Here is a 57,671-nt window from a genome sequence, read left to right as displayed (position 1 = left end):
TGGAAAATACAAGCGATGCGCCAGAATCAGTTATGGTTTACCCTGGTGTCAGACTGTAGAAAGTGCGGTAAAAAAACTGGGAGAGTTGAGCTATAGCCTGTTGAATAAAAAAATGAGTAAGGCGGGGTAGCCTTTTCATGCTACCTTCTTCACAAAGACTCTCCACTCTAAAACCAGTAACGGATAAGTTAGTGGTTTTAGAGCAAAGCGTGTAATTTTTAATTGATATATTTTGCTATTAATTATCTCCGGCACTGATTATCTATGGCATTTATGTTGCTCAGGCGGCAGGCCAAAGCCAACCGAAAATTCCACCGGTTAGTAGTGCATAGATAATTCCATCGAAAATAAATTTCGCTGTCGTACTCCAGGCACGAAAATACCAGATAGAGTTTTGCGGTAACGAGAGTGCATACCCGGCAAATGCGCTGGCACCGACCATCTGCATCACGGCCAAATAATTGGCACCAACCTGCAAAGACTGGACAGCAATATAAGCAGCGAATATGCCTACGACCAAACTGTAGATAAACCATTGCACCAGGCTTTTTCCCATGGGCCACGGACCATTAGGTAACGATACCAGTATTCCTACTGGACCTTCTTTTAACTTTTGTTGATATTCCTCTGACTCCATATTTTTAGGGCTTCCCGCGTAGGGAAACATGTATTCTCCGGCAGGGATTTGAAGTGGTCTGACGGTATCTCTGAAGTTTTGCTCGTCGGGAACGGCGGACAAGTTCGAGCGATGGTATGGCAATAACATATGGATAATTGAACTAACGATAAATACAGCGACAGCAGAGAGTAATATTGGCAGCCAAAGGCTTGCGATTGAAATCATAGGTTTCTCCTTATTATTAGTTAACCTGAGTTCTTATCCCTAATTCAGGTTGGTTATTGATCTGATGGAGTTTCGGCCTGAGCATGCATTGTGTTTAAAAATAACTTTGAGATTGCAATGTTTTGTTAGCTGGCCTTGCAACAATATTAGAATATTTTGTAATAGTTTGCGATTAATGTGGTCATAGTAGTGTTTATACCCGCTATTTGTGGGGCGGGTCGTTGATTCAGGTAGTAAATATCATTACTATTGTCGACCCATTTAATGGAAGCTCGACTCACTGATCGGTGTTTCTTGTTAAAGCGTTATATGAATTTATGTTTGCCGAAATAAGGCTGGAGATATCAGATGTTGGTCAAAAAGATGTTAGTTAAAATCAAGCTGTTAGCAGGGCTATTATTGTGTGTAGTTTTTGGCGCTACGTTTTCTGCAAGTGCTGCCTCTGCCGATGTTGCGGCTTCGCTTAATGGTGAAAACATCACTTATGATTCGCTGACAAAAGGTAGTGAACTGGAGATTTATGAAGCTGAAAAAGCGCTTTACAGTTTACAGATGGCCAATCTGCGAAAACTACTCATTGAGAAGCTGATTAAACTTGATCCGCGTAGCAAGGAGATGTCGGAAGAGCAGTATATCAGTCAGTATATTGCGCAGCCTAAACCTGTTACAGATGCTCAAATCGATGCTTTTATTGTTAAAAGACGGATCCCTCAAGATAAAATTAACACGAACTTAAAAGAGCAGGTTCGGCGTTACATGATGAGCCAGCAAATTTCTGAGCAAATTGATTCCTGGTTTAACGGTCAGACTAAGAAACACAATATTCAAATTAATCTGCGGGAACCAGAAGAGCCAAGGTTTGACGTTGATATTGAAGGCGCGCCTTATCGGGGTGGTGAAAATGCAAAAGTCACTATTATCGAATTTTCTGATTTTGAATGTCCTTATTGTTCGCGCGCGAATGACACTTTATATCAACTGAGCAAGATGTACGGTGACAAAATCAAAATTGTTTACAAACATTTCCCACTGTCTTCCATTCATCCCGGTGCTGAAAAAGCCGCTGAAGCATCAATTTGCGCACAAGAGCAAGGCATGGGGAATTTCTGGAAACTCCACGACAAAATGTTTGAGAACTACCGAAATTTGTCTGTGGGTATTATTAAAGATATGGCAAAAGAAATTGGTTTGAATACAGAATCGTTTAACCAGTGTTTATCGACGGGTAAATATGCTGCACGAGTTGCAGCGGAAGTCCAGCAAGCGCAGCGACTTGGAATTCAGTCAACCCCGGCATTTTATGTTAATGGTCGTTTTATCAAAGGCGCACAGCCAATTGATATTTTTCAACAGATGATCGACGAAGAAATCAATCAGTAATTTTTTGATAAAATATAGAGCTGTTGTTTCCTTTTTTTAGTAAGTAGCCTCGATTTCTAATCGAGGTTTTCTCAACACAGAATGAATTAAGAAATTATTTATCGAGACTACTAGCTTAAACGACGATCCTAATTCTTATTCGGGCTTTTTATTTGGAATCGCTAAAGTAATTTTGAGCCCGCCATTATTACGATTGTTAAACATCATTCTGCCGCCATGGGCTTCAACGATTTCGCGACATAGCGGTAAACCCAACCCTGTTCCTTCTGATTTTGTCGAGTAAAACGGCAATAGTGCGTTACTCAGGTTTTTATCGCTCATACCTTTACCCCTGTCATTAATCTGAATTTCAAAAGTATCGGCGTTGCTATTGGCAATTAATTCGATGGCTTCTATTTCAGAACCTGATTCGTGTGCATTTTTTATCAGGTTAATAATAACTTGTTGTAGTTGTGAAGGATCACAATATAAAGGCGGGGCATTTTCATCGCAAATTAGTCTGAATTGTTTTATTTTTGCAAGACTGTTAAGAAATTGAAAGGTTTCAATTCGTTGAATTCTTGGCTTGGGAAGTCGGGCAAATTCGGCATAACCTTCAATAAAATGTTGTAGATACTTAGCTCTTTCTTCAATGGTTGAGAAGATACCATCGAGTTTAGTGAGTTGGTCTCTCTGACTCAATAGTTGACCAGAGTGTGCCAAAGACGAAATGGGAGCCAGGGAGTTATTGAGTTCATGGCTTATCAGGCGAATCACTTTTTTCCAGATATTGACTTCCTGGCGATTAATTTCTTTAGTTAAACTCTTGAACAGGTACAGCTGGTGTTGTCTACCATTGAGAAGAAATCGATTTTGCGTTAAGTGGTAAGTCTTGTTGATCTCTTTTTCCGACACAGTAAATAAGCCATTGAGTTCCGATTTAACTGCTCGATTAAAAGAAGTTGGCAATGCGTCTAACAATTTATCGAATTGATACCCATTAATGGCTTTTCCCTGGTTGAATAGTTTGCGTGCTGCACTATTGCTGTAAATGATTGTGTGGGAGTCGTCGGTTAATACTAGCGATAGAGGCGTCGTCTGAATAACAGTGTCAAGCAAGAGTTCTCGCTGATAGAGATAAACACGCTCGTTGCGTAGTGCTGTACCGACTTTATTGTAAGTTTCGATTAAATCTCCGAGCTCATCATTTCTGATTTTAGCGATGGAAACGCTAAAATCATTATCGAGAAAGTTATGAAAGCCATCGTTGAGTGCCACCAGAATCCGGTTAATTGGATTCATATAGAATCTTAATACGGCAAAGCTGGCGGGGATAATCAGAGCGGCCGAAAATAGAACGGCAAGAGCGATATTATCCAGCCAATAGTGAAGGCTAGCTGTCACGAAAATAATCGAGAGCACCAGCGTAAAAGTCAGAATTGTCAGTTGTGCTTCAAGCGTTAATTTAAGTTTCAAAAAGAACCCTATGGTTGTTGAGTCGTTGTCCGATTGCCGTTATTTTGCTTTGTGGTTTTAAGTAATATTTTTTAGCTGGCTTTATTTGGGTATCGAAAATTTATCCATGCGACGATAGAGCGATTGGCGACTTAATCCGAGTTGTTTAGCAGCCTGGGAGATATTGTTTTTGTTTTCTGCTAACGCTTGAATAATCATCGCTTTGTCCGGTTCATTAGATTGTCGTTGAGTAACCTCAATTTTTTCTACAGAGATACCAAAATCTTCAGCTTCAATGCGTTTATTTTTTGCTAATAAACTTGCTCTTTTAATCACGTTTTCAAGTTCACGTACATTGCCTGGCCAAGCATAGTTTAGCAATGTTCTTTCTGCGTCGTGGGAAAGCGTATGATCATCAGGCATAAAATGCAACGCAAGGGGGAGTATATCGTCTACACGTTGGGAAAGTGGTGCCACTTTAATTTCGATGACATTCAATCGATAATAGAGATCTTCTCTAAACTGACCTGTCTTGATTTCTTCGAGCAGGTCGGCGTTAGTTGCGCTGATAACTCTTACATTAACTTTTCGAGTTTCAGAACTACCTAGTCGTTCAAACTCCCCGGTTTGCAGTACACGCAGAAGTTTTATTTGTCCTGAGAGTGGCAGGTTGCCGATTTCGTCTAGAAAAAGCGTGCCGCCATCAGCAGACTCGAAACGGCCGATTCTCTTTTTGGCTGCACCGGTAAATGCACCAGCTTCTGCGCCGAATAGTTCTGCTTCTAACAATTCCACCGGTAGCGCTCCGATATTTACTTTGACAAAAGGTTTATCTTTGACGCTAGAGTTTGCTTGAATGGTCTCAGCAATTTTTTCTTTACCACTACCATTAGGGCCGGTAATCAATACGGGAATGTCTGAATGAGCTACCTGAGTCGCCATGGTTAAACTCTGTAACATGCGTTGACTACTAAAAATAGTACCGCATAAATCATATTGGTTGGCGAGCTCATTGGCCTGGTTGGATTTTTGCGAAAGCATTGAGTTGGTTTGTTGACGTAGTTGGCCAAGTTCGATCAGATTTTTAACAGTGGTAATTAATTTATTGTCGTCCCAAGGTTTGGTTAAATAGTCAGCTGCACCTGCTTTTACCAGTTCTACTGCCATCTCAAGATTACCCCAGGCGGTCAGTAAAATTACCGGCAAGTCAGGATACGCCGTGTGAATTTGATTAAAAAGAATATGTCCTTCTTCTCCTGAAGTCGTGTCTTCTGAAAAATTCATGTCTTGCACAACCAAATCAACTGGGTTGGATTGCAGCAGAAACAGTCCTTTTTCAGGAGAATCAGCATGGATTGTTTCGATGTCGTACAACGAGAAGAGAACTTCCAACGCGGTTGCTATGCCCTGGTTGTCATCAATTACCAGAATCTGGTTCATCGGATTATTCGTGTCCTATTATTGGTTAATCAAACAGTGAGTAGTTGGTGCTAAAAGTAACACAAAACAGATATCTTTAAATGACTTATTGATAAGCCGGGTATTTTAGTTGAGACTGCTCACGAATTCCAACTAAGAGCGTCTTTAACTATCTCTAACTCAAGTTAACTAGTTCGAAGTTGTTCATCAACTTTCCAACAATTAACTAATCATTGGAAAGTTTAATGAGACGCCGGAATAATTGATTAGATACTTTGTGTTGCGACAGCCGGCGAAACTGAAGAAGCTCTTTTGGCCGGCACCCAAACTGCGAGTATCCCCGTTACTAACATGGTAATCATTCCCACTGGAATATAATGCCACTGGATGGGCGGTAGTTGGTAGCTGTCAACCAGGTGCATATTGAAGGTAACTGCCAGAATAGTTCCGATAACAAGACCCAGTGTTGTCAGGATAATTGTTTCAGTGACAAAGTAGCGCTGAATATCTGCTTTACTTGCGCCTAAAGCGCGACGAGTGCCAATTTGTTTAGTGCGTTGACTGATATTAAAGCTAACTATTCCAACGATGCCGAGTGCAGTTATGGTAACTAGAAGGGCAATTACCACGGTGAGTATTTTACTCATGGCGACGTCACCCTGATAACTGAGCTCTCTATTTTCCGCCATCGTTCTTGCGGCAAAAACCACTCGATCAGGATTGCGTTCGAGTAATTTTTCTTCTATCTGTCCCATGACTTCTTTTAGAGCGCCTTTTTCAGTGCGAACAAGCACTCTATGGAACGCATCTAAATGAACTAACGGGTTAAAAATTGCCATATCATGATTAGGGTGGTGTACCCAAGGGCTAACCGCGTAGTCGACGATACCGATAATGGTGACTTCATAATTATTAAAGTAAATTTTACTACCGAGCGCATTGCCATCAGGATACAAGCGTTTGGCGACTGTTTCGGTAATAATGGCAACTTTCGGATCAACATAACCTCGGTTGTAAATTATTTCCTCTTCAGTAAAATTTCTTCCACTAATGAGATTGATACCGAAGCTATTCAGCATATGTGAATCGCCGCGATAAAATGCAACATTGACGTTGTTGCCATTATCGTAATCTTCCTTGGTGCCGGCAACGCTGCTGTTGTCGCCGCCTCGTCCTAAAGGCGTCGCATTAATAACAACTGCATCGACTACGCCGGGCATATTTCTTATCAGTTCCTGGTCGGCTTGAATATCGTATTTGAGGTCAGGGTTTTCTCCAAAAGCATTCATGCCTAATGTAAATATTTCTGATTCGGGAAGCCCACTTTTTGAGTCAATTAAACTGAGACGTTCTGAAATAATATAAACTGCATTGACCACCACGGCTAAGGTCAGTGCTATTTGTAAAACGATGAGTAACGTGCTGCTCTTGTGGCGAAGCAAAGCACTTAAAATTGGTTTTATTTCTAACATGTGCTTCTCCTACTGAGTCTTCAGATAAATAGATGGATTGGTACGACAAATTAACCATGCCGGATAAAGTCCAGCGATGATACTAGCTCCGATTGCTAATCCAATTGCCGTTGCGATGAGCGTTAAATCCATGTTTACCAGGCGTTCGTAATTTGCATAAAGACTTTTTACTCCAAGCAAGCCTAGCTGACCCAGGAGCAAACCTAACGCTCCTCCTGCCAGCCCAATTAAGCCAACGTCTACTATATGCTGAGTGAAAATTTCTAATTTGCTTGCACCCAAAGCGCGTCTGACACCAACTTCCGGCGCACGTTTCAAATATTTGGCCAGAAGTAGTGCGATAGTGTTAAGCATACAGACTGCTAGAAACATGAAAGACAATCCAACTAATACTGAATTATCGTCACTAACAACACGGTTATTCTCCATCCATTGAACAACATCTTTGATATCGGTTTTCGCATCTTCTTTTTCAAAGCGGCCGAGTGGACGTTGTTGTTCAACATAACCGGCGAGAAATTCACGGTATTCCTCTTGTTTCGCTTTGGTATCGAGTTGTACCCAATATTGAAGCCACATCGTTTCTGATCTGAGTTTATCTTCATAAGATTCGAATACTTCAGATTTCCAGGCATTGTTGCTACCCCAACTGGGAAGTTCCAATACTGGAATTAGCGAAAAAGGAATAAATAATTGTTCGGTATCGCTAAATGCGCCGTTGTTCACGTCGTAAAATCGTGGTGTAGGTTCCCAGGTATCAATCACGCCAACAATGGTAAACAATTGCTTATCAAGATTGATGGTTTTCCCAACACTATTTTCGCCATCAAACAATTTGTCATTGAGTCGCTTTGCGATGACCACAACTTTTTTGGCTTTATTGTTGACTTCATCTTCCCACGGGCTACCAAACAAAAAAGGCACCTTAAACATTTCAAAAAAATCATTATCGATAACTCGTGCTGAACGTGAGAATGGAGTAAGCCCGACTTTTTCCGGTATTACTGAAAAACCTGAGCGTAAACTACGTGATTGTTTGGAAGGAATTTCTGAACGAGACAGGTTCATAAGATCCTGATAGGTTAGCTGGTATGGCAAACCGCCCGGCGCACTATCAGTATTTCCTTTGTTATAGGTATCTAATTGAACGTGAAATAGCTTGTGGCTTTTTCCCGGTAACGGATCCTTAGACATAAGATAGTCAACGGTAAGCACTGTAATACTCACCGAAATTCCAAGACCAATCGCAATCACCATTAGTGCTGACAACATCGGCGTTCTTTTTATACTTAACCAGGAGAGTTTTAAATAATATTGGAACATCGTGAATTCCTCTTAAGCTTCCGCAACGTCAAGAACAGGCTGTAAATCTTGATAGTCGCTGACTTGGCCATCAACGATATGAATATTTCTATGAGCTCTGCGTGCTAATTCAGAATCATGCGTAACCATAATAATGGTTGTTCCTTGTTGATTGATCTCTTCTAATAACTGCATTACTTGACGAGCCATAAGCGAGTCGAGGTTTCCGGTTGGTTCGTCAGCAAGCAAAAATCTTGGGTCACCTGCCAGCGCTCGAGCAATTGCAACCCTTTGTTGCTGTCCGCCGGAAAGTTGTGACGGTAGATGTTTCAATCGAGCCGATAAACCAACTCTTTCTAACGCATTTTCAATTCTTTGTTTTCTCTCTTTGGCGTTAAAACCACGATACCTTAGAGGCACGTCGACATTGTCAAATAGATTTAAATCTGGAATAAGATTAAAGCTTTGAAAGATAAAACCGATTTTTTCGTTTCTTAGTCGAGAACGCTGTTTGTCATTGAGTTTGCTTACATCTTCGTTATCGAGTTCATAGACGCCACCGTCAAAGGTTTCTAACATACCGGTGATATTGAGAAATGTTGTTTTCCCAGAACCGGAGGGGCCGGTCACCGCAACAAATTCTTTTTCTTCAACCTGTAAACTAAAGTCTCGTAAGGCATGAGTTTCAACGAGATCTGTTCGAAAAACTTTTTTAATATTATTCATTTTAAGCATGTTAGATTTCCTCTTAGGTCAAAATTTTTGGGTTGAAGATCAAGATATTTGGGTTGAAGATCAAGGACCCGGAATTAGTTTAAAATTAAAATTTCTGCGTCGCGTACAAAGTCAGTGTTCGAAATAATGATTTCCTGACCTTCTTGCAAGCCAGAAATAATTTCGATTTTGTTAATGCTGCTAGTACCAAGGTTGATGTCGGTCAGGGTGGCGACTCCTTCGTTCACAACAAAAGCGCGGCGACCACCGTGGTGTTGCACAAATGAGCCCCGAGGCAAAAACAACACGTTTTGTTTTTCATCTAAAATGACTCGGCTTGATACGCGCTGATTTTGCTTTATTCCTGGCGGAGGTTCAGCAGTAAAAGCGAGCCGGCCTTTTACCACATTGTTGGTGACTTCCGGTGAAATCGTCGCCATTGCTGCGTCGAATTCTTTGCCGTTGTAAGTGACTTTCGCTACCATGCCGATTCCTAATTCGTCGGCATACGCTTCGGGAATATCGATCTCTACTTGAAAGGCAGACAAGTCAACCACCGTTAGTAAAGCTTCATTCAGTGACACCGCTGATTTTTGCTCGACAGACCAGGAGCCGACAATGCCAGATACTGGTGCAATAATATCGAGTTCATTGACCAGGCGTTGTGTGTTTTCTACCTGTAGTCGGTATTGGTTAACTTCAAATTCGGCTGTCTGAGTTTCGAATGCCAGGTTTTCTTTTTCCAGCTCGGCCTGTTCGACGGCGAAATCATATTTCAATTGTGAGCGCTTTAGATCGTCGATGGCTTTTTCATAATCTAACTGACTAATCGCTTCAATTTTGATCGACTCAGTTGCTCGTCTCATTTCCCGCTTTGCAGCGTCGAGTACCACTTTTTCCAACTGAATTTGCTGGCGGGTTTTTATTTTGGTTTGTTTTGCCTCTATTTTTTTTCGTTGTAACTCAATCGCCAGGCTTTTCAGTTTCGCTTGCTCTTGCTGTAGTCGATTGGTCAGTTCAGGGCTGCTGACGGTTGCCACCTTTTCCCCTTTCTCTACAGACTGGCCGGGGTTGGCAATTAAAGTGACTGTCCCTTGGGCCGGGGCATAAAGTTTTGGGCTGTTAGCAGCGACAATATTGCCCTGCAATGAAATGTCTTTGACAAAATCGCCTCTTTTTACCGTGGCTAATCGAACTCGTGAAGAATCCACAGACACATCTGCGGAAGACCAGTTGGCCAGAGAAGGGTAGGCGAAGATCCCCAGGGTAACGATTAATCCTATGACTATTCCAAGTTGTAACCAGTGTTTATTGTATTTGGGTTTATCTAATATTACGTCTTGAGATGATGTGTCTCGTATCATTGAAGTAAGTGCTCCCGGTGGATAATAAACCTATTATTGGCTTGTATATAGCAGGAACTATGCCAAAGCAATAATTGCATCTTATCTCATTGATTTAAAAGAGTATTATATGAGCGATAGCTTGTGTGTACGGTTTGAATTAATGGATGGACATTGTCCGTAATATCCGCCGGACAATAACGGACACCCGCATCTGATTGGCATGGTTGGGACAAGAATGTGAGAGATAACTTACATGACTATGGGAAAATTACGGTGCCATTTTACTACTAATAGGGTTATTATAGTGCCGATTATTAATTAAAGGGATTTCATATGAACCGCGCAATTCACCGAAAAACAGATTCGCTTAACAAGACCTACGCCAAGACCCAAAGGATAATTATTAATGATCGTGGCGTTTTCTATAAAGTTCGCGGAGGCAAACTTAATGGTCCCTTCGAAACAGAAGCTGATGCAAGAAATGATCTGAAAGTTTTTATGCAGGTTGTGGAAATAGAAGAACAGCTAGATACAGAAGATCTAAGAATATTCTCTTAACCTGAACACGCTGCCAGAGAATCGGCTATTTTCGAAGGTCTCGATGATTAAAATATTTTCTAGTAAATCATAGGGCCTTGCACGTATCTTATCTTTTGTTTTTAAAGCACACCTCAACATAAAAATCTCCCGCTTCGGTATTAAAAGGAACAATAATAACTGCACCGGAGCTTGAGGCATGAGTTATCTTTTGGCCTTTTCCTCTAATCACTGTTGGCGTAGCCATGTCAAAATCATAACCTTTACTCTCTAATAATTTTTTTGCACCACCGGTCACCATATTGGTGAGCTCTCCTACGAGATCGGCAATCTCATCGTCAATCTCACTAAATGTATCGCCGAGCATATTGGAGGCAATATGCAGTATGACTGGTTCAGAAAACGAAAGTGCCAATGTACCATCCGCTTGTGGTGAAGACATTGGTATGATACCGGTGATGTCTCCTGGAGGTAATTCAGAATGTTTGATTTGTGGTCCGTTCGCTTGGGGAACCAGGCTTGCCATTGTGGCGAGTACGTTTGTCATTGATGAAAGAAATGGGTTAATAAACTCTACGTTCAAGGTTTTTCTAATCCGTTGTGGTTTGCTTGTATATCAGTGTAGACAGTAAAGTGGCAGGTTTCCAGATAGCCGGTTTAGTAATGATAAAAGGTTAATTGCTGGTAGATGAAAATTATTTTTTTACATTAACATTCTCGTCAGGAGATTTTTTTTGGCAAAAAATCGACCGAGATATTAATGCAAAATAGCAGAAGAAAAATTTGATCTGTTTGTCCAGATTAGATACCCGAGTTCAGGTTAGTTAAAAAATACGCCAACATTGGTAATGAGTTCTGATTAACTGACTAATTTTATCGAGCTTGTAGATAAAAGACTTACAGAATTACATGAGTGACTAGCAGAATAAAAACAGGATGGAATCGCAGTAATATTTTCGAGCGGAATTTTTTGCGCCATTGAAATAACTGGCTACAGAATTGTCACTACTTTAGATAGCTTCGAACTTTCTCAAGGGCTTCCATTAATTTATTTAGATCATCTTCGCTGTTATACAACCCGACTGAAATCCGGACACAATGTTTAAACCCTAATGCTGACAAGCAAGGCTGCGCACAGTGATGGCCCGCTCGTATAGCCACTTGTTCGTCTGCCAGAATCGAGGCAATGTCATGGGAGTGGAACTGAGCGCTGGCTATTGACACGATATTTTTACTTTTCTGATGTGAAATAATTTTATAGTCAGTAGGCTCAATAGCTTTTCTAATCTGGTCAATCAACCTGATTTCGTGTACCGCAATTTTTTCAATATCTAACTCAGTCATAAAGTCGAGAGCTGCATCCAGTCCAACAATACCTGGCATATTTATGCTTCCTGCTTCGAAGCGCGTGATCTCATCCGTTAATTGGTAATTGCTATCTGTTACTCGATTAACAATGCCACCTCCTAGCAGCAGGGGAGAAATTGAGTCTGGCTGGCGGGAATATAAAACTCCGATGCCGCCAGGGCTGTATATTTTGTGGCCGGAAAACGCGTAAAAGTCGCAATCAAGATCTAAGACGTCGACTTTATTGTGAGCGACAGCCTGAGCGCCATCAATTAATGTGGCGACATGGTGTTTTTTAGCAGCTGAAACCAACTGGTTAATCGGGTTGGATGTACCGATAACATTACTGCAGTGAGTGAATGCGAAAATGGCACAGTTATCTGCCAGAAAGTTATCGAGGTTATCGAGCTTCAGTTCGCCGTTCTGGGTAACCGGCAACAGATTTAATCGGGCGCCGGTCTGCTCGCTCAATCTTTGCCACGGAAGCAGGTTGGCGTGGTGCTCCATTTGAGTGACCAGAATTGTATCATCTGAATTGATTTTATTTTGAAGGCTGTTGGCCACTAGGTTAATTGACTCAGTTGTACCCTTGGTAAAGGCTATTTTTGTCGATTGACAATTGAGAAAGTTAGCTACTTTTTCTCGACAACGATTAAAAATTGCTTCCGCATTTTCGCTATAAGAATACATACCTCGGTGCGGGTTGCCATGGCCCTCGCGTAGATACTGGCTGACCGCATCAATAACTACTTCGGGGACTTGGCAGCTGGAAGCCGAATCAAGGTAAGCGATGTTGGAATTGGTCAATGCGGGAAATAAGTTTTTCCAGTGGTTGCTCATTTGAATAAAACCAGGGTTGAATCTGGTTTTCACTTTAATCATAAAAAAGCTGAATAGCAAAAATTAATCGCTCGTTAAAAGGAAACATGGGTGAGCCAAAGAACGTTCTGAGGAAATTGTTCGTTATTTGAAAGGGGCGAATACTAGTCTAATGCTGCTTAATATTATTGCCCCTCTAACTATTTTGTTGGAGGCACAACATTAAAAAGGCTTCGACTAAAAGTGGAAGCCTTTTTAGTTACACTGCTACAACGGATTGAAATTTATTGAATGTCCGTTTTACTTTATTTTGAATTCAGTTTATTCCTGTCGGCCGAAGCCTTTTGGGTATTTGAATTGTCGTTGCCGCCACCTCCCGGCCAAACTACGCAAGCAGGATAAGGTTCGCAAAGATATAAAACATCAAAAATATTTTTCTCGCTTTCCTGTTTTTTAGACTGGGTTTTTTTCTCTTGCTGGGTATTTTGTTTCGAATTTGACTTTTGAGAGTCTGCAAAACTAGTTACTGAGCCTAAAAGCAACAACAACCCTACAACAATACTGGTTTTATGCATATCTTCTCTCCTAAAATAAGATTGATTAAGTTAGTAGAGACGTCTCAGGGCATACTCTAGTGAATTATTCAGATAGTGAGAGTTAAAAAGGAGTGAAAATAGCGTTAAATTAATATCTCTAATAGAAATGAAGATGGAATCTCAATCGTTTCTTTTCAAAAAGTATTCGTCGTCATTGCAGGATGACGATTTCGGTTTTCCCTTCGAGGTTTTTACTGGTGATTAGTTGTTTGACTTCTTTTGAAATTGTTACTGAGCCAGACGGAATTGGAATCGGGGAAAATGGTACCTTGTTATTATTCGCTGGCAATAAATGGAGCTCCCACCCGAGTTCGCCCTTTTGGGAATAAAAGAGTCCAAGCTGCGTCGTATCCCACTGGTATGAGTAGATGATTTTATCGATTAACTGTATGGTTTTTTGATTGCTCGACATATTATCTTCAATTGTCATTGCTTTTCCGCTCAGAGACATATGGTAAGTACTATTGCCATCGATGCTGTCCACAGCCAGGTAAGTGTCAGTATTTAAGGTCGAATTGGTCGCAGCTGTTTCGACATCGAGAATTACCTGACTCCATCTTTCACCGGACTCTTTAGCGAGGTAAGCTTTATTCGGATCGCTGGTCCACTTAAAGTTATTGAATTTGCCGTTAGCGTCGTCGCTCCACTTTATCTGGTTTTCGTAGATATCATACACAAACCACTCGCCATGTACCGTGCCGCCAATTTTGGTGGCATCAGCATTGATATCAAGACTGGTAAAACGCCGGTTTTTGGGCAGGTTAGTTAACTGTTTTATTTGGCCTTTGCTATTTTTCAACCACACCTGGTACCTCCCAGAACGATTTGATATCCAGGTCAGGAGCTGACCGTCTGGTGAAATGCTTGGCATATAGTCATTGTAATCAGACTCAATCAGTGTGGTCTGCTCCCCGGTCATCAGGTCGTGGCTGATAATATCGTTAGTCGAAAATCCGCCATGAACTGCAATGATGCTGGGGGGATCAGAGTTAACCAGCTTGGGATAATAGATCGGCACTGATGCTCTGGATATTATCTGCGTTTCGAGTGTTTCAATATGTGTCTTAACAACTTCGTTTGAAGCATTCTTGTAATAGAGGTTTTGATCATCAGCAGACCAACTGACGCTAAATAAGGGTTCCTCGACCTGATCGATTAACTGGGATTCCCAGGTTTTGGTATTGAGTACTCTGATCTCAGTGTCAAACCAGTTTTTACTGCGCAAGACCGCAAGTTTCTCGCCGGAGTTCGAGAGTGCAAGATAATAGTCTCCACGTCCTTTAGGGGGAGATGCTGTCACCTGCCAGCCTTGTTGGTTCTCAAAAGCGAACGAGTACAAATTGTATGGTTCACTAAAAGACTCTGTGGTGGAATAAAAAATTCCTTGCTCATCCGGCCAGAATACAGCGTACGAACTTTGCGCATCATGGGGACAACGATGAACCGCGTTAATGTCGCTCAGGCTTTGGGTTTTGGGATGAAAGTCTGCCTGCATAAAATAGCATTGTCCTTTCTTTATCCGGGTAAATAGTATTTTGTCAGAGTCTTTGTTCCAACTCACATTGGTATCGACAAATTCGCCACGGGTGAGCTGGGTGATTTGACCGGTGTTGAAGTCTTTGACAAATAGGAGCCAAAATCCACTTTGTGGTGGTTTGTGGCCAAATATCATCCAATTTCCATCAGGTGAAGGGCTGGGATAAAATTCAATCCCTTTTAGAAATGTCAGTGGTACGAACTTTTTAAAGCTGTCATTGACAAGTTTCTGGTCGGTCGGCTCGGTATAAAAACTCAAAATTGCAACCGTTGTTATAACGGTGAACAATAAAACAGCCATTAAATTGATTGAAAGATTGTTGCCGACTGTTTTTTTAACGAAAATCTCTTCTACTTCGGCAACCAGACGGTAACCACCACCGCGCTTCGAATTGATGTATTCTGCCTGTTCAGTTTCATGGATGCCGACATGAAATAATCCTCTGATATTTTTAATATGTTGTCTGATAACCGCGACTTCGACATATTGCTCACCATAAAGTAGATTTAGTATCTCAGAAGATTTTAAGTAGGTTTCTCGGTTATCAATCAGAATTTTAAGAAGCTCAACGTGTTTGTTGGTCAGATGACTGGTATTACCATCGGGACTGGTAATCGACCGTTCAGAAAAATTAACTTCAAATTTCCCTATCCGGTAATGTTGACAACTGTTTGGTTTGGCTGCTTCCATGTAATCTGAACTGCCCTTAAATCAATTTATCATGATATGAGATTTTTATGGATGAATTAGGTATAGCATATTTCGATTAAGAGATTAAGCTCTTAAAGCATTGAATAGTACCGAAGGACTTATTTTACTTTTCAATGGTTTCCATCGATAGAAACTTCTCAAACCAGGTGAGAGTTTCCAAACTATTCCTGTGACTTATGTTACTACAGTTTGACGGATTTAAGCCTCTGAAATTTTTAAAAAAAAGATTAAAAATCAGACAAAAGCGTTGTTTTTAACGCTAATTTCACTTTCGTTCACTCCTAATAATTCGTTATTTAAAGTAATTTTTGGACTGTCAGTATCAGAGGATATATTTTAACAAGAAGCGCTGCTTGATTAGCTGATTTCGATCACCTGTCTTTTTAAAGATAGCGTCCATATTACTGGAAGTGAATAACATGAATTTTACAAAGGCTACGGCTAATAATGTTGAGAAGTTGCTTGGGGATTTTGAAAGTACGGTCACTGATACCATTTCGTTGATCTATGAAAATAAGCATGAAGAGGTATCCAATGTTAACTCCAGGCTATTACTCATGGCCAACATGCTGACTGGAAAAATGCCTGAACTCAAGGATTTAGATTGGTTTAAAGCCATTGTAAAAGAATCAATAATTTTTCAAGAAAAACAAACTGAATCTCCGGGACAAAGAGCTTCTTTATTGAACGTGTTATTTGAGAATCAAAAGCATCTGGTCAGGTTTCGGCACGACGAATATCGTAATATAAAAAACCACCGAGTCATCAAAGATGACTTGTTTGCAACGGCGATAAAGACATCAGGTATTGAATATGAGTTCGAGCAGCTGGCCTTGACTCTCGAAAAGCTGACACCGTCACTCAATCAAACAGAACCTGAACTATCTCGTGTATTAGAACGAATTAATACCATCGTTAACCAGTGTGAATTTCACTCTTATTTATCAATTATGATCGCCTGGGAAATCCTTTGTGGTCTGATTTATGAGTTGCGCGAGCATACTGATCGTTCTAAAACTGTTTTCAGAGATAAGCTGCCAGGACTTGAACAGGATATTCTTCAAATCGAATATTGTATTGAAGAGTTTCATGAATTGGTCAATATTGCGGTACGAATCACTTATGATTTGAAAAAGTCGAACTTTAACTATCAAAAACGATTTTTAGCAGATTCAATATTTATCTAATCCTTGTGGGCAATCTGAAGGATGTTAATGATAGCTGTAGCAAGCTAAAGCGAGTCGATCTTTAACCGGGTGATTATTGCCTGGAATTCTTTATCATTGCACAAATTGATAAAAATGGGTTCTATGTGAATTTTAAGGCGCATGGATCACCGTGTTGTTCTAGTTCTTTCAAGGTGTCAATCGCTTATTGTGATTGACCGGGCCAAGTATAGAGCTTAGCTTCAGTGTATTGGCCGGCTCTTCTTATGCGCAGTTGAGGTTGACCAGTAAAAAGCCTCATACTATTTAAAATTCATCTTATTTTTAGGTAAATTTCCCAATTGGCTTGTGATCCGCCGAAAAGTCCCCATCAATTCTTTTGCAGAGCTTCACATTGCAGGTAACCTTTACCTAGCAGTGGTTAAAATTTAAGAAGTTTAATTTAAGAAATAATAGTGCTAAGGCTATTAAAAAGGTACAATTCCGCGGTTTAAATTAGCTAATTTATGTGGAAAATTGAGCTTTTCTACATAAATTGCGAAATTATTCGGGACTTGTCAGCAAAGCCCGTCTATTTAAAAGCTTTGAATATCGTCAAGATTTGTTTATAAAATTGAATAAAAATCAGGAAACTAGCGTCCATGTTTGGGAATATCCTAACTAAAATTTTCGGAAGTAGAAATCAGCGGGTAGTCAAGCAACTGAATAAAAAAGTTGCACGTATTAACGCGCTGGAAGAAGAAATGCAGAAGCTCAGCGATGAAGAGCTGAAGCAATATACGGAAAAATTTAAAGGTAAACTTTCCGAAGGCGCAACCCTTATTGATATTCAAGCAGAAGCTTTTGCTGTTGTGCGGGAAGCCGGTAAACGTGTGCTCAACATGCGCCATTTCGATGTCCAGATGATCGGCGGGATGGTGTTGAATGACGGTAAAATAGCCGAAATGAGAACTGGGGAAGGTAAAACCCTGGTTGCGACTCTTGCGGCATACTTGAACGCGCTAAGCGGCAAAGGCGTTCACATTATTACAGTAAATGATTATCTTGCCCAACGTGACTCTGACTGGATGGGGCCGCTCTACCAATTTCTCGGATTATCCGTCGGTGTAATCCTTTCGGGCCAGGAAACTGAAGTTAAGCGTGCAGCCTATGCCTGCGATATTACTTTCGGAACCAATAATGAATTTGGTTTTGACTATTTGCGCGACAACATGGCGTTTTCCACAGAAGATAAAGTTCAACGAGACCTCCACTATGCGATTATTGATGAAGTTGACTCAATCCTGATCGATGAGGCTCGAACGCCGCTGATTATATCGGGCGCTGTAGAGGATAGTTCTGATTTATATCGACAGATTGACAAACTTATTCCTGAACTTAAACAACTTGAAGATGAAGAAGATCAGCAAAGTGGAGATTACTCTGTTGACGAAAAATCGAAGCAGGTGCATCTCAGTGAAAAAGGCCAGGAAAATGTCGAAAACCTGCTTATTGGTGCGGGTCTTTTATCCGATGGCGCATCCCTTTACAACGCTAGCTCCATCTCTCTTTTACACCACGTAAACGCCGCGTTGCGAGCCCATGTTTTATTTAAGAGAGACGTCGATTACATCGTCAAAGACGGTGAAGTGGTGATTGTTGATGAACATACCGGACGCACAATGCCGGGCCGTCGTTGGTCCGATGGTTTGCACCAGGCAGTAGAAGCCAAAGAAGGTGCCAACATTCAAAATGAAAATCAGACGCTCGCATCTATCACCTTCCAGAATTTATTCCGGCTCTATGACAAGCTATCCGGAATGACCGGAACAGCTGACACAGAAGCGTTCGAGTTGAATCAGATTTACGGACTGGAAGTTATTGTTATTCCAACCAATAAACCAATGCTGCGTGACGATATGGGAGACCTGATTTTCTTGACTAAGCAAGAAAAATATCTCGCCATTATTGAAGAAATTGAAGAGCGTACGGCAAATGGACAACCTGTTCTGGTAGGAACAGCTTCGGTTGAATCGTCGGAAATTGTTTCTTCTGTGCTAAAACAGAAAAAGATTAAGCATCAGGTATTAAACGCTAAATTCCATGCGAAAGAAGCAGATATTATTGCCCAGGCGGGCCGCGCCGGCGCAGTTACCATTGCGACAAATATGGCTGGTCGTGGTACGGATATCGTGTTGGGGGGAAGCCTTCAAGCAGATATCGATGGTTTGAAGAACCCGACCGAAGAAAAAGTAGCAGAGATTACAGAGGCTTGGAATACAAGACACCAACAAGTGCTTGATGCTGGTGGTTTGGCGATTATTGGTACTGAACGTCATGAATCTCGCCGCATTGATAACCAGCTTCGAGGACGAGCAGGCCGTCAGGGAGATCCCGGATGTAGTCGTTTCTACTTGTCTTTGGAAGACGATTTAATGCGAATTTTTGCGTCTGACCGTATGGCCAACATGATGCAAAAAATGGGTTGGGAAGAAGGCGAAGCGATTGAGCATAAATGGGTATCGCGAGCCATCGAAAACGCCCAGCGTAAAGTTGAAGGTCGTAACTTTGATATTCGTAAAAACCTACTTGAATATGACGATGTTGCGAATGATCAGCGTAAAGTTATTTATGAGCAACGAGCTGATTTGATGTCCACAGAAGATGTCTCTGAAACTGTGAAGTCTTTGCGCTTTGACGTTGTGAGTAGCGTATTTGCCCAGTATATTCCGCCACAAAGTATTGAAGATATGTGGAATGTTGAAGGACTTGAAGAACGTCTTAAGAGCGATTTTGCGATTGGGCTGCCAATCAAACAATGGTTAGAAGAAGACGACAATTTGCACGAAGAGACTTTACGCCAGAAGGTTGTTGAGTCTTTAATGGAAGATTACGCTGAAAAAGAAGAGAAAGTCGGTGATGTCGTTATTCGTCATTTCGAAAAGTCAATAATGCTACAAAACCTTGACAGCCATTGGAAAGAGCACCTGGCTGCAATGGACCATTTACGTCAAGGTATTCACCTGCGTAGCTACGCTCAGAAAAATCCGAAACAAGAGTACAAGCGGGAAGCTTTTGAGTTATTCGCTCAAATGCTCGATAACGTCAAATTTGACGTGATTTCTATCTTGTCTAAGGTACAAGTGAAAGATTCTGAAGATGTTGATGCTGTTGAAGAACAACGTCGACGTGAGGCAGCTTCTCGTGATGTTCAATATCAACACGAACAGCAATCAGCGATGCCGGGTAATGAAGCCGAGCCAGCAGATGCGCATACTCCGTATGTGAGAGAAGGGCAAAAAGTTGGGCGCAATGAACCTTGTCCTTGCGGCTCTGGGAAGAAATATAAACAATGTCACGGAAGGTTAAGCTAGGTTAACGGTATTATTTTCACGATTATAGTCGGCTGAATTCGTGTCATTAGTTCAAGTAGCTGCGGCAATTATTATCAAAGACAATCAGGTATTGATTGCGCAGCGACCTGCCGAAAAACACAAGGGCGGCTATTGGGAATTTCCTGGTGGTAAGATAGAAGCTAGCGAAAGCGCCGAGAGTGCCTTAGCGCGAGAGCTACTTGAAGAATTGGATATTCACATCGCTGATCCTGCAGAGTTCTCTGAAATACGATTTGATTATCCTGAGAAAAGCGTCCTTCTGAAATTTTTCCTGGTGACTGAATTTAATGGTGAACCTCGAGGGTTAGAAGGTCAACCGGTTCAATGGGTCGCCATCAACCAGATCGAGAATTATCAGTTTCCAGAAGCCAACTTGCCTGTTGTAGAAAAGTTACTCAGTATGAGTGATTCTAAAGCGGAGTATTAACCTTTTAATATTAATTGGTTAAGCTTGAGTTTTCCCATCTTTATAGATTACCTTTAGCTCGCTTTCGAGTTGTTTTTTGCGATTGATTTATTGGCCGCCGCTAGTCAAAATATAAAAATATCTAACCCGTGTTCGAGATAAAAAATGACTTCAAGCCTTGAGATCCGTGATATCCGTAAAGAAGAGTTTTTGTTGCTTGGCCAGTTGATGGTTGAAGTTTATGCAAATCTTGAAGGTTTTCCATCGCAGGAAGAGCAGCCCAAGTATTATGAAATGCTGGCTAATATTGGTCGTTTTACGGAAAAAAAAGACACAAAAGTATTAGTGGCATTATCGAAAGAAGGCGAATTAATCGGTGGGGTCGTGTATTTTGGCGATATGGCTCAGTATGGTTCCGGTGGAACTGCAACCAGTGTCAAAAATGCCTCAGGGATCCGATTGTTAGGTGTCGATCCAAAATATCGGGGAAGTGGTGCTGGAAAAGCCCTAACCAATGCCTGCATTCAGCTAGCCAAAGAAAAAGGACACGCTGAAGTTGTATTGCACACCACCCAAGCTATGCAAATTGCATGGGGTTTTTACGAAAAGCTTGGGTTTGAACGCTCAAAAGACCTGGATTTTATGCAGGAAGGCTTTCCCGTATTTGGTTTCAGGCTAGCCTTGTAAGGTCAATAGAACCTTTAGAGCAATATTAAATTAAAACTTGAACTCGGGAATCCGGCTGTGTGACCGTTTAGCTGGCGTTCGAGCTTAAACAAGCGTCGTCTTAAAACCAGCGTCTTATAGAGGGAAAGCACCTAAAACAGCTAGTAACTTAGCTTTTTTTCTGAACCACCGCTTTGTTTTCACGAACTTTGGATAAATCTGGCGTAATCTCAAAACAATAATTTTGCGTGCCTTGCCAGCTGATGTCTGTTACCAGACCTGCTTCGGTGTGAGTGACCAAGCGACTGCAGGCATCATCCTTACCGCCCAAATCGAATAAGGTGAAACCAACGCCTATAGCAGAATGCCTGCTGTGGCGACCAGTTCCGATAGTCACCGCGGTATTGCCGGGCTCACTGCTCTGATTGACCCATTCAGCATAATGTTTATCGCCTACTTGGCGCTGATTGCTCGGTAGACCCCAATATTTAACGAGTTCATCAATATGAAGCCCTTTCCATGCACTGATGCGACCGTCAACCTGCTCTATCGGAATGCTAGTACAAGCGGATAAAACGAAAGCGCCAAATATCATTAACAGTGGATTAATTAATCTCTTCATGGTGCTTATTCCTCTTCAATATTTAGCTGGGCTAACTGCTACAGTTTTAGTAGAATAGCGCCCTCTAACAAAGGGCCCGGCAAACTTGGGTCTATTAACCAACCCTAACAAATATAGACGAATTTTGCGATGATAGAAGTCACATCTATTCGAGAACAAATCAAAGAGTTACAGTCCCGTAAAAGTTCTCTTAGGGGGTATCTTTGACTACGATACCAAAAAAGAGCGTTTAATCGAAGTCGAAAGAGAGCTGGAATTGCCTGATGTCTGGAATGAACCAGACCGTGCCCAGGCCCTTGGAAAAGAGCGATCTAGCCTTGAAGTCGTTGTTAACACCATCGAAAACCTGGAGTCAGGATTGGCGGATGCCGATGATTTGCTACAGATGGCTGTTGAAGAAAATGATGAAGATACCGTTAATGAATTGGTCAGTGATTTAGCCGGATTGGAAAAAGAACTCGCCAAACTTGAGTTCAGACGGATGTTTAGCGGCGAAATGGATACACAAAACGCCTACATCGATATTCAGGCTGGTTCGGGTGGGACAGAAGCTCAAGATTGGGCAGATATGCTATTGCGTATGTATTTGCGTTGGTGTGAAAGCCGTGGATTTAATGCCGAACTGATCGAAAAATCTGACGGCGATGTTGCAGGCATTAAAAGTGCGACGATACAAATTCAGGGCGAATACGCTTTCGGCTGGGTAAGAACTGAAACCGGTGTCCATCGCTTAGTTCGTAAATCTCCATTCGATTCAGGCAGCCGTCGACACACAAGTTTTGCCAGCGTATTTTGTTATCCTGAAGTTAAGGATGATATTGAAATTGATATTAATCCTGCAGATTTAAGAATTGATACTTATCGGGCGAGTGGTGCTGGCGGACAGCACGTTAACAAAACTGATTCTGCTGTGCGAATAACCCATTTACCGACAAATAGTGTCGTGCAGTGTCAGAATGATCGCTCGCAGCACAAAAATAAAGATCAGGCCATGAAATTACTTAAGGCCAAACTTTATGAGCTAGAAATACAGAAACAAAATGCTGAAAAACAACAGATGGAAGAGTCAAAATCTGATATCGGTTGGGGAAGTCAGATTCGGTCTTATGTGCTAGATCAGTCAAGAATTAAAGATTTACGCACCGGCTATGAGTCTACCAATACGCAGGCAATTTTGGACGGTGACTTAGACGGATTTATCGAAGAAAGTTTAAAGGCTGGCTTGTAGTCACTGAATATTAGCTTCGGAATATTAATCGAGTAAGGTGCCGATAGTGGCGCGACAAAATTTTAAAACAGTTAAAGAAAGTAAAAATTATGAGCAATCAAGAAACCGGTTTAGAGAATAACGCAGAAAGTAGAGTAGAGGCGAATGCCGAAGACAATAAACTAATTGCTGAACGACGTGGCAAACTCGAAAATATCCGCAAGAACTGCGAGTCAAATGGTCATCCTAATCATTTTAAACCGGCGAACTATGCTGCTGATTTGCAACAGGAGTTTGGCGATAAAGATAAAGAAACTATCGCTGAGCTTAATCAAATTGTCAGCATTGCTGGTCGAGTGATGGCTAAACGGGGCCCATTTTTTGTGGTTCAGGATATGACCGGTCGCATTCAGGCATATGCCAGTAAAGATGCGCAAAAAGATATTAAGGAGCGTTGGTCTGGCATTGATATCGGCGATATTATCGGCGTGAAAGGGCAGCTTAAATTATCAGGTAAAGGTGATTTGTTTGTAGGGATGGATGAGTATCATCTGTTGACTAAGTCATTGCGTCCTCTTCCTGAAAAATATCAAGGACTAAAAGATCAGGAAATTAAATATCGTCAACGCTATGTTGATCTAATCACTAACGAAGAAACTCGAAAAAACTTCCTGGTGCGCAGTAAAGTGGTTGAGGGTATTCGTCGCTTTTTAGTTGAACGAAACTTCATGGAAGTGGAAACTCCAATGCTACAGGTTATTCCTGGTGGTGCGGTTGCACGACCTTTTGTCACTCACCACAATGCAATGGACATCGATATGTATTTACGTATCGCGCCAGAACTTTATTTGAAAAGACTCGTTGTTGGCGGGTTTGACCGAGTGTTTGAAATCAACAGAAACTTCCGCAATGAAGGTTTGTCTACCCGTCACAATCCAGAATTTACCATGCTTGAGTTTTATCAGGCGTACGCTGATTATAATGATCTGATGGATCTGACGGAAGATATGTTGCGCACCGTTGCCAACGATGTACTAGGCACAACAACTGTGGTTAACACAGTAAAAGATTCCGATGGCAATGTAACCGAAGAAATTACTTATGATTTTGGCGCTAAATTTCAGCGTTTATCGATGGTTGATGCGATATTAAAATACAATCCTGATTTTGATGAAAATGTATTTAGAAATCCAGAAGAAAACTTCGATAAAATTCGCGAGTATGCGAAAAGTGTTCACGTTAAAGAGCCGGAGGTTGATGGCATCTGGGGACCAGGAAAGTACATCACTGAAATTTTCGAAGAAACAGCCGAAGACAAACTGATTCAACCAACTTTCATCACGGAGTATCCATGGGAAGTGTCACCACTTGCGCGTCGCAATGATAAAAATTCATTCATCACTGATCGTTTTGAGTTTTTTGTTGGCGGTAGAGAATTAGCCAATGGATTCTCTGAGCTTAATGACGCAGAAGATCAGGCGGCGCGGTTTAAAAAGCAGGTTGAAGAAAAAGATGCCGGTGATGATGAAGCCATGCATTTTGACGCCGATTATATTAATGCGTTGGAGTACGGATTGCCGCCGACTGCGGGGGAAGGTATCGGAATCGATCGATTAGTAATGCTGTTTACTGATTCACCAACAATTAAAGATGTTATTTTATTCCCACATATGAAACCTCAAGGCTAGCTCTTTTGGCTCAGGAACTTGAATAAAAAAATGCCCGACTAGTCGGGCATTTTTTATTGAAGCTAAACTTTACTCAGACAAAACTTACACTTCAAAACCGGAAAATTTAATACCGGAAATACGACTCATTTCATGATGCCAGGTCGCCAGATCATCATGGTTAAAATCACTTAACTTTTCATGACCGCAGGCGCGAGCCATCACTTGCATTAATTCGACCGATGCTTCAAAAAAGTTTTTCAACTTTGTCGCGGCGTTATCTACGTTTAATTTTTTTCTCAGCTCAGGTTTTTGTGTAGCAATTCCCGATGGACAATTGTTGGTGTTACACATTCTTGCTGCGACACACCCGATTGCTTGCATTGCACTATTAGAAACTGCGACTCCGTCAGCGCCCAGCGCAAGTGCCTTAACAAAATCGATAGGCGTGCGTAGCCCACCGGTAATAATTAATGTAATCTTTCCTGAAAGACCTTGCTTATCCAGGTAGCGGCGCGCGCGCGCCAGTGCAGGTATTGTCGGTACGCTAATGTGATCTCTGAATATTTCCGGTGCCGCACCCGTGCCGCCGCCGCGCCCGTCAAGGATGATATAGTCAGCGCTTGCGTCAATAGCAAACTGGATATCTTGCTCGATGTGATTGGCACTTAATTTAAAACCAATTGGAATTCCACCGGAAACTTCTCTTACTCGATCGGCAAACTTTTTAAAATCATCGACACTTTTCAAGTCCTTAAATGTTGGCGGCGATACCGCTGGTTTTCCCGCTTCAATTCCACGAACTTCAGAAATTTTACCAATATTTTTATTACCGGGTAAATGTCCGCCGGTTCCTGTTTTAGCACCTTGACCACCTTTAAAATGAAATGCCTGAACTCGCTGCAGTAGCTCTTCTTTGTAACCAAATTGAGCGCTTGCCAGTTCGTAGAAATAACGCGAGTTATTTTGTTGTTCTTCCGGTAGCATGCCTCCTTCTCCCGAACAAATTCCAGTTCCCGCTAGCTCAGCACCTTTTGCTAGTGCTGTTTTCGCTTCTTCAGATAATGCACCGAAACTCATGTCTGAAACAAACAATGGAAACGCGAGTTCAAGCGGTTTCTTTGCATTGGGCCCGATAACCAGTTTAGTGTCCACTGGATGATCATCAAACAGCGGTTTTCGCGCCATTTGTGCGACCATGACCTGAATATCATCCCAATGTGGTAACTGGTTTCGTGGCACGCCCATCGAAGTCATAGGGCCATGATGGCCAACTTTGGAGAGTCCATTTTTAGCCAGTTCATGAATGTAGGCAACTGTCGGTTCTTCTGGGGTTGGTTCAGCGGTTGGCAGTTGGGTTGTCTGGATTTGAACACCGGGGCCTTCTTTTCCAATCTGCTCGGCAGAAAACTTCTTATGAGTGCCATCGCAAAATGGGGCATTAGCGGTATGTTTGCACATACAGAGGTAAGCTGTTTCATCGTCTTCTGCGACGAAATGCTTTGGAGTAAAAGAGGTTCCTTTATGCGAGCCATCGCAGAAAGGCTGGTTCTTTGATTGGCCGCAAGCGCAGAAGTAATAATCCTCGCCTTTGACCAGCTCGACACCTTTCGGTTTGTTGTCGGCAATTATTGGTTGATTCATGGGAGCCCATCCTGTTTTCGTTGTTTAATTGCTATTAATCTCTCATTTAACCAGTTTAGCCCATCGCTTGATCTGGTTAAGTAGATATTCTATTGTTTCTTTTTTGTTGGTTAAACATGCTATTTTTGAACTTATTGTTCTTTATTTATGGATAATTTGAGTCCTAGAAACAGGAAGTTTGCGAATATTGCTGATCGGGTAGCTCTAGCAAATTTTCTGATGAAAAGTTTGCCAGAGCAGGGGGAAAGGCTTGAATACGTCAGGTTTAATTCACTGTGTCAGGGTTAATTCACCGTAAATGTTGTAGAAGCGCCACTGTAAGGGAAGATCGTGCCTGTTATGGCCTGTTTCCAGTGGCCATCGTGTTGGATACGATAAATACCGCTTGAAGCATTACTGGGAATCGTCCAGATAGCGTCAACGAATGAACAGGCCAGGCAATCAATCGCTGTGTCTCGGCGCCATTCATAGCGGGTACTCCAATCCCAGTCTTCAGCAATTGTGACCCAGTTAAAACCGACCCGTTTTTGAATTTTGATAAAAGAGTCCTGTATCTTCAGATTGTTTTTTGGGTGACCGGCACGAAAGGTCACGGTTACTGTATTACCTTTCGTGTAAGTTGCGTTGGGCCCTTGCATTACCTGGCCAAAAGATTCGAACAAACGTTTATCGTCGTATGCGACGCCGGGAGACTGGTAAAGCGTGGAAGCGGTGCTACTTAAATCTACGGGTGTTGCTGAACCGGTAATTGCTGTGCCGTTGGCCAGCGCGGTAGAAAGCTCGTTAAAAATTTGTTCATAGGCGTGATGTGTGTGGGGGCCGAACAAAGTTGATGCGCCTTCATAATGTTGAACCTGGTATTCTTCAAAAGTCGATAAGTAGCCAGAGTATGAATTAGCCAGGCCGGCAATAACTGCATAGTCGACATCTTCGTTAGCTAGCGTGGCTAAAACCTTTGCCCGTAAACGGCGTCCTGACATGGTTGTGATTTCAGCAGGGACTGCAATGATAGCCAGCTTATCAATGACAAAAATCTGGAAAGGCAAAATCTGTGGTTCTAGCCCTAAGGAGCCTGTCGGCATGAATACTGGTTTGGGATGTTGGCAGGGATCATCGGTACCTAATAAAATTGCACCCAGGATAAGTTGAATCAGGCTGCCAATGAAATTATCGGCGGCTGCCAGCGCGTCATTCATGTTAAAACCGCCGACCACCATTCCTTCATAAATACCTGGAATATTAGCCGGTCCGTTTTCTCCGCCGGCTAGCATTGAAAATCCACGAGCTGCCTGGCAGAGCTGTTTATTCGTGGTGCCGGTGTAAGCCGCGTTTACCTGATAACCGTTCATGTTTACCCACTTATGTCGGTAGTCCAGGGCTCCATCCATCGCTTCGGTGGCCGATGAATACAGAGTCACTGCTTTTTGGTATTGCTTTAACGCGGCAGCCTGTGTATTTGAGTATTCATCACTACTTCCCTGAAATCCAGGCATTGAAAAAGCGTTGCCATCGGATGGAACGGTGTCTCCTTCATCACTATTGGCAAAAGCCGCCACGAAAGTTTCCGCGGCTCGATAATCGGTTCCCTTATCCTGTTCAAACAGGTAAGAAGCGTGGCCCTTATGATCGCCGCTTATCAGCGTAAAATTCTTGCTAAAACTGGTATTATGGGTAGAAAACCAGTCGATCATGCCAATTTCCTGCCCGCCGTCCTTAACAAATTTAAGCAAGGTCATATCTGTGTTGGTGTTTTTTGGATATGCTGTTTTGTCTGGATTCTGATTATAAGCAGTCAAAGAGCGATTAAGTGCTGCACCCGTTAACTCTCCGCGGGAAAATTTAATTGAACCCGGCGCGAGGTTAGCGTGAGCGCGTTCAATCGATTGCACGATACCGTTGACCACCGCTTCAAAATTTTGTGGAGAATAGCCCGTAATTGATGCCAGCACGAAAAGTCCATGATGGCCTGAACCACCTGGTCCAGTATGAGTGTGGGTTGCTGTGAGCATGACATTATCATGGGTGTAAAGCGTGCCATATGTTGCAGCCAATCGTTTCACCACTTCCAATTTCACCGCCGGAAAAATCGCAGAAACATCGGCGCTGACAAAGACAATCCGCTTATTGGTTGAGGGTTTATTGACAATAAAAGCTCGCGATCTCAATCGCTGGTGGATCCCTCTGGCTATTTGCGATTCATTCACATAACCATATAAACCTATTTCGGCCGCCGGTCCGGTAATGTCATAAATTCCTGTTCCTATTTGGTAAGTGCTTTCAGCGCCTTTGCATGGAAAAGTTAAGAATAGTAATACTGTGAGAAACGCAAGTTTAATGGTAGGCATAATTTCAATCCCTTTGATTGTGGCTTCCAAGTCGCATTTTTATAAATGCTCCATCTGGATGAGCACTCATATATCCTGCCAATTAGGAAATGGCTAACAAATATTTGGGTCATGTGATTTACACAATTAATATTTTTGTAGCAGTAAAGTACAAACTACAAGGATATTCGAAGAACAAAATAGAGTATGGTTTTCACTATATGATTGTTCAAGTTTTTGTTTAGTAAATTTTGGATTAAGGAGCCTGTTTTTTCATAGCATTAAGTTTGGATGAAACCTTCATTGACGTAGCTGGAGCCTGCGGGCACGTTGAAGTGAAATTTGCTAATTGGTCAAAGTGTGTCTATGTTTAAATAGTCGCATTTGAGCTGGTTTTTCGGTTTTTTTATAAGAAAAAATCAAGTCATTTTTTTAAACTGTACTGGTGTTTTTTATAGTCATTTTGTATAACTTTAATGTATAAAAACATTTAGCAATGGAGTAAAAGAGTAACGGATTATGAGATGTTATTACCAAGCCTTACAGACTTTTTATTTCTACTTATCAAACTTCATTCCTGATCATTTTTTTCATATTAATAACAAAAAATTAGAACCTTATGTTACTTCTAGTTTCTCAACTTTTGGTGTTTGCGAGCATCGAGGTATTGCGCCTGTGAGATTAACCAAAAAATTAAAACTGGTTGTAATCGCATGCTTTTGTTTTTCCCATTCTGCATTAATCGGTCGTTGAGGATAGCACCTTGAAAAAAAATATTGCGGGCTTTCAGCTGACTGATAAATGCTATGAAAGTGATCGTACTTTGATCTATCGTACTCTAAATAAAACTAATCAGCCGCCTGTCATCCTGAAGGTTCTTAAGCAGGATAAGCCGTCCGTTAAAGAGTTGGCAAAACATCGCAGAGAATTTGAATTAACTAAAACCTTAAATTCCGAATTCGTAATTAAAGTTTATGGTTTGGAAAAATATGAAAACACATCGGTGATCCTCATCGAAGACTTTGATGGAGAGTCTCTAGTTGAATTACAAAGAATAAGGAACGCTGCTTTTTCTTTCGAAGAAATTCTTTTTATAGCAATAAGAATTACAGAAGGCATAAAAGATGTACACAGTGCAGGAATTATTCATAAGGATATTAATCCAGCCAACCTGGTGTGGAACCCTGCTACAGGCCAGGTAAAAATCATTGACTTTGGTATTGCGACTTCGCTGAGTGAAGAAGTCACTTCGGCTCAAGCTCTCAATAGTCTGGAAGGAACGCTTAATTACTTGTCTCCTGAGCAGTCTGGACGAATGAATCGTGCGGTTGATTATCGAACTGATTTTTATTCTCTGGGGGTTACACTTTACCAATTATTGACAAACAGGTTGCCTTTTGAAGCTGATGATACGATGGAGTTGATCCATTGCCATCTGGCACAGCAACCTGTGTTACCTCATCAACACAATCCCGAAATTCCTGTAATGCTTTCTGAAATTGTCATGAAACTAATGGCGAAAAATGCAGAAGAAAGATATCAGAGTGCCGCAGGCATTATCGTTGATCTGGAAAGATGTCGATCTGAGTTGGCTGAGACCGGAGAAATAAAAACTTTCCCATTAGGCCAACGAGATATCACCGCACGGCTTAATTTATCAAAACGGCTATATGGGCGCGAGTCTGAAGTAGCAGCGTTATTGAGTGCCTTCGAACGTGCTAGCAAGGGCCATGCTGAGTTACTGATGGTGACCGGTTACTCGGGGATCGGAAAAACATCGCTGGTGCAGGAAGTGCATAAGCCAATTGTCGCCAGAAGAGGAAACTTCGCATCAGGGAAGTTTGATCAATACCAGAAAAACATTCCTTATTCTGCTTTTAGAAAAGCGTTTGATGGACTGATCCACCAACTGTTGGCTGAGCCTGAGAAACGGCTTGAGGAATGGAAAAGAACTATGCTCAAAGTACTTGGGCGTAATGCACAGGTGATTGTTGATGTGTTTCCCGTGCTTAAGCAACTTATTGGACCACAGCCGGAAGTTCCATTATTGAGTGCCGCCGAAACTCAAAATAGGTTTAACCTGGCTTTTCAGGATTTTGTCAGCGTTTTCGCTCAAAAAGATCATCCTCTTGTTATTTTTATCGACGACCTGCAATGGGCTGATATGGCTAGCTTAAGTTTACTTGAAGTACTGCTTGTTAATCCAGAATATCAATATCTACTCGTGTTGGGAGCATATCGAAGTAATGAGGTGGATATGTCTCACCCGTTAGCCAGAATATTAGAGGAAATTGGTCAGAAAACTTCAAAAGTTAATTCGTTGGAAGTCGGTCCACTGGATAATTCGAATTTAACCGAGTTGATTGTTGATACCTTTAAAGTCGAGGTTGACGCTGCGGAAAGCCTCAGTGAGTTGGTTATGCGCAAGACTGCAGGAAATCCATTTTTTGTTAATCAATTTTTAAAGAGCCTTTATGAGTCTCAGTTAGTTTCATTTAATGAAGCGCAGGGAGATTGGGTTTGGAATGTCGCCGAAATTGACTCTTTACAAATGGCTGACAATGTAGTCGATCTGATGACTCAGCAAATCGAACGAATGCCAGAATCGACGCAACGGTTATTAGAAGTGGCAAGTTGTATGGGAGCACAGTTCGATGTGCGAGTCCTGGCTTTGGTAACCGGACTGTCTCTTGTCGATGCTTGCCAGGCATTATGGCCGGCATTACAAGCGGGATTAGTGCTTGCTCGGGAGGGCACACAAATATTGCAATGGGCTAGCGATCAGGAAGAGCAAGATCAAGAGGAAACGCCTGTCATAGTTTGGTTTGCTCACGACCGCATGCAACAGGCCGCATATGCATTAGTTGGAGAAAATCTGAAAGAACAATTTCATTTTGAGATCGGTCGAGTATTATTGGCGAGCCTCTCGAAGAAAGAGCGAGAACAACAATTGTTTAGTCTGGTTGATCATCTCAACTATGGTGAAGCATTGATAGAAGAGGGCGAAGAGCGTTTGCGACTGGCCCGTCTTAATTTACAAGCGGGCTTGCAGGCTAAACTTTCAACGGCTTATCAGGACGCTGGTAGTTATTATCAAAAAGGGATTGACTATTTACCTGATTCTCCCTGGCAAAGTGAATATACGCTGACATTTGAACTCTATCTGGGATTATTTGAAACCGCGTTTCTGACAGCAGATTTTGAACGGGCGAAGACTCTGTTTGAAGAACTCCTCACTAAAGCGCAAACGCTGATGGAGCGCGCTCAATTGTATATAATCAATATTACGCAACTGACCACTCAGGGCTATTTTCAAGAGGCAGTGTATGCCGGGTTCCGTGTTCTCGAGGAGTTGGGTTTGCCGCTATCAGAGGAGAATCTGGAAGAAGCTATTCAGAATGAGTTAGGGCGTTTTCAACAGGGATTGCGAGGACGAACATTCGAAGAATTGTTGGAGCTACCACCATTGTCAGATGAAAAGCAACAAATGACACTAGATATATTATCGACGCTGTTATCCCCCGCTTTTTTATATAACCAAAGCTTGGTTGGCCTGTTTGCTTTCTCCATGCTTAATATCTCTTTACGTAAAGGTCTGTCGAGTGTTCACGCTTATGCCTGTGGCGCTGTAAGCACTGCATTTACAGGAATGATGAACGATTATAAATCAGGTTACGAGTTGGGGTTATTAGGCACTCGTATCGCAGAAAAATTTGGCGATCCGCTCGCACTGGGCAAAGCTTATTTTAGTTATTGCGCTGCCGCTTGTCTGTGGCATCGGCCATATCGAGAAGCAAGAGAATATTCTTCTAATGCGCTTCGGTATCTCGTTGAAATGGGCGATCTGCAAAATGCAGGATATACTTACTTGGCAAGGTTTGGAATATTTCTTGAAGAAGGTAAGGCTTTATCCGAGGTGTTAAAAACTGTCGAAGAAGGCATGGCTTTTTCTGCTAAAACAGGTAACCTATTTTGCTATCAGGGCTCAAATTGTAACCGACACATTCTTCTCTGCCTCCAGGGAAAAAACGAGATACCTTTTAGTTTCAACAGCGACGATTTTGATGAAGAAACCTTTATCGAACAGTCACAACATGCGGGGATTGATATCGGTGACTATTATATATACAAGTCATTGAACTATTACCTGTTTGGTCTATATCGTGAAGCGCTATCGATGAGTCAGAAAGCCAGAGAGCTTCTACCATTATTCAAACCCTTTATATCTGCAGCCATCCATTATTTTTATGACTCCCTGATCCTGGCGCGCCTTTGTTGTGATGGGACAGAATCAGAAAAAAAAGACTGGGCAGAGCAACTCAACCAAAACCAGCAGCAAATGAAGATGTGGGCTGAGTTATGTCCAGATAATTTTCTGGATAAATATCTTCTTGTCGAGGCGGAAATTTGTAATGATCCTTTGAAGGCCGCTGACTTATATGATCATGCAATTGCCGCATCCAAAGAGCAGGGGTTTACTGTATATGAAGCACTCGGTAGTGAACTTTGCGGGCAGTTCTGGTTGAGACAAGGGCGTAAGAAAATTGCAGCGACTTACCTTGCTGATGCCGTGTATGGATACAAGTTATGGGGCGCTGAAAGTAAAGCTAGAGACCTGGAAGAAAAGTTCAGTCAGTTATTTTCATTCAGTTCGCAAATGGCTCAGAAAAACACTCAAACTAGTACTGGCATTACGCCGACTGCAGGTACTCAGGAGATTGGCCCACTTGATCTGATGACAGTAACCAAAGCAGCAAATGCAATCGCCAGAGAAATCAATCTGGAAAGGTTGCTGGTGGTCATGTTGAGAATCATGATGGAAAATGCTGGTGCAAGAAAAGGCACGCTGCTGCTTGATGAAAAAGGTGATTTGCGAATTGAAGCAGAGGGTGAAATAGCGCCGGGGAATATTCGGGTATGTCCGCAAATTTCAGTGGAACAAAGCGACTCGTTGTCGTTGGCAATAGTGACCTATGTTCAGTGTACCGGCGAAACAATTGTTCTAGATGAAGCATTGCTGGATGAGCGTTTTGCCTCAGATCCCTATTTAGTTACCAGTGAAGCACAATCTATTTTGTGTATGCCAATTACGCGGCAGGCTGAGCAGATGGGGTTGCTGTATTTGGAAAATAATTTAAGTGCTGGTGTTTTTACCGAGGCTCGAGTTGAACTTTTGGAGATACTTTCTGCGCAAGCAGCGGTTTCACTTGATAACGCCAAGGTATATGCTGAACTTGAAGAACGAGTACAACTTCGTACGGCGCAGCTTGAAGAAGCTAATGCGGAACTGCTGCAAGCCAAAGAAGTTGCCGAGGAAGCCAACAAGGCTAAAAGCGCTTTTTTGGCGAATATGAGCCACGAGCTACGCACACCTTTAAATGCTATTCTAGGATTCTCAGAACTCTCTCAATTTGCTGCTGGCGTTCCGAAAAAAGTTAATGAGTATCTAGGAACTATCCACCGAAGCGGTGAGCACCTTCTTGACTTAATCAATGATGTTCTGGATATGGCAAAAATCGAAGCAGGCAGTAGTGCTTTTGAGCCAAAAGATTTTGACCTTCACACTGCTTTAAACAATATTGAAGAAATGTTTAGTTTGCGCACGAAAAACAAAGGTATCTTTTTGCGTTTTGAAAATATTGAGCTAACACCCAGAACAGTCAGAACTGATGAACGGAAATTACGTCAGGTACTGATTAATTTATTGTCTAATGCAGTTAAATTTACGACACAAGGCGGGGTAACGCTAAGCGCAAAATACCAAAAGCTACCTCAGCCTCGTTTAGGCTTTGAAGTTGAGGATACCGGTCCAGGTATTGCCGATTCAGAATTGGCTCTACTGTTTAAGCCTTTCAGTCAAACTGAAGTTGGGCGCCAGGCGAGGGAAGGAACAGGTTTGGGGTTATCAATCAGCCAGGAATTTGTAGGGCTCATGGGGGGGCAGATTAAAGTTGTTAGCAAAGTAGGCTCAGGTAGTCGATTTTGGTTTGATATAGACATTAAAGAAGCCGGTACTCACTCAATAGCATCCTATTCCACCGGACGAAGAGTAATCAGGCTTGCAAAAGGACAACGCCAATACCGCATTTTGGTCGTGGATGATAGTTCAGACGGTCGTCAGTTGTTGGTTAATCTCATGCAGAATGTTGGCTTTGAGGTTCACAGTGCAAGTAATGGCGAAGAAGCAATAGCTGTCTGGAAAGAAATAAATCCTGATTTAATCTGGATGGATATGCAGATGCCCGTGTTAGATGGCTATGGTGCCACTGAAAAAATAAAAGAGTCGGTTAATGGAAATAACACTGTGGTTATTGCATTAACTGCCAGCGCATTTGAAGAAGAGCGCTCGATTGTGTTAGGCGCAGGTTGTGATGATTTTTTGCGTAAACCATTTCGAGCTGAAGAATTATTCGAGCTTATGACTAGACACTTAAATGTTCAGTTTGAATATCAAAACGATATTTCTGCTGAAACGGATAGCACGAAAAAAATTACCGTTGAAGATTTAGCTGTGCTCTCAGTGGCGCAGCTAACTCAGCTGCATAATGCTGCACTTAGCGGAGATGTAAGTTCTATCGAACAGTTGAATATTTCTATCGAACAACAAAATGAAATTTTAGCCGAGAAAATTAATCGGGTGGTTTCTCAATTCGAGTTTGAACAGATAACCGATGTGACTCAGTCAATGATTGACAATAACTAGTCATTTCAACCAGCTACTACCTTGATCTCCTTCGGCCTATCTTCAGTTTCAATTTTTAAATGATTTTAGACCCGATAGTTGTGGAAAAATCCACTACTATCAGGCCTTGATTATTTTAGTTTTTACTGGGTGATATTTTCACATTAAGTGAGTTTTATCGTGCAGCTCGGGAGTTCATAGACGAGTTGCGGCTGCTATCTTTATATTGCGCGGTATCCCGCATTCCCGTTGTGTGACACCAACCTTTTTTGTGGCCTTTGTTCACTGCGCCGGATAACTGTCCCGCCCATTTCTCAGTGGTTCCATCTTCTGGATCATCAAGAAATAGATCGGTTGCTAAATGGCAATAATCGTAAGCCCACCAGCGAGTTTTAAACGAGGTTGTATAATAATCCACTTCAGCTCTTGCCCAACTAGGAATTGTTGCCAACCAGTTTGCCGCGCCGCTGTATGTCATGTCGGTATTTGGGCCACAGCCGATTCCAAATAACTGACCGAGTAGCGCTGCGTTTCCAGCCAGTGCAGTTCCCTGGTAAGGTGTGCCCAATGATTGAATTTTACGACCGCCGCTGGCATTGTCTAAACCGGTCCAATATTTCGCAAGCAGGTGTAACGCTGCTGCGCCACCCTGACTGTGAGCGACCACACCAAAGGACGAATAGCTCGCGCCAAAATTCTTTATTAGCTGGGCAAATTCATCATGAGTTCGGTTCTTTTTGTAGTCTTGAAATTCTATCGAATTGGTGAAGTGATTAGTATTCCAGACACCGCCTGAGCAATAGCCATGAACTAACATTAATGCGCTACCCGAAGCAGCTTGTGTGGTTTTGTTTAGTGATACTGGTGGTTTGCCTCTCAGCATTTCAGGTGTGATTTCAAGATTTCCATCAAGCGCGTTTTTCTGCCACTTATTTTCCGCTAAAACGGCTTGCAGATTGCGTGATGTTTGATGAGATAGATTGAGCGGTAGCTGTTCTACCTGAGCAATTGGTACATTGGTATTAACGGTTTGCAAACGGAGAGATTTCAAAACGAAAGGTGCCGTTAGTTTTGCGCGTTTTAACCAACGAATATCGAACGACAAGTTCAGATTAGCATTCTGATTACTTTTTTCCGGAGATACGATGCCGCCGATCCAGGCAGCAGGTTTTTGTAAACCATAGGCGTCAGTTCCCCAGATTTCTCCGGCCATGAAAACTGAAGTTTCTGGCTCCAATTGTTTTACCGGTACAGAAACTATTCCGGTTGTTTGGCCACTAAGTGTTAAGTTTGCCGCTGCTTGAGTGAAATTGAAAGCGGGGGCTTCGACAGGATAAAGATCGGTGGTAGTGCGAGAAAAACGGATGCCATCTGAGCGAATGCCTTCAATAGTGACTTGGCTGGTGTAAACCCCAGTTTCATGGGTGGGTATTTTCGCAGAAAAAACTCCATCTCCTGCCAGTTTATCTCCGTTGAGCCCATCATCTGCCAAATCAAGTTTAACCAGATTATTGCCTGGCGTTGTAATTCTTGCTGTTGCTTTGGTTATCATCCCTTGAAGTGGATGTTTCCGTAACATAAGCTCTCGATCACCGCGATCAGTTTTAGCATTGACCATGTAAGCTACAACATTAATATTTCTGTTGAGAATAGTCAGGTTATCGTCCAGGTGAGAGTATAGCTTGAAGTTTGGATCGCCTTTGAATAATAGATACCCAATTGGCTGATTTGCAGTATCAATTTTATCGTTGGTCGATGAGACTGAGGTCGAATTTTTGACGCGTTCGTTGCGGGTAAGTTGAACATTCCATTTTCCTGCTATTGGCGTCTTAATTAGCAGTTGTTTTCCTTTAAAGCTCTTCTGTCCAACTGTAATGTTTTCTACTGTCAGTCGATTGTTGGTGGCGTTAGTTTCATTAAGAACTTGTCGTCCGTCAGGATCGGTAACAGTCAACAACCATTGTTCAGAGTCTGGGCTGATAAACACTAACGGGCTATTCGATTCTCCATCGAAAAGAATCGATTGATTAATAGTGAGCGGTTGATTCGTAGCCTGTGAAGTAGACTTAGCATTGAGTGTTCCACTAGTAGAACGAGGTATTAAAATGGGTAACATGCTTGAGTGGCTAAAAATACCTTTGGATTGAGCACTCGGTAATTTTTGTTCGGCAAGATTTTCGGCCGCGACGGCGACATGTTTGGCTAGAGAAGTGGGAGGTGGGTTTTGCGCCGCACCAACAGTAAAAGTTGTAAAAAATAAGCTGGCAATACTGGTTGTTAATAAATTAGCTTTTAAGAGCTTGTTCGATAATTTCATTTTCATCGCCTTCCATACTCGATTGATTAATGTTGTTGGAGTAAAACGCTGAAAATGTTTTTCAGGATTAAAAATTTATTCAATTAACCACATTGATAAGACAAATTTTACGATGCAACCTTAAAAATCATTTCAGGAAACACGATACTGGGAAGAGGTCAGTGGTCTGTCCATGCTAAAAGGATTACTGCCAGACAAAGTGTGACATAATTCACATTTTTAGCGCGTTATTAATTTCGCTATGAAATAGTAGTAATTGTGATAAAGTGGTATTTTAGAATTGGACTTTGGCGTTTCTATCTCAATAAAACTTGAATGAACCCTCTAGAAGTCGAATCAATGGTATGGATTGAAGTTACATTCAATTTGATAAACCTTGTTGCATCCTAAGGCTGTCTGATTTGGTAAGCGTTTAAAAAATAAATGCTATTAAAAGGAATAAATGACAATAAACGGCAGGTGATAATCGACGATGTGAGATAATAGACTGCGTGAGGCAATCGGTTATGTACACCAATCAAGTTAGGGATGATGATAAATAACGATAAAAAAGTGCCATCAACTAGTTTCGATCGATTCGGGGGCAATCATTTTGCTAGACGTCGAATGCACAAGCTATGAAGTCATCATGAGGCATGAAGGAGATCGCCTCCGTTACCTGGTCACTGGTGACCGCGATTTCCGCTCATCTTACCTGCTCTGGAAACGAATTTATCGAGATTGCGAAGAGTATGGCGTTAACAAGATCCACGCGACCGTGTTGTTGAATGGACAAATTGACAAAATGGAAATTCCACTGCTCATCAATAAACTTATTCAGCTCAACGATTCGAGGCCAGTAACTTGTGCCTGGGTTGATCACAACTCGACATCTTACGCGGATAATGTCATGGGCGAAAAAATCCCTCGACCAACTTCGATGAATGTAAGAATTTTTAATAACGATCAAGATGCCATCGAGTGGCTAGATAAAAACTGAAATATTGCTAAAACGCGTTAGTAATATTTATCTCTAATTCAGGCTAGATAAATACAGGTTAGATAAATACGAGTCAGATAAATACGAGTCAGATAAATAAGTGCCAGTCGTTTTCTCGTAACGCCTTTATATCGCTTTCTGTTAGCGTCTTTTTCTGGTTAATATAATTAGCAATCTGTCCGGAAAACTCAGGGTATCCTAATAGAATACAACCAATAATCTTTTGATCTCGAATGACCAATTTTCGGTAGCGATCTTTCGTTTTGAAAATAATTTCTGAGTCTTCTTTTTCGCCAATAAATGTACCCATTGAAGTGAGTTCTACACCAACCACTTTCAGACCGGTCGCTACCGGCTTGTCGACATAAACCTGATCGCCTCCCAATGCGTTAATTGCTGCAATTCTTCCTTGGTCAACAGCAATGGGCCACAGGCCCGGCAGCTTTCCGTTGGAACCATCGAGCTCAGCAATGTCGCCGGCTGCATAGATGTCTCTCTGGCTAGTTTGCAAATGGTCATCAACCAAAATTCCTTTATTGGTTTTTAGAATATCGTCTTTGGTGAGCTTTTGGTTGGCAACGATTCCGGCTGCTACCAGTAGCAGATTGGCAAGAATTTTTTCGCCGGTTTTCAATTTAATGGCTTCGAGCATTTCATTACCAATTACCTCGTCAACCTCTGCCTGGTAAATAATTGTGATGCCAAGGGCGCTTAGATAGGCGTGAAGCAGGTTGGCACTTTTCTCATCGAGTTGACGGCGCAACAGGTATTTTGAGCGCTCTAACACTGTGACACGCATACCGACCTGTGTAAAGGCGTAAGCGGCTTCTAAACCAAGTAGGCCGCCTCCAGCGATTATAACGCGTTTACATTGATGATCTTGTAAAAAAGTTCTAATACTCATACCGTCTTCGGCAGTTCGCAACGTAAAGCAACCTTGAGTTGCCCAATTTTTGATTGCAGGGATCCGTGCATTGCTACCCGTCGTAATAATGAGTTTGTCGTAGTTAATGGATTCCCTGGTGGCGAGCGTAACGACCTTTTTAGTAGGGTCAATCGATTCGACCTGTGTATTTAACCATTGTTGAATGTCTCTTTTTTTATACCATTCATCCGGCATTAAAATGAGGCTTTGCAACGCTGTTCGACCATAGATTAACTTACTGATGGCCATTCGGTTATAAAGTGGATATTTTTCCGCACCGATCAAATGAATCTCGCAGTTTTTGTGATGCCGACGAATGTAATCGGCAGCAGTAACGCCGGCGATTCCATTACCGATAATCACCACTGAATGAATATTGTCGTCCTGCGCAACTTCAGATTCATCTTCTTCCTGTTCGACAGACTCTGGGTCGAGATTGATTGTTACGCTGGAAGTTGCTTTAACGCAACAAGCCATTCTCACACCTTTTTTATAGCCTAGTCGCTCAAGCGTCGCAGTTTCTTCGCCCGACTTTTCGTTAAGGTTTTCTTCGCCTTTGACAATCGCCACGGGATCGGCACCACAAGCTCCCATGCGGCAACCTGAGTTGATATTGTGACCATTCGCCTCCAACAGGTCGAGCAAGGTCATCTCCGCTTTGGCAACTAATTGCTCATTACCGGGTTGAATGGTAATCGTTGGATTATCGGTCTGTTTTGCGCCATGCTTGGTGAGATGCCGCATGCTCGCTACTTTAGTTTGTGCAGAGCTGGCGAACGCTTGCGACAAAAACATTTTTTCCTTTGCCAGTGTTTTCCAAAACCAGAAAATTGAAATTAACGCAACTGCGCCTCGAATTGACCAGGCCGACCAATCAGGAAAAGCAAACCCTGATAATTTCCCAATAGACTCAAATAAAATCACCGAGGCATACCAGTAAAAAATATTAATCGAAATAACGGCAAACAACGCTGTATTTTTTTGTGGGCTTAGTTTAAACAAGGTTTCAATCACCTGATAAGCACCTACGCCAATCAAACAATATAATCCGAACTGTAAATAAAGTTGGTAGACTGGTATTTCGGGCGTATAAGGCATATAAAAATAAGCGAGTAGTAACCCGGGCATCATGCCTGCAAAAAATTTACGATCACCTGCTAAGATTGGATCTGAATCATAGAGGTCAGCGAGGTAGGCAACTTGTGGATTAAAGTCAAAGCAGTTTTTCGTGCAACCGACACAGGGAGAGCAATGACTGTTATTTACAATTGCGAGGGGGGATTGTCCATAAAGTCTTTGCACTGGGAGTAAAGGACAAAAGCTACCACACCAACCGCTTTTTCCTTTAAACAACAAACCGCCGAAAAAGGCGAAGCCAATGATTCCGATGAGAACAAATGAAAGAATATCTGCATTGTCATTCAAGGCAATTTTTCTTAGCGGAATGGCAATAAATAATAAAGTTAGGCCTATGACGCTCGCGTAGCGTTTGAGTTTTGCCGGGACTTCTTTGGCCAGCGAAAAATTAAATAAGCGAGGGATTTGGTTTGCCGCCGCTAAGGGGCATAAATTTCTCCAAAGTCCAGGCAATAGCCAGAAAACAATCGGTAACAAAGGAACCGCAATACCCCAAAAAATAATTAAAGTTATTTCTGGAAAGTGCCAGGCTCCCCAAATTGTAAAAACAAAGACAATCAGTGATAAGGTTCGCAATACGTGCCAAAGCCATCGTGGGATGATGGGTTCAATCTGCATAAAGTTAGCAAAAATCGGTTTGGCCGTTTGGCTCATTATTATTTCTCCGAATGACTTATCACAGTATTGCTATTATGGTTCGAAAAATCTAGATTTATACTACTTGAAGTTTGCTTTGTTACAGAACTCATTGCAGAAAAATTATCGTTTAGACGCTGATAAAAACTGTGTGGTATTGCGTAATCTAATCGATAGAATTCTACCCAGGTCAAGCGCAACTTGCATGGCCAGGTTGGGGTGTTTAGCTGATAACACTGTAAAAGCGTCTCTGCTAAGGCGGTAAAGCTCACCATCGGATATTGCCCTGATTGATGTCGAGCGAGGGTTGCGATCTAAAAACGATTGCTCTCCAATAACTGAACCTGCTGAAAATGTTGTTAACCTTTCTAATTTCCCCGAGCGTCCTTTAGGTATGAGCACTTCTAATTCGCCCGACGCGACAAAAGCCAGAGAGTCGTCGTCTTCTCCTTGCTCAATAACCATGTCACCGGATTTGAACCGCCTGGTGGAGGTGAAATCCAGTAAGATTTGCCAGTCGTCATCAGTCGCATGTTCAAGAAATACAATGGCTTCTACTTGCTCACTAGCGTTTTCGCTGGGATAAATAAAAAAGTTTGATGTGTCCACTGCCTTTGTTCTCCTCGTCTGCGCTAGTCCGGTCTATACTTGTAAGAGTTACCATTGATTCTGGAACTCTACTCTGGAAATAAAAACTTTCGGAGTTTGTTGTTTTTAGTAGCTATACTGAGTTAATGTATAGAAAATAACCGGTTCATGCAAATGATGTTTTGTTCATGATCGGTCAAAATAACAATAACAACCCACCGAATTTAGAACGATCCGGCATTAATTAATCCAGTGGAAAACTTATGTCGCAACTAGGCGTAACTAACTCGACACTTTCCCGTCACCTCTGGTTTGTCGGCGCTTTTAATAGTGACCTGGCACAAGTTATTCACGATGATTTCAACACCAGAAACTTAATGTTACCGGTGCCTGATAACGTTGAAATCGAATTTATTTCCGAGCCTGAATTTAATCAGCGAATTAGAAACAGTATTTTTGGACAGCAGCGAACGCCAAAAGGTAACAAAAATAGACTGCAAGTTATTGTTACGAGTGCTGAAGTTATATTTTCCTCTGCTGGAAAAAATCTGGAAAGTTGCTTTATTATTTCGTGTCACGAAAATTCTCAAGCGGATATTTTTCTAGGAGCCAGTTTCTCTGCTAAGAACCTGGCTTCAGCGATTGCTATTGGGTTCGAATATCTATTAAATAAACAGCAAATACAACAGTTAAACCAGGATGTTGCGACAGCAACTCGAGAACGAAAAGAGCTGGGTGAAATCGGTATTGCACTGAGTTCGGAGAAAGATCTGGATAAACTCTTAGATAAGGTTTTGCGGGAAGGCCGCAAGCTTGGAAATTGCGAAGCGGCATCTTTATACTTACTGGTGAATACCCAAAGCGATAATCCAAAACTACTATTTAAGTTAACGCAAAATAGTAAAATTAATTTTGATTTTAAAGAAAAACATTTTCCACTAACCAATCAATCTCTTGCTGGGTATGTTGCGTTGACAGGAGAAATCCTGAATATTGCAGATGCTTACCAGCTGCCACATAGTTTGCCCTATCAATTTGATAAAAGTTTTGATAAAGCGACTGGATATCGAACTCGACAATTATTAGTTTTGCCGATGACAAATCACAAGCGAAAAATAATTGGCGTTCTTCAGTTTATCAACCATCAGGACCAGCACGAAGCACTAACCGGCGGCGCAGGGTTTACCGCTGAGAGACAAGAGTTGCTATTGAGCTTGGCGAGTCAGGCAGCGGTAGCGATCGATAATAGTCAGTTAATTGATAATATTCAGTCACTTTTTGAGGGATTTGTTGCGGCTTCGGTAAAAGCCATTGAGTCGCGAGATCCGGTGACCAGTGGACATTCATTTAGAGTAGCTGAATTTACTACAGGGCTAGCGGAGTGTCTGGATAAAAACCAACTGGGAAAATATAAAGACATCACTTTTTCGGCTGCACAATTACGTGAAATACGCTATGCATCTTTGCTACATGATTTCGGCAAAGTCGGCGTGAAGGAACACGTATTGTTAAAGGCGAACAAGTTACAGGATAGCCGAGCCAATTACTTATTGCTAAAAATTGAGTGGCAAAAACAGTTATTACAGAGGAAGTTCTATCAGAAGTTGGTCGCTGAAAATGAACCGGAATTAATCAAAAACTGGCAAAGCTCTCACCTGTTTTTAAAAATGCAATCGGAGTTAGAGAAGCTGGCGGGATTTCAGGAAATACTGATGCGAGCCAACAAACCTTCGTTGTTGGAAGCTAAAGTCGCAGAAGAGTTGAACTACCTTCTTGAGTATCAAATGGATGATAGCTATCCATTTGGCAAGACGTTGTTAAGTGAGGATGACTTTCTTTCATTATCTGTCACCAAGGGGAGTTTAACGCCGGAAGAAAGAGCAGAAATTCAATCTCATGTTGTTCACACAGAAGCCTTTTTAAACCAGATACCCTGGACTGATGAGTTAGGTGGTGTACCGACTATTGCCGCGTCTCATCATGAAAAACTTGATGGAACCGGGTACCCCAAAGGGAGTTTTGAGGCTGATATTCCAGTTGCCAGTAAGATTATGGCTATTGCTGATATTTATGATGCACTAACTGCGCGTGATCGACCCTATAAGAAAGCGGTGCAAATCGAACTCGCATTAGATATTTTGAAGGATGAAGCGAGTAATGGGAAGTTATGTCAAACGATGGTTGATACATTTATTGAGGCGAAGGTTTATCAAAAAATTCATTCATAAATTTTCATCCATAAACATCACAGTTAGACTGGAGTGGAAAAATTGCCATAAGATTCATGATGTTGAGTACGAGTATTGTTGAACGCAAAAAATGTTGAGAAATACTAGATGTCGTTGATAGATAACAAAAAAAAGCAAAGCTTTTTAATTCAGTGGGGAATGGTGTTAGTAGCGGTTGTCGCTATTTATCAATTGCCGGCCTGGACAAAGCTGGACGATCTCTATAATGATTATTGGCGAGTTGAAATAGCAAAAAAAACGCAGCCCAGCGATGATATTATTGTTATTAAGATTGATGATAAAAGTCTTTCTGAAATGGAAGAAGATATTGGTTTTTGGCCATGGCCACGGACAACCCACGCGTTTCTGGTAGAAGGTTTACTCGCTGCGAATAGTAAAGCAATCGTATTTGATATTATGTTTTCGGAAAGAGATAAGTTGAGGGATGGTGACGAGTTTTTCCGAGAGGTCGTTAGTCAACAGCCAAACATATTTTATGCTGCTGCGCTACTTAAAGAGGAATCACCTGAAGACCTGGTTTCACTTGAGGACTTACCGCAAAGTTTTTTCTCCAAGCCTTATGTGCGAGCCGATAGCACTGTAAACAATTCATCGAAAATTACGATGTCGTTACCCTGGATAATTGCCGTTGAAGATTGGAATGTCGGTTTAATAGATTTTCTGGCAGATTGGGATGGCAGTGCTCGGCGTTACCCGGTAGTAACCGAAGTTCAAGGTGCTAAATTAAATTCTCTCCCGAACCGTGTCGCTGAATATGTAATTAGTCAGCCAGACACAAACACTGGGAACAATCAGAGAACTACGCGGACCGAACAGGATTTTATTCATTTGAAATACAAGGGGGTCGATTATGTGCCGTTTCAATCAGTGTCTTATGCCGTGGCCTATGATTTTTTGACTAACAGAAAGCGACTTGATTTATTTAAGGATAAGATTGTCGTAATTGGCGCAACCGCAACCGGGCTACACGATTTACGCGAAACACCGATCGCGCAGTTGTACCCAGCAACGAGTATTTTGGCAATGGCTATCGATAACTTAATACTTAACGATTATTTAATTGTAGTTAATAAAAACTATGGACTAATGGTCAGTGTAATTTTAGTGAGTTTATTGCTTGCAATTACTTTTCTGTTTGATAGTTATCGGATTCAATTAGCTTTATCGATCGGTTTATTACTTTTTTCTGCATTGTGTTTGTTAACATTGAGCTACTTTTTGAGTCAGTCTGATAGGCTTTTTCCTGCAGCTTCGTCTTTCACCATTTTATTTTCCGTTTTGGTGGTGCTCCTTTTCTACCGAGGTTTAAAAGAATATATGAGCAGGCAACATGCACTGCAGACGTTTTCTCGTTTTATGGATCCGGTTGTAGTGAAACAGTTGATGTCCGATGAAGACTGGCAGGAAAAAACGGCAAACAAATCCTGTAAAGTGTCGGTGCTATTTTCGGATATTCGAGGGTTTACCACGTTATCAGAGAAAAGAACCGCTGAAGAAATTATGGCTATCCTCAACAATTACTTCGACCGGCAAGTCGAAGCAATTTTCAGCACTGGCGGCACACTGGATAAGTTTATCGGTGATGCGGTTATGGCATTTTGGGGCGCGCCAATTGAAGATGACAATCATGCGGAACATGCAGTTGACGCCGCGTTAAAAATGGTTGATAACCTCTTGACCTTTAGAGAGTCATTGCCTGAGGAGTTACGTGAGTTTGATGTTGGCATCGGCGTTCATAGTGGAGATGCGGTCGTCGGAATGTTGGGGTCGGCTAAGCGGTTTGACTATACTGCAATAGGTGATACGGTTAATTTGGGAAGTCGAATTGAAGGTGTGACTAAAGGCATTGCCAGAATTTTAGTTTCGGAGACAACTAAAGAATTATGTGGTGATGTTTTTGATTTTGAATTTAAAGGAGAGTTTGCCGTCAAAGGACGGGAAGAAAAAGTTAAGCTTTACCAACCGAGTAGGAGGGTGGCAGTTAATGAAAATTAAGCGGATAAGTGGAAAGAGCCGACTTTTAGTCGGAATAAATAAAACGAATCAGTTGGAAAAACAACATTGGTTAGTTTTTACAATGACACTTTTTATTCTCACGATAATGAGCTGGCAAGGTCATGCAACGCCGGCGACACTCGTTGTGGACTCAACTTTAAAAGACAGCCCGGGTTTTCAGGCTAAAAATCTGTTCACTGTAAAAAAAGGACAATCGGTAGAAATTAAAAAGCGGCAGGGCGGGTGGTACCAGGTCCAATTGCCGAACAAGAAAGCAGGCTGGTTGACTATGTTACAGGTTAAATTTCAACGAGTAACGCCATCGAAAAAGAAAGGTTCAAAATATAGCGAGATCAGTTTGCGTCGCGGAGGCAGTAACATAACTGCGACCACCGGGGTACGTGGTATTGGCGAGGCAGATATTAAGAATGCGAAAGCAGATTTTAACGCGTTGGAAATAGCAAAACGATTTAAGGTTTCTGAAAAGGAAGCTAAAAGTTTTGCCGGAAAAATTCCGCTAAAGTCTCAGTCTATAAAGTATCAGGGGAAACGTCATGATTAATCGATTTTTTAAAATTCCGCTGAGTTGTTTATTTTCCTGTGTGCTTTTTTTCATGTTGGGATGTGGTTTAAAAGTTGGTAGCCTGGATGTGGGAAAGCTAGCATCCGCTGGTGCAGGAGTAATCACAGGCAATAAAATGTCGTTGGAAGAACAGCAGGCAGTCGGTCAACAAATGACAGCGATTATCGTTGGCAGCAGCAAAATTCATCCTAATGCAAAGTTACAAAAATATGTGAATCAAGTTGGAAGCTGGGTGGCATTACACGCAAATCCTGAGAAAGATAAAACCGCTCAGGTTCAGTGGCAATTTATTGTTATCGATACACCTGATTTTAACGCGTTTTCGATGCCAGGCGGTTACGTTGTGATTTCGTCCGGTGTGCTTGATAGGCTTTCCAGTGAAGCTGAACTTGCTGCCGTTTTAGCGCATGAAGTTGTTCATATTGAACAAAAGCATCAAGTTAAAGCGATTGAAAAAAGTAGCACCTTTTCGAATATCGGAGACCTGGCATTTATAGCAGCAGATTATCGTCAATCTCAAAAGGGAGGCTATTCACAAGACTCTCTTAAAAATCGCCAAATCGCAAAGGGATTATTTAATACGACTCACACCCTTTATACCAAAGGATTAAGTCGAGAAGATGAACTTGATGCCGATCAAAAGGCAGTCATTTTGATGACAAGAGCGGGGTATGATCCTTATGCCTATCTTGCAGTAATGCAACTTATCGAAAGCATTGACGATAAACGCAAAACTTTAGTTTTGGCGACGCATCCAAAACCGAGTGAGAGAATTCATACGGCTTTCAATGCATTAAATTATGTTGAAAAAAATATACGTTCCACCAAGACAGTTGAAAACCGTTTTTTATCCAGCTTACGTTAGCGAACGGTGAAACAGAAAGGTATTTGCCATGAACAATAAAAGACTATTTCTATTGTTAATTTCAATCATTTCTTCAATTGGATTTGTATCTGCCGATAGCCAAAAAAAGCGAAACACGGTAAGTAATACAGAGATAACTAAATCTCCCGAAAATGCCAAAGTTTATATTATTGAGCCAAAAAATGGGGAAGAAGTTTCGACTACCTTTACGGTCAGGTTCGGTCTTTCTGGAATGGGCGTAGCGCCAGCAGGCGTTGATAAACCGAATACTGGCCATCATCATTTGCTTATTGATGCCAATTCATTGCCTGCCCATGGTGTACCTATGGGAGGAGAGGTCATGCATTTCGGTGGAGGGCAAACGGAAGTTGAGCTGACGTTGACGAAAGGCAAGCATACTTTGCAATTGATACTAGGTGATAAATTGCATATTCCTCACGAGCCAATGGTGGTATCTGAACAAATTATGGTGATTGTAAAGTGACTATTTTTGTTAGGGTAATGTTTTGAAAGGCCTGGTGGTTTGGAGTCTGAATTTTCTGTGATTAGCACCGATACAAATACCGTTTCATTATATTTAATTAACTATTCCGCTTTGACTTTTACTTGAAAGTGGTGGTTCAAGTGAGTAGAATCCTTATTTGAAAAATCTCTTATTGAGATTTTTCAAAGGGTAGTATTGATTCGCTAAAATGGCGAAATTAAAGGGATTTAAAACCTGAAGTTTCCTCTCTAATTTAATAGCGGCCGTTATATTCCCATTAGATTTTTACCCATCCGTTTGGATTGGGATTTATTTGGCTCGTGAAAAAAGCAAATTTCATCAAAATGTCTGATTAGTGATAGTCATTGTCCGATTTTTGCTAACGGTTTTAGTGAGACAAACTCATAATCAATGGCAAGTAAGTTCAATCTTTGTAAAGAACTGCATATTGGTATTTTGTTATTAACTGACACTTTTTGTGTGTACGGAAAGATTAAAAGTTTGAAGGGAGAAGGAACATGTCTAAATATTTGCCAAAAACAATTTTGTCTAGTATCAGCTTGATTTTAAACGTTTTTAAAACCAGAGATAACAATAATATTGGTACAACTCGAATTTTTAGAAATAATCTCAAATTAGTCAACTCCGTCGAAAAGTTGATAATTATTCTGTTTATTTTTACCTTCTCCACAACTTCTTTTTCAGCTCCCGGTGACGAAATTATACTTGATCACGGCGATACAGGTGTGACCGTCGATGGCAAATGGAGCAGTTCAAGCGCCAAAAATTATTATGGTACAGGCTCGCGTTACGCCGTTGTTGGTGGAGAAGTGAAACGTTATCGGTACACGCCCACTTTGGCGCAAAGTCAGTATGAAGTTTATGTCTGGATAGCCTGTCATAAAACTCGCTCCAGTAATACCGAGCACATTATTCAACACGCCGCAGGACAAACAACCCTTAACATTGATCAAAACTGTCCCACTGCAGTGACCGCCCAGTGGTTGTCGTTAGGTACTTATGCTTTTAACGCGGGAACGCAAGGTTATCTTGAAATCACTGATCAAGGTGCCGATGGGTCATTTGTCGGGGCTGATGCGGCTCGTTTTGTGGAAGTCGCGGGCAATAGTAACCAGCTTCCGGTTATTACATTGTCAGAAACTCAAGTGACAGTTACCGAAGGTGAAAGTGTCACCTTGACCGCGACAGCAACAGATGCAGAAGATGGCGATCTCAGTGAGCAGGTTAACTGGAGCGATGATCTGAGTGGACAAACCGGAACCGGTGACAGTTTCACTTTCACGCCCAGTGTTGGTGTTCATACTGTGACTGCCAGTGTCGTTGATAGTGACGGTGGAAGCAGCATGACAACTGCAACAGTAACAGTAAACGCCCAAACTGCACCGGATGATGATAATGACGGCGTGGTTAACGATTTAGACCAATGCCCGAATACCCCATCAGGCGCCACAGTAGACTCGGATGGTTGCGCCACTTCTCAATTAGATGATGATAATGATGGTGTGACTAACGATTTAGATCAATGCCCAAATACACCTGCAGGCGCTACAGTAGACTCGGATGGTTGCGCCACTTCTCAATTAGATGATGACAATGATGGTGTGACTAACGATCTAGACCAATGCCCGAATACCCCATCAGGCGCCGCAGTCGATTCTAATGGTTGTGCGACTTCCCAATTAGATGATGACAATGATGGCGTGAGTAACGATTTAGACCAATGTCCGAACACGCCATCAGGCACCGCAGTCGATTCTAATGGTTGTGCGACTTCCCAATTAGATGATGACAATGATGGCGTGAGTAACGATTTAGACCAATGTCCGAACACGCCATCAGGCGCCGCAGTCGATTCAAACGGTTGTGCCACTTCCCAACTGGATGATGATAACGATGGTGTGACTAACGATTTGGATCAGTGTCAGAATACACCATCAGGCGCCGCAGTCGATTCTAATGGTTGTGCGACTTCCCAATTGGATGATGATAACGATGGTGTGACTAACGATTTGGATCAGTGTCCTAACACGCCAACGGGAGCCACAGTAGATTCCGATGGTTGCGCGACTTCTCAACTGGATGATGATAACGATGGTGTGACTAACGATTTAGATCAGTGTCCCAACACATCTGCAGGCGCCACAGTAGATTCCGATGGTTGCGCGACTTCTCAATTAGACGATGACAATGATGGTGTGACTAACGATTTAGATCAATGCCCAAATACTCCATCAGGCGCTACAGTAGACTCAGATGGTTGCGCCACCTCCCAATTAGACGATGACAATGATGGTGTGACTAACGATTTAGATCAATGCCCAAATACTCCATCAGGCGCTACAGTAGACTCAGATGGTTGCGCCACCTCCCAATTAGATGATGATAATGATGGCGTAACGAACGATTTAGACCAATGCCCGAATACACCAGCAGGCGCCACGGTCGACTCCAATGGTTGCGAGAGTTCTCAACTGGATGATGATAACGATGGCGTAACGAACGATTTAGACCAATGCCCAAATACTCCATCAGGCGCTACAGTAGACTCAGATGGTTGCGCCACCTCCCAATTAGATGATGACAATGATGGTATAACTAACGATTTAGACCAATGCCCGAATACACCAGCAGGCGCCTCAGTCGATTCTAATGGCTGTGAGGTGCCACCTGCAGTAGAAATCATTCTTGATCATGGCGATGATGGGGTGACACAAACGGGTAAATGGAGTAGTTCAAGCGCCAAAAACTACTATGGGACTGGTTCCCGTTACGCGACTGTGGGCGGAGACTTTGACAGTTATCGATTTACACCCACGCTGGCGCAAGGCGAGCATGCAGTTTATGTGTGGACAGCCTGCCACAACAGCCGCTCCAGTAACACTCGGCATATTATTCAGCATGCAGATGGTCAGTCGATTGTTGAAGTTGATCAGAACTGTTCGACAGGTGTTACTGCCCAATGGTTACTGCTCGGACAATACCAGTTTAACGCTGGCGAACAGGGGTATTTGGAAATCGACGAAACCGGTGCAGATGGCTCCTTTGTGGGGGCTGATGCTACGCGTTTTGTACCTGTCGCGGGCGGAGGAGAAAATGAGCCGCCGCTTGTAACATTGTCAGAAACACAAGTGACAGTGACAGAAGGTGAAAGCGTTATACTCAACGCAACGGCTTCAGATAAGGAAGATGGTGATCTGAGTGCACAGATCTTATGGACCGATGATTTAAGTGATTCAACCGGGACGGGAGCGTCATTCACCTTTATTCCATCAGTTGGTGTTCATACAGTCACTGCCAGTGTAGTTGATAGTGGTGGACTTAGCAGTAGCGCCACGGCAACCGTGACAGTCACTGCGGTCACGGCCCCTGATGATGATAATGATGGTGTAGCCAATGATGTCGACCAATGCCCAGACACACCTGCGGGCGCTTCGGTTGATGCTAACGGCTGTGCTCAATCTCAATTGGACGACGATAACGACGGCGTGACTAACGACTTAGATCAATGTCCCGGTACACCAGAAGGCGCATCAGTAAAACCCGATGGATGCGCAGCTTCTCAACTTGATAGCGACAACGATGGCGTCACCAACGATAAAGATCAGTGTCCTGGCACATTGGTGGGTGAAATCGTTGACGCTAATGGTTGTGCTCAGTCTCAACTGGATGATGATAATGACGGGGTCAATAATGATATCGATCAATGCCCCGACACGCCATCGGTTGAGCAGCCTGATGCTAATGGTTGCTCGCCTTCGCAGCTTGACGATGACAACGACGGGGTGGCGAATAATGTGGATCAGTGTCCTGATACGCCTGATGGTGAAACCGTTGATGCTTTCGGATGCTCCCAATCTCAACAGGATGATGATAGTGATGGCGTTGCCAATGGCCTCGATCAGTGTCCAAATACGCCTGCTGGTGAAGCGGTGGACGCCAATGGCTGTGCGCAATCTCAGCTTGATGAAGATAACGACGGCGTGACCAATGACCTGGACCAGTGTCCGGGAACACCACCTGGTGAGTCCGTTGATGCCGCAGGCTGCAGCGTTTCTCAAGCGGATTCTGATAATGACGGGGTGCAGGACGGCGCTGACCAGTGTCCTGATACGCCCGCCGGAGAATCCGTTGACGCCAATGGTTGTTCTGCGACCCAGCTTGACGATGATAATGACGGCGTAAATAACGCGCTTGACCAGTGTCCGGATACACCTACAGGAGAAACTGTCGATGCCAATGGCTGTGCCGATTCTCAGCAAAGCAGTCGTTACCGAAGTACCCAATTGCCACAAACCGGCCAGACAACCAGTTATCAAGGGTTTGACGATGGTGACTTGACTTGGGGTGTTAATCGAAATTATACCCGTGATGCAGCCAGTGAAGTGGTGGTAGACACCGTCAACAACCTGACCTGGCAGGATAGCGGCGATAACCAGCTGCTCAGTCTGAACTGGAATGACGCGACAAACTATTGTGATAACTTAAGTCATGATGGACGCAATGACTGGCGTCTACCAACAGCACTGGAATTATTTTATCTGGTTGACTTTAAAGTATCTCTGGGCGATGGCGATGCCAAAATTGACAGCGCTTTTGCCAATGCCCTGGCTAGCGATTACTGGAGTGCGGACACCGATAATGTTTCAGGTAGTCAGCTGTCGATGGCTGTCAATTTCGATTCAGGATTACGTTCACAAAGCAGCATTAATTCAGACAAAGCTGTGCGCTGTGTTAGTGGTGTGCCACGATTCGAGGGACATTTTTCTCGGTTTAAGGGCTACCTTCCTGATGTGAATGTGGTGATTGATTCGGTTAATCGACTGATGTGGCAGGATACCAGTGAGGTTGGAACTGAATTTTATACTTACGCCCAGGCGCTAACTTATTGTGAAAATCTTGAACTGGATGGGTCAACCGACTGGCGGCTACCGAATATCAATGAGCTTCAGTCGACCTTTGATAGCTTGATTTCATTCCCGGTGTCAGCGTTTAAATATAATCCGGGGATTAACGCGGATTTCTGGAGTTCAACCAGCGCTCATAATGACGCCAACAAAGCCCATGTGATTTGGGCCAGCAGCGGCAATGGTAATCATAGGCTGAGTACCAAAACCAACAACTTTGGTGATCCCGAGAATTATGCTCGCTGTGTGCGGGACTTTAGTGCGCCTGTTGCGTTAGGAGCTGATGACCGGACTGTCTCGGTGGGCAGCCTGGTGACTCTTGATGCCAGTGAAAGCCATGATCCAGACGGAGAAATTGTCACCTATCGCTGGTTTGACTTAACCAGTGGGCGCCGATTGTTGAGTTTGGAAGTGGTCTACTCCACCAGCAGCTTATCCCTTGGCGAGCATCAACTGGAGCTTCATCTGACGGACAATAATGGATTAGTCACGGCAGTTCCTTTCACGGTGACTGTAGTAGCCGAGCCCAATGTGGCGCCGGTGGCCAGTTCGCAAAGTGTGAGTGTGAATGAAGATGAGTCGATAGATATCACTTTACAGGCCACCGATGGCAATGGGGATACCTTAAGTTATCAGTTAGTGGATTTACCAGCGAACGGTAGCGCGGTTCTGGTGGGGCAAAATACCGTGACTTATACGCCCAATGCCAATTATTTTGGGAATGATAGTTTCACCTTTAAGGCCAACGATGGGGCTTTGGATTCGAATGTGGCCATGGTGACCATTGATGTGATTGCGGTTAATGACGGACCGCCGGTTGCTGATGCAGGAGATGACCAGACTATTCTGGTGGGGGAAGCGGTTAATTTTGATGCCACCGGTAGTAGTGACGATACTGGCATTGCGACATATGAGTGGACATTCGGTGGTCAATTGTTGAGTAATGAGGCTCAATTTACCAAAGAGGATTTTTCGGCTGGTGTGCATACTGTGACTCTGACCGTGGTGGATACGGAAGGCTTGTCATCGACAGATACGGTTGTTGTTAACGTTAATTATCCGTTGCAGCAGTGCCAGGCGACCGAGGTCGAAGACGACTTTGATTTTGTTGACAGTTATCCTCAGGATGACATTGCCTGGAGTGGAGCGAATTTTAGTGATGTAACTGAAATCGAAAAAGCCTTTAATCACGCCAGGCGGATAGACAGCACTATCTGGCAATACCTGAAAATGCCCGAGCAGGCGCAGTGGGACAGCTACACGCTCCAGCAAAAAGCGTTGTTTTTAGTCAATAGTGAACGCAAGGCTCGGGGGTTAAAACCTTATGCCGGGGTGAGTCCGCGTGTGGCAACGGTCGCACAGGATTTTGCCGACTATCTCCGAACTAATAATGAAGTTATTACTCACACTCGGAGTAGCGATGGTGCTAGTCATCAGGATCGCCTCGAAGAAGATCCTTACATTCAAGAAAACCATGAAGGTGCCTTCGAAAATATCTATGCTAACTATCAAACGATTTCTGCCGGTGAGGCGATAGTCGGAGCGATTTATCAGTGGACTTATGAGGATAAGTTTCCGGCAAGCGGCGCGAGCTGGGGTCATCGGAGCGCGATTTTATGGGTTGGATTTAATGAGAACAATGACAGCCCATTCACTGAAGGACTAGTCGGTTTTGGGGTGTCCATTGGTGCTTACCAGCCGCCAGGGAGTGTTGGTGATGGTCAGGGTGCAGTCGTCGTGATGAATGGTATTGACCAAAAGGCTGCATGGACACACAATGACACTATCGACGTCGATATTTCCGAGGCCAGCCAGTGTAACAACGAGGTTGAGTTGTTCCTGGATGAGTCAGTGATAGATACCAACGGCCTTAGTGCTTTGATAATTAGTCCGACGAATATTGCGTTGAATCCAGGGGATGTTCAATCATTGACTGTTACTGGTTTATACCAGGATGGCTCGACTCAAGATTTAACGTCGGCAGTTAGCTTTACGGCTGACAATAGCTCGATAGTCCAAGTGGATAATGGGGTTATCACCGCCCTCAATTTTGGGCAGGTGAGCCTTTACACCACGTTCAATGGCTTCAGCTCTAATCGGATCAATGTTTTTGTAGGTGAACCGACCGACTTAACGAATTTAGCTGATACTTTTGCAGAAGATTATCTGCAATATATCCCTTCCAATACGACGATCAAACATTACGATCCAAAAGCGTTCAGTTTGTTTACTGGACAGGTCAATGATCGTAATGGTGTCGGTGTTTCCGGAGTAATGATTTCTTTTTACCGCCAACCTGAATTTGGCAGTGTTGTCACTGATGAGCAGGGGCGTTTTATTATTGCCGGTCAGGCAGGGCCGAGAACTATTGTCTATCGTAAGGACGGTTATTTAACATTGCATCGGGAAATTATCGCTGCAAGTAGCGCCTGGGCTGTACTGGATGATGTAATCGTGTTGCCGGTTGATAGTAAGGCCACCGCGATTGATTTAACGGCGACGGAAACACAGGTGCACCATTCTAGCGTGGTGACCGACGGCTCCGGTTCGCGTTCCAAAACTATCGTATTCGATGGCGTTAATCAGGTCACCATCACTTCGCCAGACGGTTCCACCAGAAACTTTAATAACTTTATGGTAAGGGCGACTGAATATGAACTGCCAGCATCAATGCCAGCAGATTTACCAGCAGAGTCAGCTTTTACTTATTGCGCTGAATTGGAAATTCCCGGCGTAGGTGACGATGAGATGGTTTCCTTCGATAAGCCGGTCACTTTATATACTGATAACTTCCTCAACTTTGCCGTCGGTGAAATTATTCCGGTTGGTTATTATGATCGTCAGCCCGGTGGGTGGAAAGCATCAGAAAATGGTGTGGTTGTGAAAATGCTGGATGCTAATGGGGATGGTGTCATTGATGGATTGGATTATACAGGCGACGATATCGCCGACGATATAGACGGCGATGGTGATAGTTCCGATGAAGTGGCTGGTACTTCAGCATTTAGCCCGGGGGAAACTTATTGGCGCAGCCAGATGGATCATTTTTCTGCTCAGGATGAAAACCTTAATGGTCAGTCTGGCGGTGGCATGCCATTTTTAGGTTATATCGTGATCAACGAAGATAGTCAGGAAGATCCTGAAAAAGACAATGAAAAGACTTGTGCCAATTCCTATATAAAACACAGGCCGCAGGCGTTTCATGAAGATATTGCGATAACCGGCACCGGTTTAACCTTACATTACTCCAGTCAGCGAACGGCAAATTATCATCATAAAATCGAAGTTGCCGTCAGTGAAGATAAGTTGCCCCCTGCGGTGATTGAAATGATTGCAGTGCTGGAAATTGGTGGTCATCGTTTTGAACAAAAATTTGCGCCGGCCCTGATGCAAGATGCGACTTTCACTTGGAATGGCGAATCGGTCGATGGGGAATATATTCGAGGCGCTGTGGTAGGCAAAATTAGCATTGGATACCGCTATGCGACTGAGTACATGAGTGCCGGTAACGCGGCAACTTCTAGTCAACCTTTAGAGAGTTTCCCCAATGCCTGGGCACAGGTCGGCTCCAGCTCGACAGGTGTTTCGGGCAGAGACAGCGAAATTATCTGGAGTGTTGACAGTATTCGACTAATGAATGCGCCAAACACCCACTTTGCTGAAGGTTGGTCGCTATCTAACCACCACATCAAAACGCCGTTTAATAAAGTCTATTTGGGCAACGGCGATGCGGTTGAAGTTGAAGATGCGAGTCTGGTGCTTAAAACTGGTATAACCCACAGTCTGCATACCGGTGATGATGGCTATTATCAAAAAGGTGGGAGTGAGATTGACTACGAGGTGAATGCTGATGGTGTTTTGGTCGATAAAGTAACTGGATTGAAGTGGCAATATCTGACACAAAGCGCGGCTCGATTTAAGCTCAAATCCGAAGCTCAGGCTTACTGTGAAAATCTGCAATTAGGTGAAGGGATATGGCGGCTACCGACTTATAAAGAGTTGGCTTATGCTATTGATAAGAGTCGCCGTCAGCATGACTTCCCGATCTACAATTTTGAAGCTTTGAGCCATTGGAACAAGGCCAGGGTAGATAATGATGAGTATTCACCTGTTATGTGTGTTCAGGGCGAATCTCTGGACATTCGCTATGCGGCGGGATTGAAACGTAATGCGACCGATAATGTCGTGGTTGACGAAGAAAATGGTTTGATGTGGCAGGATGTTGCTGAAAACGCAAGTGTAACTCGCGACTGGAAAGCCAGCATCGACTACTGTGAAGCTCTGGACCATGCTGGGTATAGCGACTGGCGACTGCCTAATATCAATGAGCTGGCTTATGCACTACCGAACACCACGTTTATCCATCAGACTGTATTGGATAATGGGGGAACTGGAGAGTCGTGGTATCCAGGTGTCAGTTTCCGAAAACCTTATTGGGCTTCAACACCTAATGTGTCAAGTGATGTCGGCGCGTGGGCAATTGAAAGTCCGGCTTATGCCTGGCCTTACACGCAAGATGAGCAATTTTATGCGCGTTGTGTTCGTGATGATTTAACACGTGCCAGAAGCCCTTATGTGTTTGATCAAGCTGGCAAACATATCAAGACCATTGACTTGAACTCCGGGATCACGCTGACAACTTTTGAGTATGATGATCAAAACCGGCTGATTGCGGTGAAAGATCGTTTTGATAATACTGTGATTATAAATCGTGATACTGATGGCAAGGTGCTTGATATCGTTTCGCCCGATGGTTATAAGACCAAACTCAC

The 57,671-nt window shown here is 42.7% G+C and carries 34 protein-coding genes (2 of these 34 running past the window's edge); 17 read left to right on the top strand and 17 right to left on the bottom strand.

Features of this window, described 5'->3' with window-relative positions; genetic code table 11:
* On the top strand, window positions 1–130 hold the 3' portion of the coding sequence (locus tag FLL46_RS21855) for an aminotransferase-like domain-containing protein (protein WP_210418785.1). 1,334 nt of this gene lie to the left of the window's left edge; the window shows 130 of its 1,464 coding nt (coding positions 1,335–1,464); its start codon lies beyond the left edge, outside the window; its stop codon occupies window positions 128–130.
* A 150-nt stretch (window positions 131–280) separates the two neighbouring features.
* Here the strand turns inward: FLL46_RS21855 and FLL46_RS21850 are convergent, their stop codons facing one another.
* Window positions 281–844 carry a hypothetical protein gene (locus FLL46_RS21850; RefSeq protein WP_142933711.1) on the bottom strand — a complete coding sequence of 188 codons (564 nt, stop codon included), beginning with the start codon at window positions 842–844 and terminating at the stop codon, window positions 281–283.
* Between the two features lie 348 nt (window positions 845–1,192).
* Between FLL46_RS21850 and FLL46_RS21845 the strand changes: the two genes are divergently transcribed.
* Complete coding sequence (locus FLL46_RS21845; protein ID WP_142933709.1) at window positions 1,193–2,224, top strand: DsbA family protein; 1,032 nt, start codon at window positions 1,193–1,195, stop codon at window positions 2,222–2,224.
* Window positions 2,225–2,359: 135 nt separating this feature from the next.
* On the opposite strand, the gene FLL46_RS21840 is transcribed toward FLL46_RS21845, so the two are convergent.
* The 6 genes from FLL46_RS21840 to FLL46_RS21815 form a co-directional block, all read right to left on the bottom strand.
* Entirely contained in the window at window positions 2,360–3,679 is a 1,320-nt protein-coding gene (locus FLL46_RS21840) for a sensor histidine kinase (protein ID WP_142933707.1), read from the bottom strand.
* 81 nt (window positions 3,680–3,760) lie between these two features.
* Window positions 3,761–5,098, bottom strand: a complete 1,338-nt coding sequence (locus tag FLL46_RS21835; RefSeq protein ID WP_142933705.1) for a sigma-54-dependent transcriptional regulator — start codon at window positions 5,096–5,098, stop codon at window positions 3,761–3,763.
* A 245-nt stretch (window positions 5,099–5,343) separates the two neighbouring features.
* Window positions 5,344–6,549 (bottom strand): ABC transporter permease, encoded by a 1,206-nt coding sequence (locus tag FLL46_RS21830; RefSeq protein WP_142933703.1) that lies wholly within the window; start codon window positions 6,547–6,549, stop codon window positions 5,344–5,346.
* Between the two features lie 9 nt (window positions 6,550–6,558).
* Window positions 6,559–7,872: an ABC transporter permease gene (locus tag FLL46_RS21825; RefSeq protein ID WP_142933701.1), complete on the bottom strand. Its 1,314-nt coding sequence runs from the start codon at window positions 7,870–7,872 to the stop codon at window positions 6,559–6,561.
* Between the two features lie 12 nt (window positions 7,873–7,884).
* The gene (locus tag FLL46_RS21820; protein WP_142933699.1) at window positions 7,885–8,586 is read right to left on the bottom strand and encodes an ABC transporter ATP-binding protein; all 702 of its coding nucleotides are present in this window, start codon (window positions 8,584–8,586) and stop codon (window positions 7,885–7,887) included.
* A gap of 74 nt (window positions 8,587–8,660) precedes the next feature.
* A complete protein-coding gene (locus FLL46_RS21815; protein ID WP_142933697.1) occupies window positions 8,661–9,929 on the bottom strand; it encodes an efflux RND transporter periplasmic adaptor subunit in 1,269 nt (422 codons plus the stop codon).
* Window positions 9,930–10,244: 315 nt separating this feature from the next.
* Here FLL46_RS21815 and FLL46_RS21810 point away from each other — a divergent pair, with 315 nt between their 5' ends.
* On the top strand, window positions 10,245–10,469 hold the full coding sequence (locus tag FLL46_RS21810) for a DUF6316 family protein (RefSeq protein ID WP_142933695.1): 225 nt from the start codon (window positions 10,245–10,247) through the stop codon (window positions 10,467–10,469).
* Between the two features lie 88 nt (window positions 10,470–10,557).
* Here the strand turns inward: FLL46_RS21810 and FLL46_RS21805 are convergent, their stop codons facing one another.
* The 4 genes from FLL46_RS21805 to FLL46_RS21790 all read right to left on the bottom strand — a co-directional run bounded on the left by FLL46_RS21805 (window position 10,558) and on the right by FLL46_RS21790 (window position 15,437).
* Window positions 10,558–11,031, bottom strand: a complete 474-nt coding sequence (locus FLL46_RS21805) for a chemotaxis protein CheX (RefSeq protein WP_142933693.1) — start codon at window positions 11,029–11,031, stop codon at window positions 10,558–10,560.
* 422 nt (window positions 11,032–11,453) lie between these two features.
* A complete protein-coding gene (locus FLL46_RS21800) occupies window positions 11,454–12,635 on the bottom strand; it encodes an aminotransferase class V-fold PLP-dependent enzyme (protein WP_168204283.1) in 1,182 nt (393 codons plus the stop codon).
* 284 nt (window positions 12,636–12,919) lie between these two features.
* On the bottom strand, window positions 12,920–13,189 hold the full coding sequence (locus FLL46_RS21795; protein ID WP_142933689.1) for a hypothetical protein: 270 nt from the start codon (window positions 13,187–13,189) through the stop codon (window positions 12,920–12,922).
* Window positions 13,190–13,361: 172 nt separating this feature from the next.
* A complete protein-coding gene (locus FLL46_RS21790) occupies window positions 13,362–15,437 on the bottom strand; it encodes a winged helix-turn-helix domain-containing protein (protein WP_142933687.1) in 2,076 nt (691 codons plus the stop codon).
* Window positions 15,438–15,877: 440 nt separating this feature from the next.
* Between FLL46_RS21790 and FLL46_RS21785 the strand changes: the two genes are divergently transcribed.
* The 4 genes from FLL46_RS21785 to FLL46_RS21770 all read left to right on the top strand — a co-directional run bounded on the left by FLL46_RS21785 (window position 15,878) and on the right by FLL46_RS21770 (window position 21,091).
* Window positions 15,878–16,645, top strand: coding sequence for a hypothetical protein (locus FLL46_RS21785; protein WP_142933685.1), 768 nt, complete (start codon window positions 15,878–15,880; stop codon window positions 16,643–16,645).
* Between the two features lie 620 nt (window positions 16,646–17,265).
* Window positions 17,266–19,977, top strand: coding sequence for a preprotein translocase subunit SecA (gene secA / locus FLL46_RS21780; RefSeq protein WP_142933683.1), 2,712 nt, complete (start codon window positions 17,266–17,268; stop codon window positions 19,975–19,977).
* A gap of 40 nt (window positions 19,978–20,017) precedes the next feature.
* Window positions 20,018–20,425, top strand: coding sequence for an 8-oxo-dGTP diphosphatase MutT (gene mutT / locus FLL46_RS21775; RefSeq protein ID WP_142933681.1), 408 nt, complete (start codon window positions 20,018–20,020; stop codon window positions 20,423–20,425).
* A gap of 144 nt (window positions 20,426–20,569) precedes the next feature.
* On the top strand, window positions 20,570–21,091 hold the full coding sequence (locus FLL46_RS21770; protein ID WP_142933679.1) for a GNAT family N-acetyltransferase: 522 nt from the start codon (window positions 20,570–20,572) through the stop codon (window positions 21,089–21,091).
* Between the two features lie 148 nt (window positions 21,092–21,239).
* Here FLL46_RS21770 and FLL46_RS21765 read toward each other — a convergent pair whose 3' ends face one another.
* Window positions 21,240–21,692, bottom strand: coding sequence for a hypothetical protein (locus FLL46_RS21765; protein WP_142933677.1), 453 nt, complete (start codon window positions 21,690–21,692; stop codon window positions 21,240–21,242).
* Window positions 21,693–21,821: 129 nt separating this feature from the next.
* Between FLL46_RS21765 and prfB the strand changes: the two genes are divergently transcribed.
* Both prfB and lysS read left to right on the top strand, forming a co-directional pair.
* A protein-coding gene (gene prfB / locus FLL46_RS21760) for a peptide chain release factor 2 (protein ID WP_142933675.1) occupies window positions 21,822–22,920 on the top strand; the annotation gives its coding sequence in 2 pieces (ribosomal slippage) (window positions 21,822–21,896 and window positions 21,898–22,920; 1,098 coding nt in all).
* An 89-nt stretch (window positions 22,921–23,009) separates the two neighbouring features.
* Window positions 23,010–24,587 carry a lysine--tRNA ligase gene (gene lysS / locus FLL46_RS21755; protein ID WP_142933674.1) on the top strand — a complete coding sequence of 526 codons (1,578 nt, stop codon included), beginning with the start codon at window positions 23,010–23,012 and terminating at the stop codon, window positions 24,585–24,587.
* 84 nt (window positions 24,588–24,671) lie between these two features.
* Here the strand turns inward: lysS and FLL46_RS21750 are convergent, their stop codons facing one another.
* Together FLL46_RS21750 and FLL46_RS21745 are read right to left on the bottom strand one after the other, a co-directional pair.
* On the bottom strand, window positions 24,672–26,210 hold the full coding sequence (locus FLL46_RS21750) for a glutamate synthase-related protein (protein ID WP_142933672.1): 1,539 nt from the start codon (window positions 26,208–26,210) through the stop codon (window positions 24,672–24,674).
* Window positions 26,211–26,494: 284 nt separating this feature from the next.
* Window positions 26,495–28,555 (bottom strand): neutral/alkaline ceramidase, encoded by a 2,061-nt coding sequence (locus FLL46_RS21745; RefSeq protein WP_142933670.1) that lies wholly within the window; start codon window positions 28,553–28,555, stop codon window positions 26,495–26,497.
* Window positions 28,556–29,297: 742 nt separating this feature from the next.
* Here FLL46_RS21745 and FLL46_RS21740 point away from each other — a divergent pair.
* Entirely contained in the window at window positions 29,298–35,237 is a 5,940-nt protein-coding gene (locus FLL46_RS21740) for a hybrid sensor histidine kinase/response regulator (protein WP_142933668.1), read from the top strand.
* Between the two features lie 154 nt (window positions 35,238–35,391).
* On the opposite strand, the gene FLL46_RS21735 is transcribed toward FLL46_RS21740, so the two are convergent.
* Window positions 35,392–37,533: a choice-of-anchor X domain-containing protein gene (locus FLL46_RS21735; RefSeq protein WP_142933666.1), complete on the bottom strand. Its 2,142-nt coding sequence runs from the start codon at window positions 37,531–37,533 to the stop codon at window positions 35,392–35,394.
* 592 nt (window positions 37,534–38,125) lie between these two features.
* Between FLL46_RS21735 and FLL46_RS21730 the strand changes: the two genes are divergently transcribed.
* The gene (locus FLL46_RS21730) at window positions 38,126–38,512 is read left to right on the top strand and encodes a hypothetical protein (protein ID WP_142933664.1); all 387 of its coding nucleotides are present in this window, start codon (window positions 38,126–38,128) and stop codon (window positions 38,510–38,512) included.
* Window positions 38,513–38,600: 88 nt separating this feature from the next.
* Here the strand turns inward: FLL46_RS21730 and FLL46_RS21725 are convergent, their stop codons facing one another.
* Both FLL46_RS21725 and FLL46_RS21720 read right to left on the bottom strand, forming a co-directional pair.
* The gene (locus tag FLL46_RS21725; RefSeq protein ID WP_142933662.1) at window positions 38,601–41,228 is read right to left on the bottom strand and encodes an FAD-dependent oxidoreductase; all 2,628 of its coding nucleotides are present in this window, start codon (window positions 41,226–41,228) and stop codon (window positions 38,601–38,603) included.
* A gap of 105 nt (window positions 41,229–41,333) precedes the next feature.
* Entirely contained in the window at window positions 41,334–41,819 is a 486-nt protein-coding gene (locus tag FLL46_RS21720) for a cyclic nucleotide-binding domain-containing protein (protein ID WP_142933660.1), read from the bottom strand.
* Window positions 41,820–42,061: 242 nt separating this feature from the next.
* Here FLL46_RS21720 and FLL46_RS21715 point away from each other — a divergent pair, with 242 nt between their 5' ends.
* The 6 genes from FLL46_RS21715 to FLL46_RS27720 all read left to right on the top strand — a co-directional run.
* Window positions 42,062–44,026 carry an HD family phosphohydrolase gene (locus FLL46_RS21715; protein WP_142933658.1) on the top strand — a complete coding sequence of 655 codons (1,965 nt, stop codon included), beginning with the start codon at window positions 42,062–42,064 and terminating at the stop codon, window positions 44,024–44,026.
* A gap of 108 nt (window positions 44,027–44,134) precedes the next feature.
* Window positions 44,135–46,042, top strand: coding sequence for an adenylate/guanylate cyclase domain-containing protein (locus FLL46_RS21710; RefSeq protein ID WP_142933656.1), 1,908 nt, complete (start codon window positions 44,135–44,137; stop codon window positions 46,040–46,042).
* Window positions 46,032–46,604: an SH3 domain-containing protein gene (locus tag FLL46_RS21705; protein ID WP_168204282.1), complete on the top strand. Its 573-nt coding sequence runs from the start codon at window positions 46,032–46,034 to the stop codon at window positions 46,602–46,604. Before FLL46_RS21710 ends, FLL46_RS21705 begins: the two co-directional genes overlap by 11 nt.
* Window positions 46,597–47,490, top strand: coding sequence for a M48 family metalloprotease (locus tag FLL46_RS21700; protein WP_142933652.1), 894 nt, complete (start codon window positions 46,597–46,599; stop codon window positions 47,488–47,490). Before FLL46_RS21705 ends, FLL46_RS21700 begins: the two co-directional genes overlap by 8 nt.
* 28 nt (window positions 47,491–47,518) lie before the next feature.
* Complete coding sequence (locus FLL46_RS21695) at window positions 47,519–47,974, top strand: DUF4399 domain-containing protein (protein WP_142933650.1); 456 nt, start codon at window positions 47,519–47,521, stop codon at window positions 47,972–47,974.
* Between the two features lie 518 nt (window positions 47,975–48,492).
* Window positions 48,493–57,671: the 5' portion of an Lcl domain-containing protein gene (locus FLL46_RS27720; protein WP_142933648.1), read on the top strand. Its footprint extends 2,827 nt past the window's final position; the window shows 9,179 of its 12,006 coding nt (coding positions 1–9,179); its start codon is at window positions 48,493–48,495; its stop codon lies beyond the right edge, outside the window.

The organism is Aliikangiella coralliicola, from assembly GCF_007004725.1.
Taxonomy (GTDB): Bacteria; Pseudomonadota; Gammaproteobacteria; order Enterobacterales; family Kangiellaceae; genus Aliikangiella; species Aliikangiella coralliicola.
Note: the sequence above shows the minus strand (reverse complement) of the source record. Positions and strands in the feature narration are given on the sequence as shown.

What these genes read in the sequence shown, in the direction of transcription:
- FLL46_RS21850 (WP_142933711.1), bottom strand. Translation starts at nt 844, where the DNA reads ATGATTTCAATCGCAAGCCTTTGGCTGCCAATATTACTCTCTGCTGTC.
- FLL46_RS21845 (WP_142933709.1), top strand. Translation starts at nt 1,193, where the DNA reads ATGTTGGTCAAAAAGATGTTAGTTAAAATCAAGCTGTTAGCAGGGCTA.
- FLL46_RS21835 (WP_142933705.1), bottom strand. Translation starts at nt 5,098, where the DNA reads ATGAACCAGATTCTGGTAATTGATGACAACCAGGGCATAGCAACCGCG.
- FLL46_RS21830 (WP_142933703.1), bottom strand. Translation starts at nt 6,549, where the DNA reads ATGTTAGAAATAAAACCAATTTTAAGTGCTTTGCTTCGCCACAAGAGC.
- FLL46_RS21825 (WP_142933701.1), bottom strand. Translation starts at nt 7,872, where the DNA reads ATGTTCCAATATTATTTAAAACTCTCCTGGTTAAGTATAAAAAGAACG.
- FLL46_RS21820 (WP_142933699.1), bottom strand. Translation starts at nt 8,586, where the DNA reads ATGCTTAAAATGAATAATATTAAAAAAGTTTTTCGAACAGATCTCGTT.
- FLL46_RS21815 (WP_142933697.1), bottom strand. Translation starts at nt 9,929, where the DNA reads ATGATACGAGACACATCATCTCAAGACGTAATATTAGATAAACCCAAA.
- FLL46_RS21810 (WP_142933695.1), top strand. Translation starts at nt 10,245, where the DNA reads ATGAACCGCGCAATTCACCGAAAAACAGATTCGCTTAACAAGACCTAC.
- FLL46_RS21800 (WP_168204283.1), bottom strand. Translation starts at nt 12,635, where the DNA reads ATGAGCAACCACTGGAAAAACTTATTTCCCGCATTGACCAATTCCAAC.
- FLL46_RS21795 (WP_142933689.1), bottom strand. Translation starts at nt 13,189, where the DNA reads ATGCATAAAACCAGTATTGTTGTAGGGTTGTTGTTGCTTTTAGGCTCA.
- FLL46_RS21790 (WP_142933687.1), bottom strand. Translation starts at nt 15,437, where the DNA reads ATGGAAGCAGCCAAACCAAACAGTTGTCAACATTACCGGATAGGGAAA.
- FLL46_RS21785 (WP_142933685.1), top strand. Translation starts at nt 15,878, where the DNA reads ATGAATTTTACAAAGGCTACGGCTAATAATGTTGAGAAGTTGCTTGGG.
- secA (WP_142933683.1), top strand. Translation starts at nt 17,266, where the DNA reads ATGTTTGGGAATATCCTAACTAAAATTTTCGGAAGTAGAAATCAGCGG.
- FLL46_RS21770 (WP_142933679.1), top strand. Translation starts at nt 20,570, where the DNA reads ATGACTTCAAGCCTTGAGATCCGTGATATCCGTAAAGAAGAGTTTTTG.
- FLL46_RS21765 (WP_142933677.1), bottom strand. Translation starts at nt 21,692, where the DNA reads ATGAAGAGATTAATTAATCCACTGTTAATGATATTTGGCGCTTTCGTT.
- lysS (WP_142933674.1), top strand. Translation starts at nt 23,010, where the DNA reads ATGAGCAATCAAGAAACCGGTTTAGAGAATAACGCAGAAAGTAGAGTA.
- FLL46_RS21750 (WP_142933672.1), bottom strand. Translation starts at nt 26,210, where the DNA reads ATGAATCAACCAATAATTGCCGACAACAAACCGAAAGGTGTCGAGCTG.
- FLL46_RS21745 (WP_142933670.1), bottom strand. Translation starts at nt 28,555, where the DNA reads ATGCCTACCATTAAACTTGCGTTTCTCACAGTATTACTATTCTTAACT.
- FLL46_RS21735 (WP_142933666.1), bottom strand. Translation starts at nt 37,533, where the DNA reads ATGAAATTATCGAACAAGCTCTTAAAAGCTAATTTATTAACAACCAGT.
- FLL46_RS21725 (WP_142933662.1), bottom strand. Translation starts at nt 41,228, where the DNA reads ATGAGCCAAACGGCCAAACCGATTTTTGCTAACTTTATGCAGATTGAA.
- FLL46_RS21715 (WP_142933658.1), top strand. Translation starts at nt 42,062, where the DNA reads ATGTCGCAACTAGGCGTAACTAACTCGACACTTTCCCGTCACCTCTGG.
- FLL46_RS21710 (WP_142933656.1), top strand. Translation starts at nt 44,135, where the DNA reads ATGTCGTTGATAGATAACAAAAAAAAGCAAAGCTTTTTAATTCAGTGG.
- FLL46_RS21705 (WP_168204282.1), top strand. Translation starts at nt 46,032, where the DNA reads ATGAAAATTAAGCGGATAAGTGGAAAGAGCCGACTTTTAGTCGGAATA.
- FLL46_RS21700 (WP_142933652.1), top strand. Translation starts at nt 46,597, where the DNA reads ATGATTAATCGATTTTTTAAAATTCCGCTGAGTTGTTTATTTTCCTGT.
- FLL46_RS21695 (WP_142933650.1), top strand. Translation starts at nt 47,519, where the DNA reads ATGAACAATAAAAGACTATTTCTATTGTTAATTTCAATCATTTCTTCA.